Consider the following 57,377-nt stretch of genomic DNA (forward strand, 5'->3'; position numbering starts at 1 on the left):
GATCGCGGAGAACACGAAGTCGGCCCCGCGCAACGCCGCGTCCAGGTCCGTCGAGGTCGTCACCTCCGGCGCGTCCGGTGTGTCCGCCGCCAGTTCCGCGAGCACGCCGCCGATCGCGGCGAGCCGACTGGCGTCGAGGTCGTGCAGGACGACTTCGGTGACGCGACCAGGAGATCGGTCGGCGAGCAGCGCACGATAGACGAGCGGCACGCGGAAGCCACCGCCGCCGAGGATGACCAGCTTCATGCTTCCCCACGTCCATTCCGGCCTCTGCCGCAGTGCCGTCAGCACCACCGATCGTACATTTCGCGTGCGGTGCACGACGAATTGCCGGAGGCTGGATGCCGAGGTTTGCTGCAGATCCCCAGATGCCGCTGCCGCGTCAGGTCGCCGGTCGGAACCATCAACCTGGAGAGGTGGGATGAGTCGCATTGCGCCTGCTCAACCGGATGACGAAGACTCTCAGTCAAAGGGTGCCGGGCGCGACAGAACTGTGATACAAAGAATGGCTTTGTGTTTTCGGAATGGGTTTTCCGGGAAGACAGAATTATTGTATCACAGGGGGCAAGGTGTTGGGGAGCGAACAGGCACGGATCACCTCTCTGTACGAAAGGCTCGACCAGGAACGGAACAAAGCGGCTGTGGACCTCGCTGCCGCACTGCGGGACACCACCACCCGCAGACTGGATCGGGAAGCCGCTGTCGAGGTGCTGGCCAGGCAGGTGGTCAAGTACCGCGCGGCGGAGGAGGGGTTGTGCTTCGGCCGCATCGACTCGGAGAAGGGTGACTGCACCTACATCGGACGCGTCGGGTTGTTCGACGACAACTTCGAGCCACTGTTGCTCGACTGGCGGGCGCCGGCGGCCCGGCCGTTCTACACGGCGACCCCGGCCAACCCGGAGGGCGTCGTGCTGCGACGTCATTTCCGCGTTCGTGGCCGGGAACTGCGCGACTTCCACGACGACGAACTGCTGACTGATGCCACCGCACTGCTCGAGGCCCTCAACGCGCCGAGGACCGCGACGATGCGCGACATCGTCTCCACCATCCAGGCCGAGCAGGACGACATCATCCGATACTCGGGCCCCGGCGTGCTGGTGATCGAGGGCGGTCCAGGCACAGGCAAGACCGCCGTGGCTCTGCACCGCGTGGCGTACCTGCTGTACACGCGCCGTGAACGCTTGTCTCGCCACGGTGTGCTGATCGTCGGCCCGAACACCGGCTTCCTCCGCTATGTGGGCGATGTGCTGCCATCGCTCGGTGAGACCGACGTTGTCTTCGTGACACCCGGCGAGCTGTATCCCGGCGTCAGCACCGACCGCGAGGACACGCCGTCGTTGCAAAGGTTGAAGGGCGATCTCTCAGTCCTGGACCTGCTCGCTATCGCCGTCGCGGACCGCCAGGAGCTTCCCGACGAGCCCATCGAGATCGAGCTGGAAGACGTCGTCGTCCCGCTCGACGCACACATCGCCGCCGTCGCGCGGGAGAAGACGCGCTATTACGACCTGCCGCACAACGCTGCCCGAAAGTACTTCTTCCTCGCGCTCGCCGAGGAGCTCGTCGCGCCGGCGATGCGGCTGATCGGCGTCGACTGGCCGGAGATCGAGGAGGACGTGCGCCACGAGCTCCGCCACAGTTCCGAGCTGCGCGACGCCGTCGACCGGTTGTGGCCTCAGCTCACCCCGGAGCAGCTGCTGGCCGACTTGTACGCGGGCAGGTGCTTCCGCATCGGCGTGCCGGAGCTGTATCGGGAGGACGCCGACGCGTGGACGGTGTCCGACGTGCCGCTGCTGGACGAGCTTGCCGACCTGCTCGGTTCGGACGGCTCAGCGGAACGGGAAGCGAGGCGCGAGGAGGAGGCGCAGCTCGACTACGCCCGTGGTGTCATGGACGTCTTGTCGATCGACAAGCGTGCCGACTCCGACGAGTACATCGTCACCGACTTCGTCAACGCGGAGATGTTGGCTGCCCGGCACGACGTGCGAGATCACCGTTCTCTTGCCGAGCGCGCTGCTGCGGACCGCACGTGGACATACGGACATGTGGTGGTCGACGAGGCACAGGAACTGTCTGCGATGGACTGGCGTGTGCTGCTGCGCCGATGCCCGAACAGGTCCATGACGGTTGTCGGCGACCTCGCCCAACGCCAGGCAGCGGGAGGTGTCCGCAGCTGGGGTTCGGTGTTCGACCGGTTCACCTACCGCCGGCTCGAGGTCAACTACCGCACGCCCGGCGAGATCATGGCCGTCGCGGCACCGGTCCTGAAGCTCGTCGACCTCGACGCGTCGGCTCCGGTATCGGTCCGCAAGACAGGTGTGCGTCCGTGGTCCCGCCGTGTGAGTGACCTATCGGCTGCGGTCCGCGACGAGCTCGACGCCCACGAAGCTGCCCGCAACGGCCGCACGATCGCCGTCATCGGAGACGGCTGGATGCCACCTCGTGCGTCGAAGGGCTTGGAGTTCGACGTCGTTCTCGTCGTCGAACCACAGCGCATGTCGCCCAGCGAGCTGTACGTGGCGTTGACGAGGGCGACGCAACAGCTGGGCGTTCTGCACACCGAGCCGTTGCCGCGTCACCTAAGAAGTCTCCTGTGAGACCCACGCCAGGTAGTCGTTGTTGCCCCCAGTTACGGGGGTGACAACGACCTCTGGCACGTCATAGGTGTGATGAGCCTTGATGTGCGCGACGAGTTCGTCGACGCGGAGGGTTGCCGTCTTCACGATGCACTGCCACTCCGCGTCGACGCGGACCTCGCCATCCCACCGGTAGACGCTCCGGATCGGCACAATCTGCACACACGCGCCGAGTCGTGCCTCGACGATGCCCTTGGCCAACGACTCCGCGGCCTCGGCGGAGTCGACGGTCGTCGTCACCACACTCGCCTCACTCACAGCGCGTCGATCTCCTTCAGCAGCTGGTCCTTCAGTTCGTCCGGCCCGAACGATGCGCGGACCGCGGCCCGGGCGAGGCCGGCGAGCTCGTCGCGGCCGAACCCGAACCGGTCGTGGCACAGGAGGTACTCGCGGTCGAGGTCGGTGTGGAACATGCCGGGGTCATCGGTGTTGATCGTGACCGGCACACCGGCCTCCACCAGCCGTGGCAACGGGTGCTCGTCCAGCGACTTCACCGCACCGGTGCGGATGTTCGACGTCGGGCACACCTCGACGACAACCCCCTCGTCGGCGAGATGCCGGACCAGTCGGGGGTCCTGCGCCGCGCTCACACCGTGCCCGATGCGCTCGGCGTGCAGATCGCGCAGCGCGGCCCAGATCTCACTGGGCGGCGTCGTCTCACCGGCGTGCGGCACCATGTGCAACCCGGCGTCGCGCGCCATCGCGAACGCCTCCCGGAACTTCGTCCTCGGCGCATCCGCCTCGAACGCGCCCAGCCCGAACCCGACCAGCCCTTCCGGCCGGTGCTCGGTCGCGAACCGCGCACTCGTCATGCCCCAGTCACGGTCCCACACACCGGGAACGTCGAAGATCCACTGCAACGCCACGCCGTGGACGGCCAGTGCTTCGTCGCGTCCCGCCGCCAACGCCTCGACGAGCTCGTCGGGCGCGATGCCGGCCCGCAGGTGGCTCGTGGCGCTGATCGTCAGCTCCGCGTAGCGGATGTTGGTCCGCGCGGCGTCCCTCGCGTAACCGACGATGAGCGTGCGGACGTCCTCGCCAGTGGTGACGAGGTCGTTGACGGTGCCGTACACGTTGATGAAGTGCCGGAAGTCCGTGAACTCGTAGAACTCCCGCAGCGCGGCCTCGTCGGTGGGCACAGGGCCGTCGGGGTGGTTGCGGGCGAGCGCGAGGACGGTGTCGAGGGAAGCCGCGCCCACGAGGTGGACGTGCAGTTCGGCCTTCGGCAGCGCGTGGACGAAGTCGGAAATGTGCACGGCTCATGCTCTCAGGTCAAGAGCCGTTCGACGGGTGACATGTCTTGCAGTCAAGGGGGAGGGTGCAGGCGATTCCCTGTCTCTGGCTTCCGCATTGGGGGTGCCTCGTGAGGGGCGCACGAAGAGTCGCACTGCTGACCGCGGTACTGGTTCTGCCATTCCTGCCCACGACGGCCCAGGCCGCCGAGGGCCCGGTGTTCAAGGACGGCGAGGCGCAACCCGTCTTCGACCCGAAGGACGTGGTGAAGGAGAGCCTCTGGGTCCGTGCGCCGGTCGACAGCGACCGCGACGGCAAGGACGACGAGGTCTACACCGAGGTCGTCCGTCCGCGCGCCACCGAGCGCGGCCTGAAGGTGCCGGTGGTGTACATGGTCAGCCCTTACTTCTCGGGCGGCAACGACGTTGCCAACCACAACGTCGACGTTGAGCTGTACGTGCCGGACAAGCGCGACGGCCGTGTGCTGAAGTCTTCCTCCGACGAACGCATCACCGCCGCCCTTGGCCCGAACCCGATCACCTCGGGCCGATATGAGGCCTACTTCATCGCACGCGGTTATGCGGTCGTCTACGCAGAATCACTCGGCACCGGTAAGTCAACGGGCTGCCCCACCACGGGCGACGTCAACGAGACGATCGGCGCGCGTGTCGTCGTCGACTGGCTCAACGGCCGTGCGTCTGCACGTACCGCAACGGGCGAGGCCATCAAGGCGACGTGGTCGACCGGCAAGACCGGCATGATGGGCGTCTCCTACAACGGAACGCTGCCCAACGCCGTCGCCTCCACGGGTGTGCGCGGTCTGGAGGCCATCGTGCCGATCGCCGCGATCTCCAGCTGGTACGACTACTACCGCGCGGACGGCGCCGTCGTCGCGCCCGGCACGTTCCAGGGTGAAGACGCCGATGTGCTCGCAGAGTACGTCTACACGCGCGCGGACAGGGAGATCTGCAAGCCGATCATCGCAGAGATCGCGAAGGAGCAGGACCGCGTCACCGGTGACTACAGCCGGTTCTGGGACGAGCGGAACTACCTCAACGACGTCCGCAAGGTGCGCGCGGCCGTGCTGGCGGTCCACGGGCTCAACGACTGGAACGTCAAGATGACGCACGTCGAGCAGTGGTACTCGGCGTTGAAGAAGGTCGGTGCTCCGCACAAGATCTGGCTGCACCAGTCCGGGCACACGGACGCCGACACGCTGCGGTCGGCCGAGTGGCGACGCACGTTGAACCGCTGGTTCACCCAGTACCTCTGGGGTCATCGCAACGGCATCGACAAGGAGCCGAAGGCGACGCTGCAACGCGAGGACAAGACGTGGGTCGACGAGAAGGACTGGCCGGCTCCCGGCACGTCCGACGTGCGGCTGCGGTTGTCCCCGGGCGGATCGGCCAAGGGCGGCCTCGGCATCTGGCCTGGCCGCGGTGTGGAGAAGCTGACCGACGACGCGACGAAGACGGCGGAGTCGCTCATCGACCAGGCCAGCTCGCCGAACCGCCTCTCTTACGCGTCGGCGCCGGCGGAGAAGGCGCTGCGGCTCTCCGGCAAGTCGACCGCGCACCTGCGGATCGCGTTCGACCGGCCCGCGGCGAACGTGACGACACTGCTCGTCGACCGCGCACCGGACGGCAAGTCGCACGTCATCACGCGCGGCTCGACCGACCCGCAGAACAGGGAGCGGCCGGACAAGACGACGCCGATCAAGCCCGGCAAGTTCTACGACGTCGACGTGCCGATCGTGCCGGACGACTACGTCCTGCAGGCCGGTCACCGGCTCGAGTTCGTGCTGATCTCCAGCGACTACGACTACACCCTGCGCCCGAAGCCCGGCGCCGGCCTCTCGCTGGACCTCTCGCGGACCTCGGTCGAGCTGCCGGTCGTCGGCGGCTGGCGCACCGTCTTCCGCACGTTCTGACCTGATGCCGCGCTTCGGTTCCCGATCGCTCGGGGACCGAAGCGCGACAACTTAGCAGCCACCCCCGACGAAACCGCGTTCCCGAGCGGTTCAAGATCTCGACCTGTCCACACCCGCCGACTTGTCCACAGGCCGACGGTCAGCCCTGTCTTCTCCTCACCTCCAGCCCTCACAGTGGGCCCATGCCCACAACCCTCCCGAAGCCGATCCGCGTCCGTGACGCCGCCGAGCTCTACGCCGCGATCCCGCACCTGATGGGGTTCCACCCAGCCGACTCGCTAGTCGTGCTGGTGCTGAAGGACAACCTGATCAGCATGACCATGCGCGTCGACCTGCCACGTCCGCGACATAGAGGTTTCCTGGCCGCCCAGCTGGAAGCGCCACTGCTCGAACAGGGCGCGGCAGAAGTGATCCTGGTGGTCGTGTGCGCACCGTCGGAGCACATACCGGAGGAACTGCCGCACGGACCGCTCGTCGCCACATTCCGCGACAAATTGGGCGGTGTGGGCATCGACGTCATCGAGGCCGTGTGGCTGCCGTCGTTCCAGAAAGGCGCACGCTGGCTCTGTTACCTCGACGCCGATTGCCACGGGACGCTGCCGGACCCTCAGCTGTCGGCCATGGCCGCTGCATCCGCGCACGAGGGCAACGTGACGTTCGAGTCGCGCGCCGCCCTGGCCGCGATCGCCGCGCTGGACCCACCCGAAGCGCTGGAACGCAGGTCCGCGTTGCTCGACGAGCTCACGGCGAACTCGGAAGAGCCCGATCCGGGCACCGAACTGCGCCGGGTGCGCGACGCGATCGACGCGGTGGAGGAGCGCCGAGGACCACTGCCGGACACGGAGGTCGTCGCCCTGGCGAGAGCCTTGGCGGTGCCCGAGGTGCGGGACGCGAGCATGGGGTTCGCGACACTGCCCCAGTCCAGGCTCGCTGAGCGGCTGTGGCTGGAGCTCACGAGGTCGTGCCCGGCGCCGGAACGCGCGGAGCCCGCGTGCCTGCTCGCGTTCTACGCCTACCAGCGCGGTGACGGCGGGATCGCGTCCATTGCCCTCGACGCGGCCGAGGACGCCTGCCCCGGCCACGCGCTGACCAAGCTGCTCCGCGCCGCGGCCAGCGCCGCGTTCCCGCCCTCCGAGATGAGGGCGCTGGCCACGAGGTGCATGGAGAACGCCCGTCAGTTGCTCGGCACCGGCCCTCAGAGCAGTTCGGGCCGCTCCCAGTCCTGACCCAGGACGTGCTCGGCCAGGAACGCCCACACCGTCTCATACCAGACCCGAGAGTTGCCGGGGGTGAGGATCCAGTGGTTTTCGGTTGGGTAGTAGAGGTACTTCGCCTTCACCCCGTGCCGGACGAGGTCGAAGTACAGCCGATGCCCCTCGCCGATGGGAACCCGGTAGTCCTTGTCTCCGTGGATGACGAGCATCGGGGTCTTGATGTCCGCGACCCGCAGGTGCGGGGAGTTGGCCAGGATCCGCTCCGGCCGGGTGAGGGGGTCGCCCATCTCCCGCATCCAGAAGTAGGAGCTGTCCGTGCCACCGGAGAACGCGTCGAGGTGCCACAACGACGCGTGGGTGACGATCGCGCGGAACCGGTCGGTCTGGGTGGCGATCCAGTTGGCCATGTAGCCGCCGAACGAGCCGCCCATGGCCGCGGTCCGGGAGGCGTCGATGTCCGGCCGCTCGACCGCGACGTCCGTGATGGCCATGAGGTCGGTGTAGGGCTCGGCGCCCCAGCGGCCCCAGCCGGCCTTGATGAAGTCGGGCCCGTACCCGGTCGAGAGAGCGGGGTCGGGCAGCAGGATGGCATAGCCGCGAGCGGCCATCAGCCACGGGTTCCAGCGCCAGGTCCAGCCGTTCCAGCTCATGACCGGGCCGCCGTGGACCCACAGGACCAGTGGTGCGGGGGAGTCGGCGGAAGCGCCTTCCGGCAGCACCAGCCAGGAGCGGACGGTCCGGCCGTCGGCGACCACCGTGGAGATCTCGGTGAGGGTGCCGGGCACCGACGCGATCGCGCCGGGGGCGCGCAGCCGTTCGGGGTCCTGGTCGGCTCCGGTGGTGGCGAGCCGCACCGGCTGTGGCGGGTGGTCGACCGAATTGCGCAGGGCGTACAGCGTCTTGCTGTCCGGGCTCACGACCAGGTCGCTGTAGTAACCCGAGACCGTCAGCTTCGTGATCTCGCCGGTCACGAGGTCCAGCCGCCAGATCGGCTGGTGACCGAGGTGGCTCGCGGCGAAGAAGACCGCCGACCCGTCCGGGCTCACCACCGGGTGGTCCGGCTCCTCCTGGAAATCGGGCGCCAATGGCGTGATCGCGCCATCAGCCAGATCGATGCGCACCAGATCACGCCGGTGCGGGGAGTCCGGAGTGGACTCGCGGAACCGGATGGCGACCACCGCGGCGGAGTCCGGCGTGAACTTGGCGTCGTGGAAGGAGAAACCCTCCTCGGAGGCGATGACCCGCGACGGGCCACCCGTCGTCGCCACGAGACGCAGTTCGGTCCTGCGGCCGTAGGCGGCACTGACGTCCACGGAGTGGCCGTGAACTGCCCACTTCCCGTCCGGGCTGAGCGCGATGTCCTTGTCGCTGAGCCTGCTCTCGGTGTCTTCGCTGAGGGCCACGACGTCCTCGGCCGCGGCGTCGGCGAGGGGAACCGAGAACAGCCGGGGGTAGGCCGGTCCGAGGTCCGAGTCCCAGTACCTGATCGGGTACGACTCGTGCAGGATCGCTGTCACGCCGGCGTCCTCGCGGGCCTTGCGCTTGGCGTCGTCCTCGTCGCCGAACTCCGTGAAGCGGTACGCCGACGAGGTGAACAGCACCGTCTCGCCGGCGGCTCGCAGTTCACCGATCCCGCCTCCCGGGCGCAGGACCTCCGTGGCCTCACCGCGGACCGGAAGCCGCCACAGCGCCTTCTGCTCCTTGGACTCGCCCGGCTTCGCGAGCGGGTTCGGGCGTGCCGACAGGAACAGCAGCGATCCGTCCGGGGCGAACACGGGGGAGGAGTCGCCCTTGGCGGAGCGGGTGAGCCGGACGGCCTCCCGCTCGCCGGAGGGGTCGACCTCCCAGAGAGCGCCCTGCCACGTCTTGCCGTCGGGAGCGAGCGACGAGACGACCGTGACGAGCCGTGTGCCGTCGGGGGACAGAGCGAGCGACGCGAGCCGCGGGGTGGCGTTGTAGCTCTCGAAGGAGGCGAAGTCGGTCATGACGGCTCAGGCTCCGTGCCGGACGCGTGTGAACTCCCACGCGTCGCGGACGATGCCGGCGAGGTCGGCGCGCTCGGGCTTCCAGCCGAGGTCCGTGCGGGCCCGCTCGGCGGAGGCGACGAGAACGGCCGGGTCGCCTGCCCGCCTCGGGGCGACGACGGCGGGGATCGGGTGGCCGGTGACCTCGCGGCAGGTGTCGATGACCTGCTTGACGGAGAAGCCGGTGCCGTTGCCGAGGTTGTAGATCCGGTGCTCGCCCGCGGTGGCGTGGTCGAGCGCGAGGAGGTGGGCGTCCGCGAGGTCCGTGACGTGGATGTAGTCGCGGACGCAGGTGCCGTCCTCGGTGGGCCAGTCCTCGCCGTAGATCGAGATGTGCTCGCGCTGCCCGAGCGCGACCTGCAGCACCAGCGGGATGAGGTGGGTCTCGGTCGCGTGACGCTCGCCGATGCTGCCGTAGGCGCCGGCCACGTTGAAGTACCGCAGGCTGGTCGCCGCCAGGCCGTGCGCCGCGGCGTACGAGGTGATGGCGTGGTCGATGGCCAGCTTGGTGGCGCCGTAGGTGTTGGTCGGAGCGGTCGGCGCGGTCTCGGGGATCGGCACCTCCCGCGGCTCGCCGTACGTCGCGGCAGTCGAGGAGAAGACGAGCTTCGGCGTGCCGTGTTCCTTCATCGCGTCGAGCAGGCGAATCGCGGTGAGGACGTTGCCCGTCCAGTACTTGCCGGGGTCCTGCATGGACTCGCCCACGAGGGACTTCGCCGCGAAGTGCAGAACTCCGTCAAATCCTTCCGCGAGGACGTCGCCGATCACTTCGGCGATGTCGCCCCGGATGAAGCGCGCTCCCGCGGGGACGGCGTCCTCGTGCCCGGTGGAGAGGTCGTCGAGGACGACGACCTCGTGTCCGGCTTCGAGCAGCCGGGCAGCGCACACGCTGCCGACGTATCCGGCCCCGCCCGTGACGAGCAGCTTCACCACAGTCCTCGCATTCCCGATCAGAATCGTTGTTGGCTACCGGTCCCTGCCCGCGCCCGCGGACGGAACCGCCGTGAAGAGCCTCGGACGCGCGAGCGAGCGCGAGGCGAAACCGGCGAGCACGGACCGTTCGACCTCGCCATGCCGTTCGACGGGCACGAGGGCGATGGCCGAGCCGCCGAAACCGCCGCCGACCATCCTGGCGCCCAGGGCGCCGGCCGCCATCGCGGAGTCGACGGCGATGTCGAGCTCGAGGCAGGAGACCCGGTAGTCGTCCCGGAGACTCGCGTGGGAGGCCGAGAGCAGGGGGCCGACGTCGGCGAGCTTGCCCGTGCGGAGCAGCTCGACGGTGCGCAAGACCCTGTCGTTCTCGGTCACGACGTGCCGCACCAGCGGACGCAGCTCTTCGGGCAGCCGGACGAGCGTGTCGTCGAGTTCGGCGGAGTCGACGTCGCGCAGCGCGGGGACGCCGAGGATTGCGGCGGCCCGTTCACAGCCGGCCCGCCGGGCGCCGTAGCCGCCGTCGACGTGGGTGTGGCTCGCGCGGGTATCGATGACGAGCACTTCGAGCCCGCTGGCAGCCGCGTCGAACGCGACCTGTTCCGGCTTGCCGGAGCGCACGTCGTAGAACAGGGCGTGCGCTTCGATGCAGCACAGCGATGCCGTCTGGTCCAGGATGCCGGTTGGCGCGCCCACGAAGTCGTTCTCCGAACGCTGCACCCAGCGCGCGATGTCCGTCCGCTCGGCGTCGACGCCGGCCAGGCCGAGCAGCGCCAGGGCTACGGCGCACTCGAGGGCGTGCGAGGAGGAGAGACCGGCTCCCGCCGGCACGTCGCCCGCGATGACGAGATCCGCCCCGCCGGTGACGGGAACCCCCTGCTCACGCAGGGCCCAGGCGACACCGCTGGGGTACGCGGCCCACCCCTTGACGGTTCCCGGGACTAGGTCGGCCACCACGGCCGGGTCCGCGCTCTGCACCCCGCCGTCGTCACCGAGCGTGCTGACGGTCAGCACGCCGTCGGTACGCGGAGATGCCGCGACCGCGATGCGGTGGGGCAGAGCGAACGGCAGCACGTAGCCGTCGTTGTAGTCGGTGTGCTCGCCGATGAGGTTCACGCGGCCCGGCGCCGACCAGACCCCCTCGGGAGCGCGTTCGTGCAGGCGCTGGAACGCCTCGGCCGCCTTTGCCGCCGGTGCTGTCACCTTGGTCACCGGGCGAGCACCAGGACGGCGTGGGCGACCGCGGGGTCGAGCTCGGCCATGTGGCCGTTGCCGCCGCGCACCTGGACGACCTTGGCGCCACCGAGCGCTCCGACCTCCACAGTGCTGCCCGGCACGACACCGGCGTCCTTCAGCTCGGCCATCAGGTCCGGGTCGAGCTGGACGTGCTCGGCGATGCGGCGGATCTCGACGCGGCCGCCGCCGCGGCGGGCCACCTCGTCGATGCGCATCAGGTCTGCCTCGGCCGGCGGGGCCGGCTCGCCGTCGCCCAGCTTGTCGAGACCGGGGATGGGGTTGCCGTAGGGCGAGGTGGTGGGGTTGCCGAGCAGCTTGATGAGCTTGCGCTCGACCGCCTCGCTCATCACGTGCTCCCAGCGGCACGCCTCGCTGTGCACGTGCTCCCACTCGAGCCCGATGATGTCCACGAGGAGGCGCTCGGCGAGCCGGTGCTTGCGCATGACGGCGATCGCGAGGTTGCGGCCCTGCTCGGTGAGCTCGAGGTGGCGGTCCTCCGCCACCACCACCAGGCCGTCGCGTTCCATGCGGCCGACGGTCTGGCTCACGGTCGGTCCACTTTGGCCGAGGCGCTCGGCGATGCGGGCGCGCAGCGGCACCACGCCCTCTTCTTCGAGCTCGTAGATCGTGCGGAGATACATCTCCGTGGTGTCGATGAGGTCGTTCACACCCGCTCCCCTTCGTATGGTGTCGATGGTAGTCGTGCCGGGGGACACAGGTGTCCGCGCGGGTGCAGGATGTGAGCCGTGCATCCCTTGATCGCTCCTGAGGCCCTCGCCGACGCGCTGAGTGCGCGGCCGGCCACCGTCGTGCTGGACGTCCGGTGGCGTCTCGGTGGACCACCCGGACGTCAAGACTACGAGGTCAGCCACGTGCCCGGCGCGGTGTACTTGGATCTGGACACGGAGCTGTCCGCCCCGCCCGGCGTCGGTGGCAGGCATCCGCTGCCGGAGCCGGAGCGGTTGCAGGAGGTGCTGCGCCGCGCGGGCGTGCGCGAGGGCGGTCAGGTCGTGGCGTACGACGGTGGGGACGGCTCGGTCGCGGCGCGGGTGTGGTGGCTGCTGCGGTGGGCCGGGTACGGCGAGGTGGCGGTGCTGGACGGCGGGTTCGCGGCATGGGAGGCGGCCGGGCTGCCGGTCACTTCGGAGGAGCCGGCGCCCCTCACGGGTGAGGCGGCCGGTGACGTGGTGGTGCGACCGGGGCAGATGCCCGTGCTGGACGCGGACGGGGCGGCGGCGCTCGCCCGGGAGGGTGTGCTGCTCGACGCCAGGGCCGCCGCGCGGTACCGCGGGGAGACCGAGCCGGTCGACCCCAAGGCCGGGCACGTTCCGGGTGCGCTCAACGCGCCGTCGACCGGGCACGTCGGCGCGGACGGGCGGTGGCTCGGCGCCTCGGAGCTCGCCGAGCGGTTCGCCGGTCTCGGGGTGTCGGGGGACGTGGCGGTCGGCGCGTACTGCGGGTCGGGTGTGACTGCCTCGTCCGTGGTGCTGGCGTTGGAGGTTGCCGGGATCACGTCCGCGGAGAAGCCCGCGGCGCTCTACGCCGGGTCGTGGTCCAACTGGTGTGCGTTGGACCGGGAGGTCGCCACCGGCGCCTGACGGGTCAGGCGCCGGGGATGCGGTCGAAGCCCTGGGTGGCGAGTTTGAGGGCGGTGCCGCAGGTGTCAATCTCCTCGACCGCGAGCACGCTCACCGAGAAGGCCGGGGTGAGGGCGGCCGGGTCGTCGGTCAGCATGACGGTGACCTGGCAGTCCTCCTTGGAGGTGGCGACCTGCCATGCGGTGTTGCCGCCGATCTCGATCTGCTTCTTCTCGCCTGCGCCGTCCGCCACGTCGGGGACCGTGACCATCTGCGTGACGACCGTGGACGGGCCGGTGGTGGTGTGGATGCAGCCGCCGTCGGCCGAGGACTTGCCGCCGGTCGCGGCCTCGACGTCGGCGGCTTTGAGCACGCCGCAGGTCTCGAGGCCCGTGGTCTTCTTCCTGGTGGTGATCTTCACGTCGCCCCGCTTCCCGGCGGTGGGGTCCGCGGGTTTCGTGGCCGGGGTGCTGGTGGGCGCCTTCCGCGAGGTCGAGGTCGAGGTCGAACTGGGGGCGTCGGGCTCGGGGGCCGCGTCGGTGCCGGCCACCGCGGAGCCCTTGACCTGTTCGCTGCAGCCCGTGGCGGTGGCGAGGGTCAGGCCCAGTGCGAGGAGGATGGCCGCTGGTCGCAGGTGCATGTCGGCTCTGACCCCTGTTCGGTGAGATCGGTTCCGGGGTCGGAGGCCCGGCGAGGTGGGACTGTAGGCGTCCTCGCGGCCAGCGGCACGGGCGCCGGGCGCGTGGTGCCGAACACGTGATCACCGGTGGGGCGGATCGGTGGGTAGGTTGCTGGGCATGGGTAAGCCAGCCGCTGTTGTCTGGGACAGGTCCTTCCTCGGGTACGACCTCGGTGGCGACCATCCGCTGAACCCCGTCCGGCTGGACCTGACGGTGCGGCTCGCCACAGCGCTCGGGGTGCTCGACGGCGTGCAGCTGCGGGCGCCCCTGCCGGCCAGCGAGGAGGAGATCGAGCTGGTGCACCTGCCCGGGTACCTGAACGCGGTGCAGGCGGCGCCGACGGCCGGGTGGGACGTCGGGCACGGGCTGGGGACGCCGGACAACCCCGTGTTCGAGCGGATGCACGAGGCGTCGGCGCTGGTCGTCGGCGGGTCGCTGGTGGCGGCGCGGGCCATCGCGTCGGGTGAGGCGGACCGGGCGGTCAACATCGCCGGCGGGTTGCACCACGCGATGCCGGACAGCGCGGCCGGGTTCTGCGTCTACAACGACTGTGCGGTGGCCATCGAGTGGTTGTTGCGCAGCGGGGTGGAGCGCATCGCCTACGTGGACGTCGACGTGCACCACGGGGACGGGGTGCAGACGGCGTTCTGGGACGACCCGCGGGTGCTGACGGTGTCGTTGCACCAGCACCCCATGAGCCTGTGGCCGGGAACCGGGTGGGCCGGCGAGGTCGGGGGCGCGGGGGCCGAGGGGAGCGCGGTCAACGTGCCGTTGCCCGCGGGGACGCGGGACGGCGGGTGGTTGCGGGCGTTCCACGCGACGGTGCCGTCGCTGGTCAAGGCGTTCCGGCCGCAGGTGCTGGTCACGCAGTGCGGCGTGGACACGCACAGGGAGGACCCGCTCGCCGATCTGGCGCTCAGCGTGGACGGGCATCGGGCGATCTACCGGGCGTTCCGGGAGCTGGTGAACGAGCACGGGTACAAGTGGCTCGCGCTCGGCGGCGGTGGGTACGAGCTGCTCAGGGTCGTGCCGCGGTCGTGGACGCACCTGCTCGCGACGGTGCTGGACCGGGACGTGGAGCCGGAACGGGCGCTGCCCGCGGACTGGGTGGCCCACGCGACACGCATCGCGCCGGACTGGCCGCTGCCGGTGTCGATGACCGATGGGTGCGACCCTGGGTACCAGCCGTGGGGCGGGGACGCGGAGGAACCGGTGGACAAGGCGATCCGGGACACGCGCCGTGCGGTGTTCCCGTTGCATGGACTCGACCCGGACGACCCCAGGGACTGAAGCCGACATGGGCGCCAGAGATCCGTTCGACTTTCCCCGGCAGTGGGAGGCCGACGTCGTCCTCAGCGACGGCGGCACCGTCCACCTGCGGCCGATCACGCCGGACGACGGCGAGAAGCTCCGCGAGTTCCACGGCCGGCTGTCCGAGCGGACGCGGTACTTCCGCTACTTCGGGCCCTACCCGCGCATGCCGCAGCGCGACCTCGAGCGGTTCAGCACGGTCGACCACCACGACCGGGTGGCGCTGATCGCGCTGCTCGGCGACGACATCGTCGCCGTCGGCCGGTTCGACCGGCTGAACCACGGCGACGTCCCCGGCGAGTCGGCCGAGGTCGCGTTCGTCGTCCAGGACGGGCACCAGGGCCGCGGGCTGGGCAGCATCCTGCTCGAGCACCTCGCCGCCGCGGCACGCGAGGTCGGGCTCACGCGGTTCGAGGCCGAGGTGCTGGCCGAGAACGGGCAGATGGTCCGGGTCTTCCGCGATGCCGGCTACCAGGTCAGCAGGGCGTTCGAGGAGGGCGTGCTGCACCTGGAGTTCGCGATCGACCCCACCGACGAGTCCGTCGCCGTCGCCAGGGCCCGCGAACAGGCTGCCGAGGCGCGCAGCGTGCACAACCTGCTGCACCCGAGGTCCGTCGCCGTCATCGGCGCGTCCACCGATCCGACCAAGATCGGGCACGCGGTGCTCAAGAACCTCCTGGAAGCCGACTTCAACGGCCCCGTCTACCCGGTCAACGCCGAGCATCGCGCCGTACGGGGCGTGCGGGCCTATCCGACCGTGCTCGACATCCCCGACGACGTCGATCTCGCCGTCATCGCCGTGCCCGCGGCCAGCGTCGACGAGGTCATGGACGGCTGCCTCGCCAAGGGCGTGAAGGCGCTCGTCGTCGTCAGTTCGGGCTACGGCGAGACGGGTCCTGACGGTCTGTCGGCCGAACGCAGGCTCGCGGCCGAAGCCAGAGCCCACGGCATGCGCGTGGTCGGCCCGAACGCCCTCGGTGTGCTCAACCTCGACCCCAAGGTTCGCCTCAACGCGAGCCTCGCCCCGAAGCTGCCGGCACGGGGCCGGGCGGGCTTCTTCTGCCAGTCCGGCGCACTCGGCACGGCCATCCTCGCCAACGCCGCCGGCTGGGGCCTCGGGCTGTCGACGTTCGTGTCGGCCGGCAACCGCGCCGACGTCTCGGGCAACGACCTGCTGCAGTACTGGGAGACCGACCCCGCCACCGACGTCGTCCTGCTCTACCTGGAGTCGTTCGGCAACCCGCGGAAGTTCGCGAGGCTCGCGCGACGGCTCGGCCGCACCAAACCCATCGTCGCGGTGAAGTCCGGCCGCCACGCCGTCGTGCCCGGCCTCGCCGCCACCGCCGCGAAGGTCGACGAGGCGAGCGTGCAGGCGTTGTTCGAGCAGGCCGGCGTGATCAGGGTCGACTCGCTGGCCCAGCTGTTCGACACCGCGCTGCTGCTCGCCCACCAGCCGCTGCCCAAGGGCAAGCGCGTCGCCGTCGTCGGCAACTCCACCGCCATCGGGCTGCTCGCCGCCGACACGCTGCTCGCGCAGGACCTCGACCTCGCCGGCGACCCCGTCGACGTCGGTGCCCAGGCCACTCCCGAGGAGTTCGCCAAGGCGGTGAAGGAAGCCCTCGACCGTCCCGACACCGACGCGCTCGTCGTCGTGTTCGTGCCGCCGATCGCGGTCCCCGGCACCGCGTACGCCCGCGCGCTCCGGGAAGCCGCGCACGGCACGAAACCGATCGTCTCCACATTCCTCGCGGTCGAAGGAATTCCGGAGGAGCTGAAGGTTCCCGGGAAAGGCTCCATTCCCAGCTACGCCAGTCCGGAACGCGCCGTTCTCGCACTGGCCCGCACCGTTCGCTACGCCCGCTGGCGTGCCGCGCCCCAAGGCACCTTCACGAGGCCGGACGGAACCGACCCCGAACGAGCCCGATCCATTGTGGACACCGTGGGCACGGAGGCCGAACAACGGCTCGACGACCACAAAGCCGTCGAACTGCTGGAGTGCTACGGAATCGACGTCGTGCCGTTCCGCATCGCCCACAGCGCGGAGGAAGCCGCGCGGGCGGCCGACGAGCTCGGCTACCCGGTCGCGATGAAAGCCACCAGTGAACGCCTGCGCCACCGCACGGATCTCGTCGGTGTCCGGCTCGACATCGCGCAGCGGGAATCCGTCAAGGCCGCCTACCACGACCTGGCCGCGCTGTCCGGCAAGACCGGCGTGTACGTGCAACGCATGGCTCCCAAGGGAGTCAGCTGCGTCCTCGGCCTGCAGGACGACCCGAGCTTCGGCACGCTGGTCTGGTTCGGACTGTCAGGTCTGGTCAGCGACCTCCTCGGCGACCGCGCCTACCGGGCGGTACCCCTCACCGACACCGATGCCGCGGAACTCGTTGCCGCACCGAAAGCCGCGCCGCTGCTCACCGGGTACCGCGGCGACGAACCAGCGGACCTGGATGCACTTCAGGACCTGGTACTCCGTTTGGCGGCACTGGCCGAGGACCTTCCGGAGGTGCGGTCGCTGAAACTCGAGCCTGTTCTTGCTTCTGCCGCAGGCGCTTTCGTCAGCAGTGCCCGCATAGTCGTCGGCCCGCCGCCGTCTCTGCACGACGCCGGCCCGCGCCGCCTGCGCTGACCGGGTTACGGCAACGATTCCGGAGGTTTCATTCGCGCCTGGGTATGGACATGCGTCTCATCGCCGCTTAGGTTTCCGGCATCGCCGACCGTGCAGTACTCAGTTGCGTCGGCGCATGCCCGGGAAATCACGCTGTAAGAGGGACGAATGACGCCGAGAGCGCTCCTCCGCCTGGTGGCGACAACATGTGCGGCCGTGCTTTTCCTCGCCTCGTGCGCGGGTGGCGACGAGTCCACGATGGCCGGGAAGGTCAGCTCGAAGGGCCGCATGACCATCGCCGTGTCGTTCGACCAGCCGGGTCTGTCGGTGCGCCGGCTCGACGGCAGCTACCGCGGGTTCGACGTCGACGTCGCCAAGTTCATCGCGAGCGAGCTGGGCGTCGACGAGAAGGACATCACCTGGAGGGAAGCGCAGCCCGGCAACCGGGAGACGCTGCTGACCAGCGGCGAGGCCGACATCGTGGTCTCCACCTACTCGATCACGGACAAGCGCAAGGAGATCGTCGACTTCGTCGGCCCGTACTTCGTCGCCGGTCAGGACCTGCTGGTGCGCATGAACGAGACCCGCATCAGCGGCCCGAAGTCGCTCAACGCCGAGCTGCGCCTGTGCTCCACCGCGGGCTCCACGTCCGCCGCGTACGTGAAGGAGCAGTTCGCCAAGGACGTGAACCTGGTCGAGTACGCGAAGTTCAGCGACTGCGTCACGGCGCTGCTGGCCAACAACGTCGACGCCGTCACCACCGACGACGTCCTGCTCGCGGGCTACGCCGCCCAGAACCCCGAGCTGCTGCGGGTCGTCGGCGACCCGTTCAGCAAGGAGGAGTACGGCGTCGGCCTGCACCGCGACGACCCCACCAGCAAGGCGAAGGTCCAGGCCGCGTTGCAGAAGATGATCGACACGGGTGCCTGGCGCAAGTCGCTGGAGACCAACATCGGATCTTCCGGCTACAAGATCCCCGACCCGCCGAAGCTGGCCCCCTGATCACACGGGGCGTGACGTAGGCTCACGCCACGTGAACCGCGTCCCGCCGCACCGCGCTGATCGACCCGTTCGCGCGGGCATTCCAGAACACGGCCGAGTCCCGCGTTATTACGCGGTCAAGGCCGAGCTGTTCGACCTGGTCGAAACGCTCGGTGAAGGCACCGTCCTGCCATCGGAACGCGAGCTGGCCGAGCGGTTCTCCGTCTCGCGCGTCACGCTCCGCCAGGCCGTCGGCGAACTGGTGCTCGAAGGCAAGCTCCTGCGCCGCCAGGGCAGCGGCACGTTCGTCGCGCCGCCGAAGCTCGTGCAGCCGCTGTCGCTGGTCAGCTACACCGAGGGCATGCGCCGCCAGGGCGTCCAGCCGGACCGCACCGTGATCACGGTCGAGGAGCTCGGCGCTGACGACGGCCTGGCCCGCGACCTGGTGATCGAGCCGGGCGACCCGGTCGTGCACCTGGAACGCGTCCTGCTCGCCGACGACGAGCGGATCGGTCTCGAGTCCACGTACCTGAGCCTCGGCCGCTTCCCGGCCCTGCTGGAGAAGCTCGACCCGGCCGGGTCGCTCTACGCGTGCCTCACCGAACGGCTCGGCGTGCGCTTCGCCGAGGCGGAGGAACGTGTCGAGACGGTGCTCGCCACGCCCCGCGAGGCGCTGCTGATCGGCACGAACCCGGCGCTGCCGATGCTGTTGCTGCACCGCGTCTCCTACGACGTCGAAGGCCACCCGATCGAACGCGCCCGGTCGTTGTACCGGGGCGATCGGTTCAGCTTCGTCGCGCGGCTGCACTCGGACCGCTGAGGGCGATCACACCGTCCATAAAGGACCGCGTGGTCATCGTTGTCCTTTGGGTCCCAATGGACGGCTTGCGCACTTTGCGTGACGTTGTCGGCGCGTCCGTGAGGCTGACGAGGCCGGGCGACGCGGTAGCGAGGTGACTGGGGGTCACCGGACACCCTTGCGCGCGGAAAAGTACCGCCCGTTCGCACTCGTTTCCCGCTGAAGTCGCGGAGGTACTGTTGATGTCACGACTTCAGGACGTCCGCAACGGTGCGGAGGAGCGGGGGTGTGCCGTGTCCTTCAAGGCGGAGTTCCTCGCTGAACTCGAAGACTGTCTGCGCGGTTACGGCGCTGTCCCGGTGAACAACCCCGACGCGCTCGCGACGTTCATCGAGTTCGTGCGAGCCCTTCCGGAGAGCGACCGGAGACTGCGGAGTCTCGAAGGTGTCGACCAGGGTTCCGGGTCGTTCTGGAACAACCCGGCCGTGTGGTGGGAGCAGGTGCCGAGGTTCGGCGCGGGACTGCCGCGGTGCGGATCGGCGGAGTGCCGCAAGCTGCTGGACGACATGCTCGACGAGGCCATCAGCGACGAGATCGACGTGCTGGAGATGGAGATCCGGGAGCTCCCCGGCTAGTCCGCGCAACGCCTGCCGGCGCCGCAACCTGTTACGGCCGCGGCGCCGGGGCTCACATGATCGAGCGCAGCTGTTATTTGACGGCGACGAGCGACTTGAACAGTTCCCGATAGCGGTGGAGAGCCAGTCGCAGGTCCTCCGTCTGTGGATCACTGTTTCCCTCGAGCTGTTCGGTGAGGGAGCGGTGGCGCTTCGTCAGGTCCTCGAGCGCCCGCTTCACGAGGGCATCGGCCTTGCGGACAGCGGCCTTCGGGTCGTCGACGAAGTCGTACTGCACGGCCTGCCACTCGTCCTCGAGCCTGCCGGCCTGCCGCTGCCCGGCGTCCTGGGACTGACGCGACTGAGTCTGGCGGGCCTCGGCGTCATGGGCTCGGGCCTCGTGAGATGAGGCCTGGTGGGATTGGGCCTGGTGGGATTGGGCCAGGTGCTGCGGCGCGCGGTCGTCGTGCTGCGTGCTTTCCGCGTGCCGTTCCGCCTGCTGCGCGCGCTCCGTGAGCTGCGAGCGGTCCACCTGCTGGGTGTGATCACCCTGGCCACGCTCGGTCTGGGCACGCTCGTTCTGGACCCGCTCGGTCTGGGAAGCGCGATCGGCCTGCTGCCGGGCCGGCGTGGGGACCGTCGTGTGGGTGGGGGCGTCAGACATCCGTCTTCTCCTTCCGCGCGGCTTCATGGTCCTCACGGGCGGCCGCGCCGTGCTCGAGCAGATCGGTGAACAGTTCGCGGTAGTGGACCATCGCGGTGCGCAGGTCCTCGGTGCTCGCCTCGCCGATCTCCTGGCGTTCCGAGATGTCATGTGCCTTGCGGTAGTGCTCCAGCGTCCGCGCGTGCTCGACGGAGAGCACGCTCAGCTGTGCCTCGTACCCCTCGGTGGGGTAGCCGCGCTCCGCCATCAGGTCGGTCACCAGCCGGTCGGCGTCCGCGATCGCGGTGTCCGGCGAGTCGACGAACTTCGCCTGCACGGTCGCCCAGTGCCGGCGGTAACTGTCCTGTGCCGACGGCGAAAGCGGCTTCAGGTCGAACTCGCTGTGGCGGTGCTCCCGCTTGGCGAGCTCCTTCTCCGCGGCCGTCCTGCTGTCGCTCTGCGAGACCGCGCGGTCGTACTCGGGGCCGAACCGGTCGCGGAGCTTCTTGCGCTGCAGGGCAGGCCTCAGCACGAAGGCGAGGACCGCCAGCACCACGAGAACCGCGACCACCAGGCCGATGATGGCGCCCGTTGACATGGAAAAACCTCCAAGACAGGCAAAATTTCCGCTGTCCGGAGGCTTTCCCATGCGCACCAACGGGAAACATCAACCCTTGATACAAACCACCTGCTTGAGCTTGGCGACCACCTCGACGAGGTCGGACTGGTTCGCCATCACCGCGTCGATATCCTTGTAGGCGCCCGGAATCTCGTCCACCACGCCGGCGTCCTTGCGGCACTCGACCCCACTCGTCTGGGCCGCGAGATCCTGCGCGGTGAACGTCTTGCGGGCCTTGTTGCGCGACATCCTCCGGCCGGCGCCGTGCGACGCCGACTCGAACGAGTCCGGGTTTCCCAGCCCGCGCACGATGTAGGAGCCGGTTCCCATCGAGCCCGGGATGATGCCCAGCTCACCGCGTCCGGCGCGGATCGCGCCCTTGCGGGTCACCAGCACGTCCTCGCCGAAGTGGTTCTCCTCGCTGACGTAGTTGTGGTGACAGGAGATCGGCTCCTCGAACACGATCTGCGGGAACTCGGCGCGCAGCACGTCGCACACCAGGCGCAGCATGACCGCGCGGTTGCGGCGCGCGTAGTCCTGAGCCCAGTACAGGTCGTGCCGGTACGCCGCCATTTCCGGCGTGCCCGCGAGGAACACGGCGAGGTCCGGGTCCGGCAGTTCGGCGTTGTGCGCGAGCGTGCGCGCCACCGCGATGTGGTGCTGCGCCAGCTCGTTGCCGATCCCGCGCGAACCGGAGTGCAGCATCACCCACACCCGCTGGTCGGTGTCGAGGCAGACCTCCAGGAAGTGGTTGCCGCCGCCGAGCGTGCCCATCTGGTGCATCGCCTTGTCGGCGCGCGCCTTCACGGCGGGCGTCAGGTCGCCGAACCGCTTCCAGAACGACGCCCAGTCGGACGCGTCCCTCTCGGTGAACGCCGTCGCCTTGTGCTGGGCGAAACCGACGGGAACCACAGCCTCCATGCGGGACCGCAGGCCACGCAGCGTCTCCGGCAGGTCGCTCGCCGTGAGCGAGGTGCGCACGGCGGCCATGCCGCAGCCGATGTCCACACCGACGGCCGCAGGGGAGACGGCGTCGCGCAGCGCGATCACCGAGCCCACCGTGGCACCCTTGCCGTAGTGCACGTCGGGCATGACCGCGATGTGCTTCACGGCCCACGGCAGTGCGGAGATGTTCTGGAGCTGTCGCATGGCGAACTCCTCGACCTCGTCGGGCCGAGTCCACATGCGGATGTCCACGTTCTGGCCGCGGACGACGGTTGCTGCCATGCCTTCGAGGTTAGGCGGCGTTCCGCTTGATCCACAAAGGAGTTTCCGCAGAGCTGTCCGCGCCCACGAACTCCCACGTGCCCTTGCGGATCTTGGCTTTGCTCATGTCACCGCCGATGTTCGTGACGAACGCCCGCACGGCCGGCAGGTCGTCGACGCCCGCGATCAGGATCGCCGTGTCGTGCAACGTCACGCTGCCGCCGCCGAGCTTCTCGCGCGCGACCGCGTCGTTGAGCAGGCCTTCGCGGACCTGCCGCGCGGTGAGGCCCCCGACCTCGACCCGGACGGCGTCGACCTCGGGTGAGGTCGCGGGCAGGGAGCGGAACGTCAGCACCGCCTCCTGCCGGAACCGCTCGCTGATCGCCGAAGCGGCGCGCCGCAGGCTCCCCTCGTCCAGCGTGACGTCGAACTTGCGAGACCGTTCGAACGTCGTCTGCTGCAGCTCGCTCGACCAGAACACGCCGTCGAGCAGCGTGGACCGGGCGGTGTGCCCGCCGTGGGCGAGCACGATGCCGCGGACCTCGTGGTCGAACCGCACCAGTCTGTCCCGCAGCCGCGGGTCATCGGGATCGGTGATGATCGCCGTGTTGTTCGTCGCGAAGATCTCCGGGTGCGGCAGCGGTGCACCCGCCGCCGTACCCGTGGAGACCGCGAACGCCAGTACCGACGTGACTGCCACCAGAAGCTTTCGCATGGGCCACAACGTATTGGTCCGGCGCGCCGCGCACACCCCGTTCCACTCAGCGGGCGACCGCGCGCTTGTACTGGTAGTTGGCCAGCGGCACGAAGATCAGCAGGAAGACCACCACCCAGCCGAGCGAGGCGAGCACCGGGTGCTGCAACGGCCAGACGTCCGGCGGCGTCTGCAGGGGAGAGGTGTTGCCGAACAGCTCGCGGGCGGCCAGCGTGACGGCCGAGACCGGGTTCCACTCGGCGATGTGGCGCAGCACCGGGGGCAGCCTGTCCGACTGCACGAAGGTGTTCGCGATGTAGGTGATCGGGAAGATGAAGATGAAGCTCGCGTTGTTGAACACCTCGGGGCTGCGCACCAGCAGTCCGATCCACGCCATCGCCCACGAGAACGCGTAGGCGAAGAGCAGCAGCAACGCGACCCCCGCGAGCGCCTCCAGCGGCGAGGAGTGGATGCGCCAGCCGACGATCAGGCCGGTGATCATCATGATGACGATGACCAGCGCGTTGTTGACGAGATCGGACGTCGTGCGGCCGACGAGGACCGCCGAGCGCGCCATCGGCAGCGAGCGGAACCGGTCGATGATGCCCTTGGTCATGTCCTCGGCCAGCCCGCTGCCGGTGATGGTGGCGCCGAACAGCACCGTCTGGGCGAAGATGCCGGCCATCAGGAACTCGCGGTAGTCCATGCCGGGGATCTCGATCGAGCCGCCGAAGACGTAGGCGAACAACAGCACGAACATGATCGGCGCGGCCGTGGAGAACACCAGCAGGTCCGGCACCCGCTTGATCTTGATCAGGTTGCGCTTGGCGACGACCGCGCCGTCGGCGAGCGCTTGCAGCAGCTTCACTTCTCCTGCTCCTCCGCTGAGTCGCTGTCCGGGTGGTGGCCGGTCAGGGTCAGGAACACGTCGTCGAGCGTCGGCCTGCGCAACCCGATGTCGAGCACCTTCACCGACTCGGCGTCCAAGCGCCGGATCGCCTCCATCAGCACCGCGGACCCGCCCGCGACCGGCACGGTCAGGTGGTGCTGGCGCTCGTCGGCCTCCACCGGGCCGACGGCGAGACCGCCGAGAGCGGTCCTGGCGGTGCCCAGCTCCGCCGCCGTGGCGACGGAGAGCTCGAGCCGTTCGCCGCCGACCTGGTCCTTGAGCTGGTCGGCCGTGCCCTCGGCGATCACCCGGCCCTGGTCGATCACGGCGATCTGGTCGGCGAGGCGGTCGGCCTCCTCCAGGTACTGGGTGGTGAGCAGCAACGTCGTGCCGCCCTTGACGAGCTCCTCGATGACGTCCCACATGCCCAGCCGGGACCGCGGGTCGAGCCCCGTCGTCGGTTCGTCCAGGAACAGGACGCTCGGTTTCGCGACGAGCGCGCCCGCGAGGTCGAGCCTCCTGCGCATACCACCGGAGTAGCCCTTCACGGGACGGTCGGCGGCGTCGGAGAGGTCGAACCGCTCGAGCAGCTCGCGGGCCCGGTCCCGGCTCCTGGCGCGGCCCAAGTGGTAGAGGCGGCCGACCATGTCGAGGTTCTCGAACCCGGTGAGGTTGTCGTCGACCGCGGCGTACTGGCCGGAGAGGCCGATGTTCCTGCGCAGCTCGTCGGCTTGCCCGCGGACGTCGAGCCCGGCGACCCGCGCGGACCCCTCGTCGGCCTCGAGCAGGGTGGTGAACACCCGCACCGCCGTCGTCTTGCCGGCGCCGTTGGGCCCGAGCAGCCCCATGATGGTGCCTTCGGGCACCTTGAGGTCCAGGCCGTTGAGCGCGACGACCGACCCGTAGCGTTTGACCAGGCCTTCGGCCACGATCGCGTCTGTCATACGGGAATCATGGCGGGCCGGTCCGACAATTTCGTCCGATTTCCCCCATGTCCGGGTGATTGACAGCGACAGCGAACGTGAAAATACTTCGGCCATGGATCGCGTGTGCGTCATCGGGGCCGGTTCCTCGGGCATCGCCGCATGTCAGGTGCTCAACGCCCGCGGCATCGACTTCGACTGCTTCGAGACGGGCTCGGAGATCGGCGGCAACTGGCGCTACCTCAACGACAACGGCATGTCGTCGGCCTACCGGTCGCTCCACATCAACACCTCGCGGCAGATGATGGAGTACAAGTCCTTCCCGATGCCCTCGCACCTGCCGGCCTACCCGTCGCACTTCCAGATCGCCGAGTACTTCGACGACTTCGTGAAGCACTTCGGGTTCCACGACCGCATCAGGTTCCGGACCGAGGTCACCTCGGTCTCGGTCGCGGCCGGTGGTTATTCGGTCACGACCCGCAATCGCGACACCGGCGAGGAAATGTCGGGCACTTATCGCTCGGTGATCGTCGCGAATGGCCACCACTGGTCGCCGCGGATGCCCGAGCCCGCCTTCCCCGGTTCATTCGACGGCGAGGTCCTGCACGCGCACTTTTACAAGACACCCGAACGTTTCGCCGACAAGAAGGTGCTGGTTCTCGGCATCGGGAATTCGGCGTGCGACATCGCGGTCGAGTCGTCGCGGGTCTCCGCGCGGACGTTCCTGGCGATGCGCCGCGGCGCGCACATCATGCCCAAGTACCTGTTCGGGATGCCGACCGATCACCTGACGACCTCCCCGCTCGCCCGGTTCGCGCCCTCGTGGCTGCAGGCGTTGTCCCTGCGGCTCATGCTGCGGCTGGCGCGCGGCAAGCTCTCCGACTACGGGTTGCCCGAGCCCTCGCACGGCATCCTCGCCGCGCATCCGACCGTGTCCGACGACCTGCTGACGCGGCTCGGACACGGCGACATCACGGTGAAGCCCAACCTCGAGCGGCTGGACGGCTCCGGGGTCGTGTTCGCGGACGGCAGCCGCGAGGACGTCGACGTCATCGTCTACTGCACCGGGTACAAGATCGAGTTCCCGTTCCTGGACCCCGCCGAGTTCCCGGCCGTGTCGTCCGCGGACAACGAGGTGGCGCTGTACCGCCGGGTCGTGGACCCGGCGCACCCCGGCCTCTACTTCCTCGGCCTGATCCAGCCGCTCGGGGCGATCATGCCGCTCGCCGAGGCGCAGGCCGAGTGGATCGCCGACCTCGTGTCCGGCCGGGCGGCGCTGCCACCGGTGCCGGAGATGGCGGCGGAGATCGCCGCCTACCGGAAGTCGCTGCGCAGCCGGTACGTGAAGTCGAAGCGACACACGGTGGAGGTCGACTTCCTCGGCTACCAGCGCGAGCTGCTGGAGGAACGACGGGCTGGCGCCACACGCGTCTGACCTGCACCCTTGCAACGAGTGTTTTGCCGACGACGGCAAACGAACTATTGCAAGGGTAGAGGGGCGGGTGGTGAACGGGCGTGTGGCGGGGGCGAGCTGGGTACGTTCGGGGCGTGTCGTCGAGTGCTCAGGTGATCGTTCTCAACGGTGGTTCCAGCTCCGGCAAGTCGGGGATCGCGCGGTGCCTGCAGGCGGTGCTGCCCGAGGCTTGGCTGGCGGTCGGCGTCGACATGCTGATCGACGCGATGCCCGCGCGGTTGCAGCTCGGTGACGAGGGGATCGAGTTCGCGCAGGACGGCGAGGTCACCGTCGGAGCCGAGTTCCGGGTGCTCGAGGACGCGTGGATGGCAGGGGTCGCCGCGATGGCGCGCGCCGGGGCGCGGGTGGTCGTGGACGACGTGTTCCTCGGCGGCGTCGAGTCGCGGCAGCGGTGGGAGAAGGTCCTCGACGGGCTGAACGTGCTGTGGGTCGGCGTGCGCTGCGACGCCGCCGTCGCCGCGGGCCGGGAGCTCGCCCGCGGCGACCGGGTGTCCGGCATGGCCGAGGCACAGGCCGACCTGGTGCACCGCGGCATGACCTACGACGTCGAGGTCGACACCGCCGAGGCCGAGGCGATCGAGTGCGCGAGGGTCATCGCCGGGAAGGTCGGGAGCGCCTAGGGGCGCGGCGGGTCGTTCGGGGCGCAGGAGCCGCCGCCCTGCGGCCAGCAGGACGGGCCCACCGCGACCGGCGGCGCGGTGTTCCTCGACAGGATCGTCGCGAGGTCCGCGTCCAGGATGCTCCCCAGCGGGATGTGGCGGGCGAACACGCACGGCCAGACCTCGCCGGACGAGGAGATGGCGACGGCGCCCTGGCCGCACCGGCCGCACAGCTGGTCAGAGGCCGGTGAAGCGTTTGCGCCACGGCCGATGCCGCGGACGCGGTCGACGCCCACGGTGGTGACGCCGAGCTTCGACAACTCGGCCTTGGCGGCCTGGGTGCGTTGCCGGCCGGGGCCGCGGACGTCGATCACGCCGGCGCGCAGCGGGATGCCGCGGCCGACTGCCTCGGCGATGTTGGCACGGGTGCGCGCGTGGCTGCCCCGCCGGCGGGTGACCGCCTCGTGTTGGGCGGCGGTGTCGGAGTAGTAGCTCGTGGCCAGGCGCACACCGGGGCGGGAGAAGCAGTCCCACAGGCGAGGGCCGACGTGCACGAGGTTGCTGAACACCTCCACCTCGAAGCCGGCGGCCAGCGCCCGGTCGACGAGTTCGGGCAGGTCCGGGTGCAACGTCGGTTCGCCGCCGATGAACTGCACCGAACGCGCCCCGAGCCCGGCGAGCTCGCCGATCACCCGGAGCCAGTCCTGCGTGCTCAGCACACCCTCGTCGCCGCCCGGTCCCGAGTCCGCGTAGCAGTGCGTGCAGCTCAGCTGACATTTCCCCGTTATCTCAAGCCATGCGAAACGCAGGTCGGTCATACCTCGCTCCCCTGGACGTCGCCTTGCGTCCATCTTGCCCTGGAAAGCCGAGAAGGGAGCTGTCGAATTGAATCGAACGGCGCTCTGATGTCGGAGCGATGACATGTTCCGCGCGATTGCCGAGGTCATCCGGCCCGATTGGTGCCGATCGACGAACAATTCATCTCAATAGGCGTGGCCGGGTCGGGGCAACGAAAAACGGGGCCGCCGGTGCCGGCGACCCCGCTCATCCGGAAGTGCTCAGTGCACGCCGAGAACTCCGTCGACCCGGCGGGGAATCCCGAGCGGGTTCGCGTCCTGCAGCTCGGCCGGCAGCAGCGCGTCCGGCCACGACTGGTACGTCACCGGGGCGATCCACCGGCGGATCGACGTGGCGCCCACCGACGTGTGCAGCGGGTTCGTCGTCGCGGGCCACGGGCCACCGTGGTGCTGGCCCCACGCCACGGCCACCCCGGTCGGCCAGGCGTTGAAGATCAACCGGCCGGCTACGTGTCGCAGGACCTCCGCGATCTCACCGGCCTCCGCGTGGTCCGACTCGGCGGCGTGCACGGTGCCGGTGAGCGTTCCCGGCAGTTTCGCGAGCACCGGGTGCAGCTGCGCCGGCGACGAGTACGTGACGACCAGTGCGGCCGGGCCGAAGTGCTCTTCGGTCAGCTTCTCGAGGTTGTCCTCGAACACCTCCACCGGAACGCTGAACAGCCTCGGCGACACCGCCCACGCCTCGTCCGGGCGCGTGCCCGTGGACACCACGCTCACCAGGTCCGACGCGGCCAGGGCATCCGTGGACGCCGTGTAGGAGTCGCACATCCGCTCGTTGAGCATCGCGCCACCGGTGGTCGCCGCGACGGCCTCACCCAGCGCGGGCACCAGCGAAGCGGGCGCGAACACCAGGCCGGGATTCGTGCAGAACTGCCCGACACCCATCGTCAGCGACTGCGCGAACCCGGCCGCGATGTCCGGCGTCGCCGCGCCGGGCAGGATCACCGTCGGGTTCACGCTGCCCAGCTCGCCGTAGAACGGGATCGGGTCCGGCCGGCTCTGCGCCAGGTCGAACAGCGCCCGCCCGCCGGAGGTCGATCCGGTGAAGCCCACCGCGCGGACCGCCGGGTGCCGCACCAGCGCCACACCGGCCTCGGTGCCGTGCACGATGCCGAACACGCCCTCGGGCGCACCGGCGTCGCGAAGGGCGTCGACGACGATCCGCGCGGTCTCGCGCGACGTCGACGGGTGGGCCGAATGTGCCTTCACCACAACGGAACAGCCGGACGCCAGCGCGGACGCCGTGTCGCCGCCGGCCACCGAGAACGCGAACGGGAAGTTCGACGCGGAGAACACCGCGACCGTCCCGAGTGGACGGAGGATCCGCCGCAGCACCGGTCGCGGCGGGATGATGTCCGGGTTCGCCGAGTCCAGGGTGGCCTCGACGTAGCTGCCCTCGCGCAGCACTTCCGCGAACAGCCGCAGCTGGTTCGTCGTCCGCTTCAGCTCGGTGGTCAGCCGCGCCTCGCCCAGCGCCGTCTCGCTGTCCGCCGTGGACACCAGCAACGACGATTCGGCGTCCAGCGCGTCCGCGACCTGCTCCAGCACCACGGCGCGGTCCGCCGCCGGAACGACCGACCACGCCCGGAACGCGACCGCCGCGGCCGACGCGATCCGGTCCACCTCGGTGTCGGGGGTCTTCGCAACCGGTTCGCCGAACGGCTCACCGGTGCGCGGGTTGTATCCCTGCACGACGTGGCTCAACGCCCTGCCTCCTTGACTGCCGTGTCGAAGTCGGGGCCGCACCAGGCACCGCCCACGTACTTCGCAGCGTACGACGAGGGGTCGAGCTCACCGCCGTGCTGCTCGAGCACCTCGGCGGCGTGCACCTCGGAGTCGTCGCGCGGCTCGTACCCGAGCTTGCGGGCCTCGTCCAGCGAGAACCAGCCGCGCGTGTTGGCCGAGACGCCCCACACGACCCGGAACCCCGGTGACTCGGCGGAGAGGCAGGCCTCGAACAGCCGCGCGCCGTCGTCCGGCGACAGCCACGTCGACAGCATCCGCACGTCGCGCGGCTTCTCGAAGCACGAGCCGATGCGGATCGCGATCACGTCCATGCCGTAGCGGTCGGCGTACAGGGACCCCAACGCCTCCATGGCCACCTTCGAGACACCGTAGTAGGTGTCCGGTCGCGGGAAGGCGTAGTCACCGGCCTCGCCGCCGGCGCGCTCGACGTAGCCGACGGCGTGGTTCGAGCTGGCCAGGACCATCCGGCGCACTCCCTGGCGCCGGGCGGCTTCCAGCACCGTGTGGGTGCCGTCGATGTTGACGCGCAGGATCTTCTCCCACGGTTCCTCGAGGCTGTGGCCGCCGAGGTGGATGACGGCGTCGACGTCCTCCATCGCGGCTTCCACCGCCGCCATGTCGGTCACCGAGGCCTGGACGAGCTCGACGTTCTCGCCGTCGGCGGCCGCGGGGAGCTCCGCGATGTCCAGCAGCCGCAGGACGCGGCCTTCCGCGGCCAGGCGGGTGCGCATGAGCGTTCCCACCCCGCCGGCGGCGCCGGTGATCAGGATGCGTGCGGTCACGGGTTGGACCCCTCCGTCGTGTGCGGGTGTATCGGCAAAACTCGCTTCAGCGACCGAACTGGCGGAGGAGCTCGGTGATCGTCCTGGCGGCGTCCAGCAGGGCGGAGACGACCTGCCGTTCGTGCTCGGGATCCAGCCTGCCCAGCGGCACCGAGCAGCTCATCGCGTCCAGCACGGGGTTGCGGTAGGGCAGCGCCACCGCGAAACAGCCCAGGCCGGGCGTGTTCTCCTCGCGTTCGTGCGCGTACCCGACGTTGCGGAAGCCCGCGAGCTGCTCGTGCAACGCGGCCCGGTCGGTCACGGTGTTGGGGGTCAGCGGCGCCAGCTCGCCGGAGAGGATCAGGTCGACCTCCTCGGGTGTGCGCGTCGAGAGCACGGCCTTGCCGAGCGACGTCGAGTGCGCGGGCAGCCGGCGGCCGACGCGGGAGACGACCCGCAGGTGGTGCTCCGACTCGCGGCTGGCCAGGTAGACGACGTCCGCGCCGTCCAGCCGGGCGAGGTGCACGGTCTCGTTGATCTCCTGGCGGACCTGCTCCATCACGCGGATCGCCGCGCGCACGACCGGGTCGTGGTCCAAATAGGACGTACCGACGAGCAGTGCGCGCACGCCGATGCCGTACGTGCCCCGGTCCGAGTCGACCTCCACCCAGCCGCGCGCGACCAGGGTCTGCAGCAGCATGTACAGGCTGGACTTGGGATAGCTGAGCTCGCGGTGCAGCTCGGTGAGCGTCAGCCTGCGGTCCGACGCGGAGAGCACCTCGAGCAGCTCCACCGTCCGGTCCGCGGACTTCACCGCCCCCGGACGAGCTGTGCTCTTGTCGATCGGCGACGCCACCTGGCCTCCTCGGCTGGCTTCTGGGAAACCTCCGCGCAACACGCCCTTGACACGTTGCTGTGCTGATTCTTACAGTCCTGCACCAGGTTCACAAGTACGACCCTAGTTCACATCCGTGAAACGGAAGGCTCTGCCACGATGCGCCGGAGAACTGCCGCGACGACCGCCGCACCGGGCGTGGCGGTCCTGCTCGCAGGGTCGAGCGTGTGCGCCGGCGAGGCGCGGCCGTTCCCGAGCGTTCCGAACTTCGCGCCCTTTCGGCAGAAGACCTCCGAGACCCTCTTCGCGAACTCTCCCGCCGAGCTGAGGTCGCCGGCGGCCGGGCTGAAGAGGGAGCTCCGGAACCAGAAGGCGTCGCAGTGACGGCAGTGCGGTCACTCGACCACCAAGACGTGGGCTCGACGGCTAGTGGCGGCGGTGCCGTCGACACCCACCCCGTGAGGCGGCGCCGCCGGCGCCGCCTCACGGGAGCCACGTTCGTCCCGCGGCTCTTCCTGCTGCCGGCCGCGCTGGTCTTCCTGGTCTTCGAGCGCATCCCGATGGCAGGGGGAATCCGGCTCTCGCTGTTCGATGTCAGGCCGTTCCCCTCGGCGGGATCCGGCGGCCGTTCTCCTACCCGGTGCCGTTGTTCCTGGTTACCTTGGTTATCGCGATCAGCGTGCAGTGGTACCGCCGGAGGAGGGAGGCGCGGTGAGCCTCGACTCGAGCCGCTTCGGCAGCGCCATCGGCCGGCCCACCCGCCCCGGCGCGTGGGCCGGCAAGACCGTCAGGGTCGTCCTGGCGAACTCGCTGATCATCGCCGGTGGCGCGCTGCTGTCGCAGCTCTCGGTGAGCGTGTCCGCCGCCTGCGCGCCGGCGCGCAAGAGGTTCCGCGGTCAGGCCGTCGCACTGCTGGTCATCCTCCCGCTGGGGGCGTGGGGTTTCTCCATCTTTTGCCTGTCGCTGCAGAAGTCCTTCCTGCGTGGGATCACCACCGGAGCGATCAAGGGATGAGTCTGGTTATGCAACTCGATGGTGTGCTGTTCTTCCCGGTGACCCCGTTCGACAGCGAGGGGAACATCGCGTACGACGTGCTGGCCGAGCACGTCAAGCACGGTGTCTCCGCCGGGCCGGGCGCGGTGTTCGTCGCCTGCGGCACCGGCGAGTTCCACGCGCTGGGCCTGGAGGAGTTCGAGCGCGCGGTGGCGGTCGCGGTCGAGGCGACCGGGGGCAAGGTCCCGGTGTTCGCCGGCGCGGGCGGCTCGGTCGTGGCGACCAAGCAGTTCGTCGAGGCGGCCGGACGTGCCGGTGCCAACGGCATCCTGCTGCTGCCGCCCTACCTGGTGACCAACCCCGCCGCGGGCCTCGTCCGGTACGTGGCCGAAGCCGCCGCCGCGACCGAGCTGCCGATCATCGTGTACCAGCGCAACAACGCGCGGTTCACGCCGGAGACCGCCGTCGAGGTCGCGTCGATCCCCAACGTCGTGGGCTTCAAGGACGGCATCGGCGACCTCGACCAGATGGCGAGGGTCGTGCTGTCGGTCCGCGCGGGGGTCGACAAGCCCTTCCAGTTCTTCAACGGTTTGCCGACCGCGGAGATGACCCAGCTCGCGTACCGGGGCATCGGCGTCGACCTGTACTCGTCGGCGGTGTTCTGCTTCGCGCCGGAGATCTCGCTCGGCTTCTACAACGCCGTGCAGTCCGGTGACGTCGAGCTGGTGAACCGGTTCCTGTTCGAGTTCTACAAGCCCCTGGTCGAGCTGCGCGACAAGGTGCCCGGCTACGCCGTCGCCCTGGTGAAGGCCGCGGTGCGCGCGAACGGCCTCGACGTCGGCGGCGTGCGCCCGCCGCTGGTCGACCCGTCGGACGAGCACCTGGCCGCTCTCGACAAGATCATCGCCGCGGGCAAGGCACTGCTGGCCTGAAGGGGCGGGACACTGTGAAGATCACCGAGATCGTTCTGACACCTGTCGCCTTCCGCGACCCGCCGCTGCTGAACGCGGCCGGCGTGCACGAGCCGTGGGCGCTGCGCACGATCGTCGAGGTGCACACCGACGAAGGCAGTTCCGGACTGGGGGAGACCTACGGCGACCTCGCGCACCTGGAGCGCTCGCGGTCCGTCGTGGACTCCCTGATCGGGCTCGACGTCTTCGCCCTGAACGAGATGCACGCGCGGGTCGGCGCGGTGCTGGGCGGCGAGGTCGGGCTGGACAAGCACGGCCTCACCGGAAACATCACGGCGGAGAGCACCGTCGACCGCGTGTACTCGCCGTTCGAGGTCGCGTGCCTGGACATCCAGGGCAAGGCGCTGGGCCGTCCGGTGCACGACCTGCTGGGCGGCGCGGTCCGGTCGTCCGTGCCGTACTCCGCCTACCTGTTCTACAAGTGGGACGGGCATCCCGGCGCCGAGCCGGACGAGTGGGGTGAGGCGGTCGACCCCGCCGGGATCGTGGCGCAGGCCCGCAAGATGATCGGCGAGTACGGGTTCGGCTCGATCAAGCTCAAGGGCGGGGTGTTCCCGCCGGAGCAGGAGGTCGAGGCGATCCGGGCGTTGCGCGAAGCGTTCCCGGACCACCCGCTGCGGCTGGACCCCAACGCGGCCTGGTCGCCCGCGACGTCGCTGAAGGTCGCGGCCGAGCTCGACGGCGTGCTGGAGTACCTGGAGGACCCGACGCCGGAGATCTCCGGAATGGCCGAGGTGGCCGCGAAAGCGCCGATGCCTTTGGCCACCAACATGTGCGTCGTCGCGTTCGAGCACCTCAGGCCGTCGGTGGAGCAGGACGCCGTGCAGGTGCTGCTGTCCGACCACCACTACTGGGGCGGACTGCAGCGGTCGCGGCAACTGGGCATGATCTGCCAGACCTTCGGCATCGGCCTGTCGATGCACTCCAACTCGCACCTCGGCATCTCGCTGGCCGCGATGACCCACCTGGCCGCGGCGACGCCGAACCTGAACTACGCGTGCGACACGCACTACCCGTGGAACGCCCGGGACGAGGTCGTCGAGCCGGGCGTGCTGTCCTTTGTGGATGGTGCCGTGCCGGTGCCGACGACGCCCGGTCTCGGTGTGTCGCTGGATCGCGACGCGCTGGCGCGACTGGCGGAGAACTACGTCCGTTGCGGCATCACCTCCCGCGACGACACGGGCTACATGCAGAAGTTCGACCCGAGCTACGAGAGGAAGCGTCCCCGGTGGTGAAGTCGGTTGTCCACGCCTATCCGTGGGACCTGGTCGGAGACCCTGAGGCCGTCAAGCGGTACCAGGGGCTCGGTGTCGACGCGATCGCCCTCGCGGCGTCCTACCACACCGTGCGGGCCGCGACCCCGTTGCACCCTTCGCACCGGCTGGTCGACGCCCGGCACGCGGCTCTCTACCTCCCCGTGCGCACCGCGAACTACGGCCGGCTGGTGCCCGCCGAACCGTCCTGGATGGACGGTTCCGACTCGTTCGGCGAAGCGGCGGCGCTCGTCCGCGCCGCCGGGCTGCCGGTGTACGCGTGGACTGTGCTCACGCACAACTCGCGCCTGGGCGACCTGCACCCGGACGTGACGGTCGTGAACGCGTTCGGGGACCGCTACCCGTACGCGTTGTGCACCTCGCAGCCGGACGTCGTCGAGTACGCGTCGGTGCTGGTGTCCGAGGTGCTGGAGCTCGGCGCGCCGGACGGCGTCGTGCTGGAGGCCTGCGGCCCGCTGGGCTTTTTTCACGGCGGGCACCACGAGAAGACCGACGGCACCGACTGGAACGCGGTGCAGCAGAAGCTGCTGTCGCTCTGCTTCTGCTCGGCCTGCACCGCCCTGTACGCCGACCCGGACGCGCTGCGCGCCGCGGTCCGGGCCGGCGTCGACCGCGGCGCTCCCAGCGTCGAGGAAGCGCTGGGAGCGCTCGCGCAGGACGTTCAGGCCGTGCGCACCGGGGTGGTGCGGTCGCTGCGGAAGAGGCTGGTCGGCGAGATCCGCGCTGCCGCGCCCTCTGTCCGGGTCGGCATGCACGTGACGGCGGACCCTTGGGGCACCGGGCCGTTCGCGACCGTCGCCGGCGGTCTGGACGCCGGCCTCGACGTGCTGACGACGATGTGCTGGCCCGGCCCTGACGTCGCCGTGCCGGGCATCGAGGCCCTCCGCGCGGTCGCCGGGGACACGCGGATCGCCGCGTACGTGCTGGGGCTGCCGCCGAAGCCCGCGGACGGTGCGGCGCTCACGGAGGAGTGGCTCGCCTACGTGGCTGCCGGCGTGCGGGAGTTCCACCTCTACCACGGTGGACTGGCGTCCGCCGCCCGTCTGGACGCGCTGCGCGAGGCCGTGGCCGCCGTGTCCCGGCAACTGTGAAGCGAACTCACTGCAACCCGTTGTGAGCGCGGTTCCGTCCTTGGTGCATGAGGCACATTGGAACCGTGGTTGGCCCACTTGTGAGTGCAGGCGCGCTGCTGCTGGTGGTTTCCGCTTGTGGCGGTGCGCAGAACGCGGGCACCGGCGCAGGTGGCGGTCCGACGTTGCCGACCGCCACCTCGTCCTCCGAGGCGCCGCCGGACATCGCGCCCGGTGAGATGCCGCCGGACGGCAAACCGGTGACGAAGCTCGACACCAACGCCCTGTCGCCGGAGTTCCCGCGCACCGTGTGGACGCAGGGCGACGGCCGCACCGTCGGCCTGATCGGCCAGGAAGGCGGGTGCGGCAAGGCCAGCGCGTCCGTGCTGGAGCAGTCGACGTCCGCCGTGAAGATCGAACTCGTCGAGACGCTGCCGCTGGACAAGCAGGCGTGCACGATGGACATCCGCTTCCCCTCGCTGACGGTGCAGCTGTCGGAGCCCCTCGGCGAGCGCACGGTCGCGCTGACGTCGCGGCAGGAACAGAAGTAGACCTCCCTCCCCGCGATGCCCGGCCGGCACCTGCCCCGCCGGCCGGGCATCCCCCCGCTTCACCGGGCCTTTCCGGCCCGGTTTGCAAGGATGGTGCGCATGAGAAACGCCGTCGCTGCCGTTGCTCTCCCCGTCGCCGCACTCGCCGCCGTGCTCGCCGGCTGCTCGTCGGGCACGCAGTCCGGCGCGCCGGGGGCCAGCTCGCCGGGCGCCAGCTCGCCGGGTGCCGCGCCCACCTCGGTCACGTCCGCGCCGGGCGCCACCGGCTCGTCCGGCGTGAACCCCACGAACGCCCCGGTCCCGCCTCCCGTCTCCATCTCGGAGCAGAAGCCGGTCGTGCCGCCCAACGTCACCCCGGTGGCCAAGGAGCGCGTTGACACGACATCGTTGTCAGACACCTACCGCGACGAGGCCTACGTCTTCGGCGACGGTCGCGACGTCGAAGTCTTCGGGATGGGCGGCGGGTGCAAGGAGGCCCGCGCCGAGGTGACGGGGCAGTCGGCCGAGGTCGTCCACATCACGCTGGTCACGATCACCAAGCAGCCGGCGGGCACGGTGTGCGCCCAGGAGATCCGCCAGGTGCCGTTGACCGTTCGCTTGGACGCGCCGCTGGGGGATCGCCGGCTGATCCTGGAGTCTCGCGAGGAGACCGGCTGATCACGGCTTCGCTCGCGGGGCCCGGCTCCGCTGAGCGTGAACGACCGCCGCACACCCCTTCCTGATCTTGCTGCACCCTCGCTCACCTGGGCCTTAGCAATGACTCTTTGGACTTCGTCCGCAAAAGAGTCGTTGCAAAGGGCTGGGGAGGGCGGGTGAGGGGGAGCGGGCGAGGTGGTTCAGGCGTCGGCGAGGAACTCGACGCGGTTGCCGACGCCGTCGAAGGTGTGGAAGCGGAGTCTGCCCGGGATCTCCGCCGGATCGGCCCAGACGACCGGGTGGCCGGCCGCCGCCACGGCCTCGGCGACCTGGGGCACGTCGACCACGAACGCCGGGTGCGCCTTGCGCGCAGGCCGGAAGGCGTCCTCGACGCCGACGTGCAGCTCGCCACCGCCGGGCACCGCGAACCAGCAGCCGCCCGCGCCGCGAGCAGCGGCGGTTTGGGCAGTTCCGCCCAGCCGAGCACGCCCGTGTAGAAGGCGCGTTGCTCGTCCTCGGAACCGGCCGGACAGGCGACCTGCACGTGGTGGATCATGGCGAAACCCCCGATCGCAACGAATACGGGACAACCGTACTGTCGCGATCGGGGGTTCCGGGGCAGGTCAGCGGCGGAAGCTGATCTGCAGGGTCGGGGTGGAGGTCTCGGCGAAGAAGTCGTTGCCCTTGTCGTCGACCACGACGAACGCCGGGAAGTCCTCGACCTCGATCTTCCAGACCGCCTCCATGCCGAGTTCGGGGTACTCGAGCACCTCGACCTTGCGGATGCAGTCCTGCGCGAGCCGGGCGGCCGGGCCGCCGATGGAGCCCAGGTAGAAGCCGCCGTGCGTCGAGCAGGCGTTCGTCACCTGCTTGGAGCGGTTGCCCTTGGCGAGCATCACGAGCGAGCCGCCCGCGGCCTGGAACTGCTCGACGTAGGAGTCCATCCGGCCGGCGGTGGTCGGGCCGAACGAGCCGGAGGCGTAGCCCTCGGGCGTCTTGGCCGGACCGGCGTAGTAGACGGGGTGGTCCTTGAGGTACTGCGGCATCTCCTCGCCGGCGTCGAGGCGTTCCTTGATCTTGGCGTGGGCGATGTCGCGGGCCACGACCAGCGGGCCGGTCAGCGAGACGCGGGTCTTCACCGGGAGTTTGGTAAGGACCTCGCGGATCTCCGCCATCGGGCGGGTGAGGTCGATGCGCACGACCTCGTCGGACAGGTCCTCGCCCTCCACCTCGGGCAGGAACTGGGCCGGGTCGCGCTCCAGTTGCTCCAGGAACACGCCCTCGGGCGTGATGCGGGCCTTCGCCTGCCGGTCGGCCGAGCACGAGACCGCCACGCCGACCGGGCACGAGGCGCCGTGGCGGGGGAGGCGGATCACGCGCACGTCGTGGCAGAAGTACTTGCCGCCGAACTGGGCGCCGATGCCGAAGTTCCGCGTGAGCTCCAGGACCTGCTGTTCGAGGTCCGTGTCGCGGAACGCGTGGCCCAGCGGCGAGCCCTCGGTGGGCAGGGTGTCGAGGTAGCGGGCCGAGGCGAGCTTCGCGACCTTGAGGTTCTGCTCGGCCGACAGGCCGCCGACGACGACCGCCAGGTGGTAGGGCGGGCAGGCCGCGGTGCCGAGCGAGCGCAGCTTCTCGTCGAGGAACGACGCGAGGCGCTTCGGGTTCAGCAGCGCCTTGGTCTCCTGGTAGAGGAACGTCTTGTTCGCGCTGCCGCCGCCCTTGGCCATGAACAGGAACTCGTAGACGGGCTCCTGACCGGGCTTGTGGAACACCTCGATCTGCGCGGGCAGGTTCGTGCCGGTGTTCTTCTCGTCCCAGAACGTCACCGGCGCCATCTGGGAGTAGCGCAGGTTGAGCTCCTGGTAGGCCTCGAAGACACCGCGGGCCAGCGCCTGCTCGTCGTCACCGCCGGTCAGGACGGTCTCCGAGCGCTTGCCCATGATGATCGCCGTGCCGGTGTCCTGGCACATCGGCAGCACACCGCCCGACGAGATGGCCGCGTTGCGCAGCAGGTCCATCGCGACGAAGCGGTCGTTGCCCGACGCCTCGGGGTCGTCGATGATCTTGCGAAGCTGGGCGAGGTGCGACGGGCGCAGCAGGTGCTGGATGTCGCGGATGGCTTCCTTCGCGAGCAGCGTCAGCGTCTCGGGCGCGATCTCCAGGAACTTGCGGTCGCCGGCCTCGATCAGCTTCACCCCGTCGGAGGTGACGAGGCGGTACTCGGTCTCGGTGTCCTTCGCGAGCGGCAGGACGTCGGTGTACTCGAAAGTGGTGGGCACGGCGTACACAACTCCAACGGTGTGCAGTTCGGATCGGAAAACCGTACCGCCATCGCAGGGGCGCGTTGCTGTGATCCACGCCCACCGTGTTCGAGCACACCCGGAACGAACGGAAGGCCGGGGCAGCCCCCGGCTGCCCCGACCTTCCTCCGTGAGCGACTACCGACTTGCGGCGGGCGTCGCGTGGCTCTGGTAACGCCCGACCGTGCCGTGAGTTGACTCACAAGTCAATACTGCCGGAAGGGTGAGATCCGACCGTGACGGCTCGCGGGGCTAGGAGGCGTAGGCGCGCAGCTTCGCGGCCCGTTCTCCCTGGCGGAGCTTCGACATGACCTCGCGCTCGATCTGGCGGACCCGCTCGCGGGACAACCCGAACCGCTTGCCGATCTGGTCGAGCGTGCGGGGCTGGCCGTCCTCGAGCCCGTAGCGCAGGCGGATCACGGCCTGCTCGCGCGGCTCCAGCGTCGCCAGCACGCGGCGCAGGTCATCCTGCAGCAGCCCGGAGATCACGGCGCTCTCGGCGTCGGTCGCGTCCGAGTCCTCGATGAAGTCGCCGAGGGGAGCGTCCTCCTCCGTGCCGACCGGCATGTCCAGCGATACCGGGTCACGGGCGTGGTCGAGCAGGTCGGAGACCTTGTCGACGGACAGGCCCGACTCCTTCGCGAGCTCCTCGGTCGTCGCCTCGCGGCCCAGCGTCTGGTGCAGGTCGCGCTTGATCCGCGCGAGCTTGTTCACCTGCTCGACGAGGTGGACGGGGAGGCGGATGGTGCGGCCCTGGTCAGCCATGCCGCGGGTGATCGCCTGGCGGATCCACCACGTCGCGTACGTCGAGAACTTGAAGCCCTTGGTGTAGTCGAACTTCTCGACGGCGCGGATCAGGCCCAGGTTGCCTTCCTGGATCAGGTCCAGCAGCGGCATGCCACGGCCCGTGTACCGCTTGGCGAGCGAGACGACGAGGCGCAGGTTGGCCTTGAGCAGGTGGTCCTTGGCGCGGCGGCCGTCGCGGACGAGCTCCCCCAGCTCTTCGCGACGGGCGGGGGTGAGGCGCTTGGCCGTCTCCATGACGTGCTGCGCGAACACACCGGCCTCGATGCGCTTGGCGAGCTCCACCTCCTCCTCGGCGGTGAGCAGCGCGGTCTTGCCGATTCCGTTCAGGTAGACTCGAACCAGGTCGGCTGCTGGACCCTGGGCGTCGAGGTCCAGGTCGACGGTGGCGGGCGTGTTCTCTCCGACTTCACGGTCGGAGATCCTCGTGACGGTCATGGATCTCCCTCCCCCTGCTGCGGGCGACGCTGCTGCCGGTCAGGACAGTCGCGCGTGGCGGTCAAGGCGGCGCGGCGCTGCGCCCTGGTTGCCGGTTGCGGCGGGCCCGCTCGGGATCCCATCGCTAGCTGGCTGATACTGGGGTAACGACGACGATTCCGAATTCGTTCCCGACTTCCTGACCTGAAGACGTCACCGCTGTCACAGCGGTTGCGCGACTAATCTGAGGATTCGCTGAGAACCGTTTAGCCGGCGGTTGTGTCAGACCTCGACGAGCACGGTGAACGGACCGTCGTTCACGCTGCGCACCTTCATCTCGGCCCTGAATCGTCCCGTTTCGACACGCGCGCCCTTTTGACGCAGTTCCTGTACGACGGCGTTCACCAATGGTTGCGCGTGCTCGGGCCGGGCGGCCGCCGTCCAGGACGGACGGCGGCCCTTGCGCGTGTCCCCGTAGAGGGTGAACTGGCTGACGACCAGCAACGGAGCGCCGGTCGACTCGCACGACTGCTCGTCGGCGAGGATGCGCAGCCCGTGCAGCTTCTGCGCCATTTTGCGGGCGTGCGCGTCGGTGTCGTCGTGGTGGACGCCGAGGAGCACCAGCAATCCGGGCTCATCGATCGCCCCGACGATCTCCTCGCCGACTTCGACACTCGCCTCTGTGACGCGCGCCACAACTGCTTTCATGCGGGAATGAGCATTCCGTGCCGGATGAGATCACGAACGATCGGCAACGCCGCTTCTGCATCGATTTCTCCGTACGCGAACTCGAGCAGTGCGAGCAGGTCCTCCAGCGGCAACGCGCCGGTGCACCCCGCGACGAGCTTCGCGGTCGCCTCGTCGACCTCGTGCTGCCAGCCGGGCCCGTCGGTGCGGTGCAGGCGCGCGACGACCTTGCGCCAGCCCTCCTCGCCCGGCTCGGACACCTCCTCGAGCAGCACGGTGTCGGCGACCCGGAACCGCTGCCCCAGCAGGTCGGGGTTCGCGCGCAGCCACGCGACGTTGTCGAGCCACCGCGCCGCCTCGGGGCCCAGCGGGTCGTCGTAGGCGTGGCGCAGGTCTTCGCACACGACCTGCGAGTGCATCTCGTCGGTGCGCCGCAGCGTCACGTACCCGAAGCCGACGCCCTGGACCTCGTTCTCCTCGAACCAGTCCAGCCACGCCGCCGCCTTCGCCCGCCCCTCGGGGCTGCGCGGGTCGACGCCCGCGTCCTTGAGCCACGTGCCGACGTACAGGGCGGGTTCGGCGATGTCGCGCTGGACGAACCAAGCGTCGATGCCGCCGCGGGGCAGCCAGCCGGAGACGCGCTCCTCCCAGTCCTCACCCTTGCGGTGCACCCACGACGCGAGCAGCTGGCCGACACCGCCCTCGTTGAGGAACGCGGGCAGCTGGCGGATGACCAGAGCCGACGCGTCGTCGCCGCCGAGACCGGAGTCGCGGTAGACGTAGTCGACGCGCGGCGGGCCGACGACGAACGGCGGGTTGCACACGACCTGGTCGAAGCGCCGGTTGCGGACCGGGCCGAACCACTCGCCCTGCAACGTCTCCACGTCGAGCCCGTTCATGCGGAACGTGCCCTGTGCGAGCCGCAGCGCGCGCTCGGACAGGTCGGTCGCCGTGATGCGTTCGGCGTGCGTGCTGGCGTGCAGGGCCTGCACACCGCAGCCGGTGCCGAGGTCGAGCAACGTGCCGACGGGTGTGCGCTTGGTGGCGCGGGCGAGGCTGATGGACGCGTGGCCGACGCCCAGCACGTGGTCCTCGGGGACCGCTCCGCCGCGCAGGTCGGAGTCGAGGTCGGCGATGACCCACCAGTTGTCCTCGTAGGGCCGGACGTCGAGACCGGCCCGCAGCACCCCCGCGCTCCTGCCGGAGGCCAGGACCTCGTTGCGGACCGCGTCGTCGATGTCGACCCCGCCGAGGGCCTTGCGGACGTCCCGCTCCGGCTCCTGGTCGCCGAGCAGGAACAGGCGGATCAACGTGCCGAGCGCCCCGGCGTCCCCGCTCGCGCGGCGGGCGGGTTCCGGCTCGCCGCGGCCGAGGGCGGCGTGGGCCTGCGGACCGAGGGCGTCGACGACGCCGTCCGCGGTGTAGCCGACGTTCAGGAAGGCCTCGCGCAGGCGGGCGCAGAGATCACCGGAGAGATCGGGCAGCAGATCAGGATGCACGGGTCGACATGCTGTCACGCCGTCCTGCTCACCGCGTGGTGTGGAGGGCGATCTGGAGGGCGATGGCCATCGCGAGCCGCTGACCGGGATCGTCGAGGGGCAGCGGCGTCACCTCGGACATCTTCTGCATCCGGTACCGCAACGTGTTCGGGTGCACCGTGAGCTCCCGCGCCGCCGCCCGCACGTCGCCCTGCGCCGCGAGCCACGCCCGCAACGTCGCCGCGTACTGCGTGCCGCACTCGGCGTCGTAGCGCAGCAGGTCGGACACCGGCCCGCGCGTGGGAAGCCGGCCCGCCTCGGCGACGGCGGCGAGCCGGTGCAGCAACACCTGAGCCCACGCCTCGTCGTACACGACGGGTGCACCGGTCGAGAGCGCGAGGCACTCGTCGGCCTCCTGCCGCGACGTGGGCAGCTGCGCCGCCTCGGCCGGGCCGCCGATGCCGGCCAGCACCGTGGCCTCCGGCGGCAGTTCCCGCTGCAGCGAACGCACCCATTCGACGGCGTCGTCGGCGGCGGGGATGACGGTGTAGAGGACGTTGCCGAACAACGCGCTGCGCCCAGGCCGTGACCAGCCGAAACCCGCGGTGGCGCGCTGGAACGCCAGCACCGCCGCGCCGTGCTCGCCTTCACCCGCGTGCGCCTGCACCGCGATCACGCGCAGGTCCGCCGACGGCAACCCGAGGCGGGCGACGTCCGCGGCCTCCGGGTGTTCGAGCAGCCTGATGACCAGGTCCGCCTCGGCCTGGCGTTCGAGGTCCGTCGACGCACGCGACCGCAACAAGTGCAACGCCGCCGTGCGCGCGCCGTCCACCAACGCGGCCGAACGCGCGGCGTCCACCGGCCCCGTCACCTCGACCCAGACCGACCCGAGCAGCTCACGGCCCGCGCGCACGGCGGCGACGAGCCGGTTGCCGAGCTGCGGCGTCAGCTTCGGGACGAAGATCGGCTCGTCGGACGACGCGAGGTGGGTGAACACCCCGAACTCGTCGAGCGCCCGCCGGGCCTCCTCCGGCACGCGGCGGCCGAGGATGGTCTGCACCCGCACCGGGTCGACGTCTTCCTGGCGGTAGGAGTACGCGAGCACCCGCGACTGCTGGTCCTCGATCGTCACCGGGCCACCCACCACGCCCGCGATCACGTCCGCCAGCCCGAACAGGTCGCCGGTGCGCGTGCCACCGTTGACCAACGTCTGCGTCACGTTCGCGAGCTGGCTCCACGGCACGGACGGGTCCACGAGCAGCACCGCCGCCCCGGACTTGCGCGCGGCGGCGACCACCCGTTCGTCCAGCGGCGGCTTCCCGTGCAGGACGACGGCGGACGCCACGGTCGACGACACGAGACGCACGGCGGCGGCGACCGACGGCGTGCCCAGCCCGAGCAGGACGTCGCCCGCTACCGCCGGGGTGTTCTCCGCCGGGTCGTGCAGGGCGACCCCGCGCAGCTCGGCGTCCCGGCCCCTCGGCGCGCACGCCAGATGCGTGCCCAGACTGCCGAGCACGTCCACGAGGCGATCAAGGGCGACCACCCGCGGATGTTAACCGCCGACCGGATGTCCCAGTCGTCACTCGGACGTGGGACCATAGGACCCGGAGGTGGTGTCGTGAGCAGTCCCGACCGGAACGACACCCCGGTGTTGATCACCGAGGCGGCCCCGTCCTACGAAGAGCAGCACGCCGCCCGGCGCAAAAAGTACGCGATCATGATGAGCCTGCGCTTCCCGTGCCTCATCCTCGCGGCCCTGTTCGCGCACACCTGGTGGCTCGCGCTGTTCTTCATCGTGCTGTCGGTGCCGCTGCCCTGGATGGCCGTGCTGATCGCCAACGACAGGCCGCCGCGCAAGACCGAGAAGGCCAACCGGTACCAGGTCGAGCGCCGCGCCATCGAGCGCAAGAGCACCACCGTCATCGACGGCTAGCTCGTCCCCGAGACCGGCCCTTTCCTCGTCGAACGCCGCCCCGGGTCTTTGCAACGAGGTGCTTGCGGACGAAGTCCAAAGAGTCGTTGCAAAGGCTCGTATCGGCTCAAGACGTGGCGTCGCTCGAACCGGGGTACCTGAAAACCGGCCTGGCCGTTAGTTCACGGGCCGAGACGACGAAGTCCGGACGCGCAGCCATAGCGGTGCAGCGACTCATCGACCGTTGCGGCGCGCCGTCGCCGCCGTCACCACGGTGTCCCACCGATGCTCGCTGGTCCGCTGTCGACAACGATCAGTTTGTCATCGGGAAGTCATCCACGTCGGGCCTCAGCCGCGACTCACCCGCCGAGCAGGATGGAACCTGAATGTGCCGTTTGTGCCGTTCGCTTCCACGATGCACGGGACCTCGACATTTCAGGCAGCGCACGGACGTCGCACGACGTCCAAGGCGAAGCCCCACCCGTACGGCAGCACCACTACCTGGTGCGCCTCGCTGGTCACAGGTCAGCGGCCGACGATTGCCGGACAACCGCAGCACCCGCCTTTGCAATGACTCATTTGTCGTCGTCCGCAAACGTATTTTGCATGCGGAGGGGTGCGGGACGAGGCGACGGCTGATGTTCCGGAGGCGGTGGTCAGCGCGGCGGCTGGGCGCCGACGACGCTGACGGCGCGGGAGCCCGCGCGCACGCCGCCGAGCAGGGCGTCGCGCTTGGAGGCGCCGGACAGCCAGGCCGCGAGGAAACCGGCGTCGAAGGCGTCGCCCGCGCCGGTCGAGTCGACGCACTCGGTGACTTCAGCCGGGACTGAGATCAGCTCGTCGTTGTCGACCCAGGTCGCGCCGTCCGGGCCCGAGGTCACGACGACCGCTCCGACGTGACCGAGGAGCGACTTCGCGGCCTCCGGTTCGGAGGAGCCGGTGAGGGCCACGAGTTCGTCGGCGTTCGGGAGGAGGAAGTCGACGCCGTGCACGTCGTCCAGGAACGCCGCGGCGGAGTGGATGAGCACGGCCGCCTGCGGGTCCACCGAGGTCGTCCAGCCCGCGGCGCGTGCCGCGGACAGCACGGCGAGGCCCGCGGGGCGGGAGGTGGCGTCGAGCAGCACGTAGCCGGACAGGTGCAGGTGGCCGTCGGTGCCCGCGAGCAGGCCGGGGTCGAGGTCGGCGGGGGAGAAGCGGGCGTTCGCGCCGCGGTCGGGCAGCATCGAGCGCTGGCCGTTCTCGTCGACGAGCACGACGACGCAGCAGGTCGCGAGGTCGGGGTCGACCGCGAAGGCGCACCGGACGCCCGCGGAGGTCAGTTCGGCGTGGACCTGGCGGCCCGCCGAGTCGGCGCCGACTCGGGCCACCAGGACGGGGGACGCACCGCACGCGGCGAGCCATACGGCTGTGTTCGCGCCGGCGCCGCCTGGCTCGATGGTGACTTTCGCCCGCACGTCGCCGCCGTGGGCGATGGGGCCGGCGTGGCGGGCCACCACGTCCAGGCCCGCGTCGCCGACGACGACCACCGGCCTCATCGGTACTGCTCCGCGGAGAGCTCGACGGCGACGTCCGCGGCGAGCGTGGCGTTGCTGACGACCAGTTCCTCGTTGGCGTCGAGGCTCACGCCCTCGCTCGCGGTGTGGAAGTGCTCCAGCAGCACCGGGGTGACGTCCTTGCCGCGCACGTCCTGGTCGACGAGCTTCCGCAGGCCTTCCACGAGGAGCCGGTCGTGCAGGGCGGAGTCCATCTCGAAGGCGGCGGGGATGGGGTTCGCGAGGAGCATGCCGCGACCGCCGGCGGCGAACACGGCGGCGGCCTGGGCGGCGTCCTCGACGCGCCACGGCACCTCGAACTCCGACTCGCGGCGGTAGAACGCCGGGAAGCGGGAGGTGCGGTAGCCGACGACCGGCACCGAGCGGGTTTCGAGGACCTCCAGGGTGGCGCCCATGTCCAGGATCGACTTCACGCCCGAGCAGACGACCAGGACCGGCGTCGTCGCCACCACGTCGAGGTCGGCGGAGACGTCCCACGTCTCGCGTGCGCCCCGGTGCACGCCGCCGAGGCCGCCGGTCGCGAAGACGCGGATGCCGGCGGCGTGGGCCAGGGCGGTGGTGGAGGCGACGGTGGTCGCGCCGGACCTGCCCAGCGCGCAGGCGGGGCCGAGGTCGCGCAACGAGAGCTTGACCAGGTCGCCCGCGTTGCACACGCGGTCGAGCTCGGAGGAGGACAGGCCGATGTGCGGGACGCCGTCGAGCACGGCGATCGTCGCGGGGACGGCGCCGGCCTTCCGCACGACCTCCTCGAGGCGCGCGGCGACGGCGAGGTTGCGCGGCGCGGGCAGCCCGTGGGAGAGGATCGTGCTCTCGAGAGCGACGACGGGGCGGTTCGCGGCCAGTGCGGCGGCAACTTCATCGGCGATGTGCAGCGGGGTCACGAGGGGACATCATCCCAGGTACCCTGGGCGCGTGAGCACCCAGACTCTCCCCGAGGTCGACGTACGGCCGGAAGGCACCGACCACACCGGGGACGACACCCCGAAGATGTTCCACTACGTGCGCAAGGCGAAGATCGCCGAAAGCGCCGTGATGGGCACGCACGTGGTCGCGCTGTGCGGCGAGGTCTTCCCGGTCACGCGGTCGCCGAAGCCCGGTTCTCCGGTGTGCCCGGACTGCAAGAAGATCTACGAGAACCTGCCGTCCGGCGGCGACGGCGAGTAGGCCGCCCCGCAGCACTCCGCGCAGCCGCATTCCCGTGCCCCGCGACCAGGGGGCACCGGGCGCGGCTGTCGTTCATCCGCGCTGCCTCTCCTCTTCGGAGTACGACCGCTGCTCCCGGATCTCGAGTGGCGTCGTCCGCTGCGTGTCGGCGGGGGACGGGGCCGAGTAACCGCTGTCGTCGTCCTGCTGCCGGGGCCGTGCGCTCTCCTCGCGCAGGCGCGTCGCGGCGCGTTCCAGCTCCAGGCGGCGCCAGCGGCGGCGCTGGCGGCGGGTCATGCGCGCGGGCCACATCTCCTGGATGGCGCTGTTGAAGTACGCGCCGAGCGTGATCGCCAGGCCGATGAAGAACACGAACAGCAGGAACGCGATCGGTGTCGCCAGCGCGCCGTAGGTGTAGCCGGTGGTGGTGACCCACTGGATGTACAGGCGCAGGCCGATGGACGTCAGGATGAACACGGCCATCGCGAGGATCGCGCCGGGCAGCACGCGGTGGTACGGCAGCCTGCGCGGCAGCGCGACCTTGTAGAGCAGCGACAGCGACAGCACGAGCAGCAGGCCGACGCCGGGGTAGTAGAAGCGGCCGACCCACGTCGTGATGTAGGGCTGCCAGCTCTCCGGGAAGAACTGCGGCAGGACGTCGGGGCCCAGCGCCAGCACCGGCAGGCCGATCACCAGCGCGACCAGGGACACCATGTACAGCAGCAACGCGAAGATGCGCTGCCACAGCTCGTTGCGCACGCCGTACTGGCCGTGTGCGACCGTGATCGCGTCGACGAACGACGACATGGCCGACGAACCGGCCCACAGCGAGATCAGGAAGCCGATGGAGACGATCTCGCCCTTGCCGGTGGTGAGGATCTGGGCGACCGTCGGTTCGATCACCCCCTTGACCACGTCCTGGCTGAAGATCGTGCGGCTGAACCCGAGGATCCGCTCCTGGACGGCCTCGACCACCTCGTCGCCGAACCAGTCGCCGAACCAGCCCATCGCGCCCAGCACGCCGAGCAGCAGTGGCGGGAACGACAACGTCTGCCAGAACGCGGCCTCGGCGGCCTCTGAGAAGATGTTGCCTTCCCACGCCTTCGACAGCGTGCGCGCGAGTAGACGCAGCGGCCCCTTGTGGCCGGACCTGCGTGCGTCGTTGTCGGTAGGCGAACCCATCGCAAGGACAAGCATGGTGCATGCCGCCACGTTTCGCGGCATAGACGTCCGGAGCAGGTAGGCTCTCGTTGCCCTCGGCGACGGTCTGCCTGAGGGCACTGCCATGTCTGACCTGCACAAATGAGGAGAAACACGTCTCGTGACAGCGACAGCAGCAATGCGACCGCTGCGGGCATGGCAGCGCCGGGCGCTGACCAAGTACCTGGCCGCCAAGCCGCAGGACTTCCTCGCCGTCGCGACGCCGGGCGCGGGCAAGACGACCTTCGGGCTGCGGGTGGCCGCGGAGCTGCTGGCCGACCGGACGATCGAGACCGTCACGATCGTCACGCCCACGGAGCACCTCAAGCACCAGTGGGCCAAGGCCGCCGCCGAGCAGGGCATCCAGATCGACTCGAACTTCCGCAACACCAACGCGATGACCTCCCGCGACTACCACGGCGTGGCCGTGACGTACGCGCAGGTCGCCGCCCACCCGACGCTGCACCGGGTGCGAACGGAGAACCGCAAGACGCTCGTGCTGCTCGACGAGGTGCACCACGGCGGTGACGCGAAGTCGTGGGGTGACGCGATCCGCGAGGCGTTCACGCCCGCGGTCCGGCGGCTGTGCCTGACCGGCACGCCGTTCCGCTCCGACGACTCGCCGATCCCGTTCGTGCAGTACGAGGAGAGCTCCGGCGGGTTCAAGACGTCCAAGGCGGACCACACCTACGGGTACTCCGACGCGTTGCGCGACGGCGTCGTCCGGCCCGTGCTGTTCCTGGCGTACTCGGGTGAGGCGTCGTGGCGGACCAGCGCGGGCGAGGAGTACACCGCGCGGCTGGGCGAGCCGCTCACGCAGGAGCAGACCGCGCGGGCGTGGCGCACGGCGCTGGACCCGGCCGGCGACTGGATCGCGTCCGTGCTGCGCGCCGCCGACCAGCGGCTGACCCAGAAGCGCGAGAACGGCCTGCCCGACGCCGGTGGTCTCGTGATCGCCACCGACCAGACCACGGCAAAGGCCTACGCGGAGGTGCTCCAGCGCGTCACGGGCCACATCCCCACGCTGGTCCTCTCCGACGACCCGAAGGCCTCCGGCCGGATCGCCGAGTTCTCCGCGACCAACGAACGCTGGATGATCGCCGTCCGCATGGTGTCCGAGGGCGTCGACGTGCCGCGGCTCGCCGTCGGCGTCTACGCGACGTCGTCGTCGACCCCGTTGTTCTTCGCCCAGGCCGTCGGTCGTTTCGTGCGCAACCGGAAACCCGGCGAGACCGCCACGGTGTTCCTGCCGTCGGTGCCGGTGCTGCTGCAGCTCGCGTCCGAGCTGGAGGCCGAGCGCGACCACGTCCTGGGCAAGCCGCACCGGGAGAAGGACGGCTGGGACGACGAGCTCATGGCCGCGGCGAACCAGACCAAGGACGAGCCCGGCGAGGAGGAACGCGCCTTCACGGCGCTGGGCACCACGGCCGAGCTCGACCAGGTCATCTACGACGGCTCGTCGTTCGGCGCCCCGACCATCGCGGGCTCGGAGGAGGAGCAGGAGTACCTCGGGCTGCCGGGGCTGCTGGAGCCGGACCAGGTGCGCACCCTGCTGCTGCAACGGCAGGAGGAGCAGATGGCGATGGCCGCCAAACGCCCCAAGCCCGAGGTGGCGGTGCGGGAGGCACGGCCCGCGAGCGTGCAGGAACGCCTCACGTCACTGCGCAAGGAGCTCAACACGCTCGTGGCCATGCACCACCACCGCACCAAGAAGCCGCACGGCAAGATCCACAACCAGTTGCGCGAGTACTGCGGTGGCCCGCCGACCGCGATGGCCACGATCGAGCAGCTCGAGGAGCGGATCGCGACCCTGCGGTCCTGGTAGCCGTGCTCAGCCGCGGGTGACGGCGACGGCCAGCGTGTCGTACCGGGTCTCGAACCGGCCGCCGGCCGCGTCGAGCGCGCTGCCGACGTCGTCCAGCAGGCCGTCGACCTGCTCGGCGTTCAGCAGCGCCAGCGGACCCATGGTGCGCACGAGGTCGAGGTACTCGGCGGTCGTGTAGGTGTGGTCCCAGCTCGCCGCCCACTGCTCCGCGCCGCTGAACGCACCGGTGGCGACGAACGCCTCGCCCGTGCGCGCGCAGCCCTCCCGGTAAGCCCGGAGCGCCTCCTCGCGGGACTGGCCCAGGCGGATCGGGACGTCCGGCGCTACCTTGCGGAACGCGTCGGTGAACGCCTGCTCGATCGGCTCCGGCGGCGCGTACACGTGCCACAGCGCCACGAACACGCCGCCGGGCCGCAGCACCCGCGCGACGTGGCGCGGTCCTGCCTCCGCGTCGACCCAGTGCCAGGACTGGCCGGCGACGACGGCGTCGAACTCCCGGCCGGCCGGGTCCCAGGTCTCGAACTTCGCGACCTCCACCGCCACGCCGGTGCCGCGGGCGAACCCGGCCATGCGCTCGTCCGGCTCGACCCCGAGCACCTCGCACCCGGCCGCGCGCAGGGGCCGCGACAGCACCCCGGTGCCGCAGCCGACGTCGAGGACCCGCGGCCCTGGGCTCGCCGAGACGATCTTCCGCACCAGCACGTCCGGGTACGCCGGACGGGTGCGGTCGTAGCGCGCCGCGTCCGCGCCGAACGAGAGCGCCAGCCTGTCGGCGGCTTCCTTGTCGACCGTCATGCGGTCAACCTAGAGGTGACCGGGAGGCAACGGCCGGGTGTTCGCTGTGGGCGGTATCCAATATATCGCCGCCGGATGCAGTAGCGCCGTGGTAACGCTCTCACAACTCTCGGTAGTTAAATTTCGTCACGGTTACCGCATCGTTGCGACTTAATCGATCCAGTGTGGTTCCGGTCACCCATATGTCAGGCATACGTTGTGCGCCACAACATTCTCTGTGACACAGCGCAGTGAAAGGGATGGCGGATGCGCAGCAAGACTCTCGCTTCCATCGCCGTGACCGCGGGTCTCGCCCTTGCGGTTTCGGCGTGCGGCGCCAACACGTCCTCCAACACCGGAGGAAGCACCAACACGGACTCTGGCAGCGGCACGGGCGCGAAGGTCGGCGTGATCCTGCCCGAGACCGCCTCCTCGGCTCGCTGGGAGGGCTTCGACAAGCCGCTCCTCGAGGCCGCTCTGAAGAAGGAGGGGCTCAGCCCCGACATCCAGAACGCCCAGGGCGACGTCCAGAAGTTCAGCACCCTCGCCGACGGCATGATCAACGCCGGCGTCAAGGTCCTGATCATCGCGACGCCCAACAGCGAGGTCGGCGCGTCCGTGGCCAAGAAGGCCCAGGCGCAGGGCATCCAGGTCATCGACTACGACCGCCTCAACACCGGCGGCTCCTCGTCCTACTACGTGTCGTTCGACAACGTGAAGGTCGGCGAGCTGCAGGGCCAGGGTCTCGCGGATGCGATGAAGGCAGCTCCGCAGGGCGCCAACGTCATCGAGATCGAGGGTGCGCCGACGGACAACAACGCGACCCTCTTCTACCAGGGGCAGCAGAAGGTCCTCAAGCCGCTCTACGACTCGGGCAAGCTCAAGCTGGTCCAGTCCCAGCCGATCGACAACTGGGACAACCAGAAGGGCGGTCAGACGTTCGAGCAGATCCTGACCGGTAACGGCGGCAAGGTCGACGGCGTCGTCGCCGCGAACGACGGCCTCGCCGGCGCGGTGATCACGGTCCTCAAGAAGTACAGCCTGAACGGCAAGGTGCCGGTCACCGGTCAGGACGCCACCCCGGACGGTCTGCAGGCCGTGCTCCGCGGTGACCAGTACATGACCGTCTTCAAGCCGATCAAGGACGAGGCCGAGGCCGCCGCCAAGCTGGCCGCCGCTCTCGCCAAGGGCGACACCGCCGCAGCCGACGCCCTCGCGACCGGTTCGGTGAAGGACGACAAGGGCAACCGCGACGTCAAGTCCGTGCTGCTCACCGCCCAGCTGATCACCAAGGACAAGGTCAAGTCCGTGGTGGACGCGGGCTTCGTCAAGGCCTCGGAGATCTGCGTGGCCGACACGCAGGCCGCCTGCACCGAGCTCGGCATCAAGTAGGACCGCTTGCGTCCAGGCGGGGTGCGGAACTGCGCACCCCGCCTCGGCGCGTGGTAACACGGAGGAATCCCAGTGAGCGAGCCGATTCTCGAGCTGCGCGGCATCAACAAGAGCTTCGGTCCCGTGCACGTCCTGCACGACATCGACCTCGTCGTGAACCCCGGCGAGGTCACCGCCCTCGTCGGCGACAACGGCGCGGGCAAGTCGACGCTGGTCAAGTGCATCGCGGGCATCCACCCGACCGATTCGGGTGAAGTCCTGTTCAACGGCCAGCCGGTGCAGATCAGGGGCCCGCGCGACGCCGCGGACCTCGGGATCGAGGTCGTCTACCAGGACCTCGCACTGGCCGACAACCTGGACATCGTCCAGAACATGTTCCTCGGCCGCGAGCGCACCAAGGCCGGCCTGCTCGACGAGACCGACATGGAGCAGGCGGCGCGCAAGACGCTGGCGTCGCTGTCCGTGCGCACGGTCAAGTCGGTGCGCACCCAGGTCTCGTCGCTGTCCGGTGGCCAGCGCCAGACCGTGGCCATCGCCAAGGCCGTGCTGTGGAACAGCAAGGTCGTGCTGCTCGACGAGCCCACCGCGGCACTCGGCGTCGCACAGACGCGCCAGGTGCTCGACCTGGTCCGCAGGCTCGCGGAGCAGGGCCTGGGAGTCGTGCTGATCAGCCACAACATGAACGACGTGTTCGAGGTCGCCGACCGCATCGCGTGCCTCTACCTCGGCCGCATGGCCGCGGTCGTGTCGTCCAAGGAAGTCACGCACGGTCAGGTGGTCGAGCTGATCACCGCCGGGCGTTCCGGTGACCTGGGCATCGCCCGCCCCGAGGCGGCGACGATCTGATGAGTTCCGAAGAGGCCAGCATGACCAAGACCACCGAATCGACCGAGCAGGAGGCCCCGCAGGGCGCCATCTCCGACTTCGGCATCGACACCACGTCCCAGTCCACGGGCGAGGCGATCCGCGACTACTGGGCCAGGGTCCGCGGCGGCGAGCTCGGATCGCTGCCCGCACTGCTCGGGCTCGTCGTCCTGCTCATCGTGTTCAGCGCGCTGTCCGACACGTTCTTCACCCTGGGCAACCTCGCGAACCTGCTCCAGCAGGGCGCCAGCATCACCATTATCGCGATGGGCCTGGTGTTCGTGCTGCTGCTCGGCGAGATCGACCTCTCCGCCGGCACCGCGTCCGGTGTCACGGCGTCCGTCATGGCACTGCACCTGATCCACAACGGCAACCTGCTCGGCGGCATGGGCGACACGGTGTTCTACGTGTTCTGCGGCCTGCTGGTGCTCGCGATCGTGCTCGCCGTCGTGATGAAGATCTGGGCCGGTGCGGCGCTGTCCGCCGTCGCGCTGGTCATCGCCGCGGTCGGCATCCCCGCCAACGCCTGGCTCGAGATGCTGCTCGCGGTCTGCGTGGGCGCGGCCATCGGCTGCATCACGGGCTTCCTGGTCGCGAAGGTCGGCATCCCGTCGTTCGTCGTGACCCTGGCGCTGTTCCTGGTCTGGGGCGGTGTCGTGCTCCAGCTCATCGGCCAGGGCGGCACCCTCGGCCTGCGCGACGACACGATCTTCAACGTCGCCAACGGCAACCTGAACTTCGTGGGCTCGTGGGCGCTGTTCGTCATCGCGGTCGGCGGCTACGCGGCCGTCGTCCTCACGCGGCACTTCTCCCGCCTGCGCAGGGGACTCGTGGCCCAGCCGACGACGCTGGTGCTGACCAAGATCGGCGCCCTCGCGGTGCTGGCCGCGATCATCACCTACGCGCTGTCGCTGAACCGGGCGCCGAGCAACCTCGTGGTCATCGAGGGCGTGCCGTACGTGGTGCCGCTGGTGCTGGTGCTGCTCGTGATCGGCACGTTCGTGCTCGACCGCACCAGCTACGGGCGTCACGTCTACGCCGTCGGCGGCAACAAGGAAGCCGCCCGCCGCGCCGGCATCAACGTCGAGCGCATCCGGATGAGCGTGTTCGTGATCGCCTCCTCGGCGGCCGCGATCGGCGCGATCGTGTACTCGTCGAAGGTCGGCTCGGTCGACCCGAACGCCGGTGGCGGCAACACGCTGCTGCTGTCGGTCGGTGCGGCCGTCATCGGTGGCACGTCGCTGTTCGGTGGCAAGGGCCGCCTGCGCGACGCGGTCATCGGTGGCGCGGTGCTCGCGATCATCCAGAACGGCATGGGCCTGCTCAAGCAGCCCGCCGCGGTCGTGTTCATCGTGACCGGCCTGGTCCTGCTGCTCGCCGCGAGCGTCGACGCGTTGTCCCGCCGCCGGGCGGCGACCGCGGCTCGATGACGCGGTGACGGGACCTACGTCCGGCACTCGTCCCGACGAGATCCGCAGGCACAACAGAACGGCGCTGCTGCGCCGCCTGCACGTCGACGGTCCGTCCACCAGGGCGTCGCTCGCGGCTGAGCTCGGCCTCAACCGCAGCACGATCAAGGCCCTGGTGGACGGCCTCGCCGAAGCGGGTGTGGTCGCCGAACGCGTGCCCGCTCTGCGCAGCGGAGCGGGCCGTCCGTCGCTGCTGGTCCTGCCCCAGCCGCAGGCAGCGGTCGTGATCGCGATCGACGTGCGGGTGGAGCACGTGGCGATGGGGTTCGTCGGCCTCGGCGGGGAGATCCTGGGACGGGACAGCTGGAACCTGCACCGGACGCGTGATCCGGGGGAGGTCATCACGCACATCGTCGAGTCGGCGCGCCTCATGGCCGACGACCTCGACGCCGACGCGGTCGGGGTGGGCGTCTCGGTGCCCGGGGTGGTGCGCCGCGCCGACGGGCACGTCCACGAGGCACCGAACCTGCACTGGACGGACGTCGCACTCGGCAAGCGCCTGGAGGCGGTGCTCAAGCTGCCTGTCCAGGTCGGCAACGACGCGGAGCTCGGCGCGCTCGCGGAGCACGTGCGCGGCGCGGCCCAGGCGTCCTCGGACATGGTCTACATCTCCGCCGACGTCGGCGTCGGCGGCGGGGTGATCCTGTCCGGGCAGCCGTTGCGCGGCACCGGCGGTTACGTCGGCGAACTGGGGCACATGGTCGTCAACCCGCGCGGCAACCGCTGCTACTGCGGCTGCGACGGCTGCTGGGAGACCGAGGTCGGCGAACCGGCGCTGTGCCGGGCGCTGGGACTGCCCGACGACGCCCCGCGCGGCACCGTCGTGGCGGCGCTGCGGGCGCTGGACGACCCCTCGGTGCTGGACGAGTTCGCCGGCTGGCTCGCGCTGGGACTCGCGAACATCGTCAACGTCCTCGGCCCGGAGCTGGTCGTGCTCGGTGACCTCTACACGGCGCTGCCGGACGCGGTGGTGGACTCGGTGAGCACCGCCGTGCAGCGGCGCAGCCTCGTCTCCCGCGCCGTCGGCGGCACCCAGGTCGTCACGTCGCCCCTGGGGCGGGACGCGAAGCTGGTCGGCGCGGCCGAGCTGGCGTTCGAGCCGGTGCTCGAGACCCTCTAGAAGCGAAGGGGGCGGAGATCCCGAAGGATCCCCGCCCCGAGCGGCTAGGTGGGGTGGAAGTCAGCCCTGCTGAATCTCAGCAGCGAGCTCGCGCAGCTTTTCGCTGTGTGCGCGGGAGTGGTGCCCGCAGAACAGCAGCTCGCCCCCGGACGGGAGCACGGCGCGAACCTGGGCAGCAGCCCCGCAGCGGTCGCAGCGGTCGGCAGCGGTCAACTCGGGGCGGGTGAGTGCTGCAGTCATGATGGATCTCCCTCCGTCCCAGCACCGGGACGAAGTGTTCCGGTGCCCTCTTACCAAGCTGCGACCACGGCGCCCCTGGTTGGTGCGCGGTGCTCGCTGGCTCCACTCTGACAGACGTTCTGGCGTTAGTCAGTGTTCCCGTGTACGTGGCGACTCGCGTCACTCCGGGATTTACCCGCCTGCCGCAGGCTCACACCTGCGTTTCCCACCGGTTCACCGCCTTGACACGCACGCTGAGCGACCGAAAAACCGCTGGTGGAGCAGCGTGTTCAGGCCGTTCGGTCGGTTGCGTGCGACCGGAAGTGTGATATCGGTTGCCCTTGTCCGCCCGCAGCGAACAGGTCACGAACGTCCCACGATTCGGACGCGGAACCGTGATCGAAGTGGTCGTCCGGGCGGTTCGTCCGGCCACGGCAGCACCGTGAGTCGCGGCCACTGTTCGCGCCATCGGCGGGCCTTGGCCTCGTGCACCGGCCGCCGCTCCTGAGCCGGCCGCCCCCGCGACAGGTGGCCGCGTACGAGTCGATGGCCGCCTCCGTCAACGTGTGCGGCGCGCAGGGGTGCCGGAGCGCGCGGTTGTCCACTGCCGCCCCTTTACGGTCGAAAAACACAGCGGCCCCGCACCGAACCGGTGCGGGGCCACGTGCGTATGACTCGATAAGACCTAGTCGAGGTAGTCGCGCAGGACCTGCGAGCGCGACGGGTGACGCAGCTTCGACATCGTCTTGGACTCGATCTGGCGGATGCGCTCACGCGTGACGCCGTAGACCTGCCCGATCTCGTCCAGCGTGCGCGGCTGGCCGTCGGTGAGGCCGAAGCGCAGCCGGACGACGCCCGCCTCGCGCTCGGACAGCGTCGCGAGCACGGACTGGAGCTGGTCCTGCAGCAGCGTGAACGAGACGGCGTCGACCGCGACGACGGCCTCGGAGTCCTCGATGAAGTCGCCGAGCTGGCTGTCGCCCTCGTCGCCGATCGTCTGGTCCAGCGAGATGGGCTCACGCGCGTACTGCTGGATCTCCAGCACCTTCTCGGGCGTGATGTCCATTTCCTTGGCGAGCTCCTCCGGGGTGGGCTCGCGGCCCAGGTCCTGGAGCAGCTCGCGCTGGATGCGGCCCAGCTTGTTGATGACCTCGACCATGTGCACCGGGATGCGGATGGTGCGGGCCTGGTCGGCCATCGCGCGGGTGATCGCCTGCCGGATCCACCAGGTGGCGTACGTGGAGAACTTGTAACCCTTGGTGTAGTCGAACTTCTCGACGGCGCGGATCAGGCCCAGGTTGCCCTCCTGGATCAGGTCCAGGAACGCCATGCCGCGGCCGGTGTAGCGCTTGGCCAGCGACACGACGAGGCGCAGGTTCGCCTCGAGCAGGTGGTTCTTGGCGCGCTCGCCGTCGCGGACGATCCAGCGCAGGTCGCGGCGCAGCTGCGGGGTGAGCTTCTCCTGCTCCTCCTCGGAGCGGCGCACGCGCTCGGCGGCGTACAGGCCCGCCTCGATGCGCTTGGCGAGCTCGACCTCCTCCTCGGCGTTGAGGAGGGCGACCTTGCCGATCTGCTTGAGGTAGGCGCGGACGGAGTCGGCCGACGCGGTGAGCTCCGCGTCCTTGCGCGCCTGGCGCAGGGCCTCGGACTCCTCCTCGTCCCAGACGAAGTCACCCTCGTTCTTGGGGTCTTCCGCCTCCTCCGGCTCG

Annotated in this window: 55 protein-coding genes (2 of these 55 cut by a window edge); 25 read left to right on the forward strand and 30 right to left on the reverse strand. The window is 70.0% G+C overall.

Annotated features, from left to right (window positions below; translation table 11 throughout):
• Positions 1-246: the beginning of a 6-phospho-beta-glucosidase gene (locus BMW88_RS13485; RefSeq protein ID WP_089951010.1), read on the reverse strand. The gene continues 1,050 nt to the left of window position 1, outside the view; only the first 246 of its 1,296 coding nucleotides appear in the window; its start codon is at positions 244-246; its stop codon lies beyond the left edge, outside the window.
• A gap of 323 nt (positions 247-569) precedes the next feature.
• Between BMW88_RS13485 and BMW88_RS13490 the strand changes: the two genes are divergently transcribed.
• Positions 570-2,594 carry a helicase domain-containing protein gene (locus BMW88_RS13490; protein WP_342715055.1) on the forward strand — a complete coding sequence of 675 codons (2,025 nt, stop codon included), beginning with the start codon at positions 570-572 and terminating at the stop codon, positions 2,592-2,594.
• Here the strand turns inward: BMW88_RS13490 and cutA are convergent.
• Positions 2,577-2,891, reverse strand: coding sequence for a divalent-cation tolerance protein CutA (gene cutA / locus BMW88_RS13495; RefSeq protein WP_245777750.1), 315 nt, complete (start codon positions 2,889-2,891; stop codon positions 2,577-2,579). The two genes, BMW88_RS13490 and cutA, sit on opposite strands and share 18 nt — an antisense overlap.
• A complete protein-coding gene (gene add, locus BMW88_RS13500; protein WP_177221087.1) occupies positions 2,888-3,889 on the reverse strand; it encodes an adenosine deaminase in 1,002 nt (333 codons plus the stop codon). The genes cutA and add overlap by 4 nt, the downstream gene beginning before the upstream one ends.
• 107 nt (positions 3,890-3,996) lie before the next feature.
• Between add and BMW88_RS13505 the strand changes: the two genes are divergently transcribed.
• Positions 3,997-5,796 carry a Xaa-Pro dipeptidyl-peptidase gene (locus BMW88_RS13505; protein ID WP_089951012.1) on the forward strand — a complete coding sequence of 600 codons (1,800 nt, stop codon included), beginning with the start codon at positions 3,997-3,999 and terminating at the stop codon, positions 5,794-5,796.
• Positions 5,797-5,978: 182 nt separating this feature from the next.
• Positions 5,979-7,022 (forward strand): DUF4192 domain-containing protein, encoded by a 1,044-nt coding sequence (locus BMW88_RS13510; protein ID WP_089951013.1) that lies wholly within the window; start codon positions 5,979-5,981, stop codon positions 7,020-7,022.
• On the opposite strand, the gene BMW88_RS13515 is transcribed toward BMW88_RS13510, so the two are convergent.
• From BMW88_RS13515 to BMW88_RS13530, 4 genes are read right to left on the reverse strand one after another with little or no spacing between them, the layout of a single operon-like run.
• Positions 6,992-8,995, reverse strand: coding sequence for an alpha/beta hydrolase family protein (locus tag BMW88_RS13515; RefSeq protein ID WP_089951014.1), 2,004 nt, complete (start codon positions 8,993-8,995; stop codon positions 6,992-6,994). The two genes, BMW88_RS13510 and BMW88_RS13515, sit on opposite strands and share 31 nt — an antisense overlap.
• A gap of 6 nt (positions 8,996-9,001) precedes the next feature.
• Entirely contained in the window at positions 9,002-9,964 is a 963-nt protein-coding gene (gene galE / locus BMW88_RS13520; protein ID WP_089951116.1) for a UDP-glucose 4-epimerase GalE, read from the reverse strand.
• A 36-nt stretch (positions 9,965-10,000) separates the two neighbouring features.
• Positions 10,001-11,176 carry a galactokinase gene (gene galK / locus BMW88_RS13525; protein WP_245777751.1) on the reverse strand — a complete coding sequence of 392 codons (1,176 nt, stop codon included), beginning with the start codon at positions 11,174-11,176 and terminating at the stop codon, positions 10,001-10,003.
• Positions 11,173-11,868, reverse strand: coding sequence for an iron-dependent transcriptional repressor DtxR (locus BMW88_RS13530; RefSeq protein ID WP_089951015.1), 696 nt, complete (start codon positions 11,866-11,868; stop codon positions 11,173-11,175). Before BMW88_RS13530 ends, galK begins: the two co-directional genes overlap by 4 nt.
• A gap of 78 nt (positions 11,869-11,946) precedes the next feature.
• Here BMW88_RS13530 and BMW88_RS13535 point away from each other — a divergent pair, with 78 nt between their 5' ends.
• Positions 11,947-12,798 (forward strand): sulfurtransferase, encoded by an 852-nt coding sequence (locus BMW88_RS13535; RefSeq protein ID WP_089951016.1) that lies wholly within the window; start codon positions 11,947-11,949, stop codon positions 12,796-12,798.
• A gap of 4 nt (positions 12,799-12,802) precedes the next feature.
• Here BMW88_RS13535 and BMW88_RS13540 read toward each other — a convergent pair whose 3' ends face one another.
• Positions 12,803-13,417, reverse strand: coding sequence for a hypothetical protein (locus tag BMW88_RS13540; protein WP_089951017.1), 615 nt, complete (start codon positions 13,415-13,417; stop codon positions 12,803-12,805).
• A gap of 157 nt (positions 13,418-13,574) precedes the next feature.
• On the opposite strand from BMW88_RS13540, the gene BMW88_RS13545 reads away from it, so the two are divergent.
• The 5 genes from BMW88_RS13545 (at position 13,575) to BMW88_RS13565 (ending at position 19,788) form a co-directional block, all read left to right on the forward strand.
• On the forward strand, positions 13,575-14,747 hold the full coding sequence (locus tag BMW88_RS13545; protein ID WP_089951018.1) for an acetoin utilization protein AcuC: 1,173 nt from the start codon (positions 13,575-13,577) through the stop codon (positions 14,745-14,747).
• Between the two features lie 7 nt (positions 14,748-14,754).
• Complete coding sequence (locus BMW88_RS13550; RefSeq protein WP_089951019.1) at positions 14,755-17,394, forward strand: bifunctional acetate--CoA ligase family protein/GNAT family N-acetyltransferase; 2,640 nt, start codon at positions 14,755-14,757, stop codon at positions 17,392-17,394.
• A 195-nt stretch (positions 17,395-17,589) separates the two neighbouring features.
• A complete protein-coding gene (locus tag BMW88_RS13555; protein ID WP_245777752.1) occupies positions 17,590-18,375 on the forward strand; it encodes a glutamate ABC transporter substrate-binding protein in 786 nt (261 codons plus the stop codon).
• Between the two features lie 31 nt (positions 18,376-18,406).
• Complete coding sequence (locus tag BMW88_RS13560; RefSeq protein ID WP_089951021.1) at positions 18,407-19,174, forward strand: GntR family transcriptional regulator; 768 nt, start codon at positions 18,407-18,409, stop codon at positions 19,172-19,174.
• A 221-nt stretch (positions 19,175-19,395) separates the two neighbouring features.
• A complete protein-coding gene (locus BMW88_RS13565; RefSeq protein ID WP_245777753.1) occupies positions 19,396-19,788 on the forward strand; it encodes a hypothetical protein in 393 nt (130 codons plus the stop codon).
• 73 nt (positions 19,789-19,861) lie between these two features.
• On the opposite strand, the gene BMW88_RS13570 is transcribed toward BMW88_RS13565, so the two are convergent.
• From BMW88_RS13570 to BMW88_RS13595, 6 genes are all read right to left on the reverse strand, one after another.
• The gene (locus tag BMW88_RS13570) at positions 19,862-20,431 is read right to left on the reverse strand and encodes a hypothetical protein (RefSeq protein WP_089951023.1); all 570 of its coding nucleotides are present in this window, start codon (positions 20,429-20,431) and stop codon (positions 19,862-19,864) included.
• Positions 20,424-21,008 carry a hypothetical protein gene (locus BMW88_RS13575; protein WP_089951024.1) on the reverse strand — a complete coding sequence of 195 codons (585 nt, stop codon included), beginning with the start codon at positions 21,006-21,008 and terminating at the stop codon, positions 20,424-20,426. Before BMW88_RS13575 ends, BMW88_RS13570 begins: the two co-directional genes overlap by 8 nt.
• Positions 21,009-21,077: 69 nt before the next feature.
• A complete protein-coding gene (locus BMW88_RS13580; RefSeq protein ID WP_089951025.1) occupies positions 21,078-22,256 on the reverse strand; it encodes an RtcB family protein in 1,179 nt (392 codons plus the stop codon).
• 10 nt (positions 22,257-22,266) lie between these two features.
• Positions 22,267-22,950, reverse strand: coding sequence for a hypothetical protein (locus BMW88_RS13585; protein ID WP_143116067.1), 684 nt, complete (start codon positions 22,948-22,950; stop codon positions 22,267-22,269).
• Positions 22,951-22,996: 46 nt separating this feature from the next.
• Entirely contained in the window at positions 22,997-23,797 is an 801-nt protein-coding gene (locus BMW88_RS13590) for an ABC transporter permease (protein WP_089951027.1), read from the reverse strand.
• Positions 23,794-24,762: an ATP-binding cassette domain-containing protein gene (locus BMW88_RS13595; protein WP_089951028.1), complete on the reverse strand. Its 969-nt coding sequence runs from the start codon at positions 24,760-24,762 to the stop codon at positions 23,794-23,796. Before BMW88_RS13595 ends, BMW88_RS13590 begins: the two co-directional genes overlap by 4 nt.
• Before the next feature lie 94 nt (positions 24,763-24,856).
• Between BMW88_RS13595 and BMW88_RS13600 the strand changes: the two genes are divergently transcribed.
• Together BMW88_RS13600 and cpt are read left to right on the forward strand one after the other, a co-directional pair.
• The gene (locus BMW88_RS13600; protein WP_089951029.1) at positions 24,857-26,176 is read left to right on the forward strand and encodes a flavin-containing monooxygenase; all 1,320 of its coding nucleotides are present in this window, start codon (positions 24,857-24,859) and stop codon (positions 26,174-26,176) included.
• 131 nt (positions 26,177-26,307) lie between these two features.
• Entirely contained in the window at positions 26,308-26,835 is a 528-nt protein-coding gene (gene cpt, locus BMW88_RS13605; protein WP_089951030.1) for a chloramphenicol phosphotransferase CPT, read from the forward strand.
• On the opposite strand, the gene BMW88_RS13610 is transcribed toward cpt, so the two are convergent.
• From BMW88_RS13610 to BMW88_RS13625, 4 genes are all read right to left on the reverse strand, one after another.
• Positions 26,832-27,632 carry a radical SAM/SPASM domain-containing protein gene (locus tag BMW88_RS13610; RefSeq protein ID WP_089951031.1) on the reverse strand — a complete coding sequence of 267 codons (801 nt, stop codon included), beginning with the start codon at positions 27,630-27,632 and terminating at the stop codon, positions 26,832-26,834. The genes cpt and BMW88_RS13610 overlap by 4 nt on opposite strands.
• 240 nt (positions 27,633-27,872) lie before the next feature.
• Entirely contained in the window at positions 27,873-29,375 is a 1,503-nt protein-coding gene (locus BMW88_RS13615) for an aldehyde dehydrogenase (NADP(+)) (RefSeq protein ID WP_089951032.1), read from the reverse strand.
• Positions 29,372-30,199 carry an NAD-dependent epimerase/dehydratase family protein gene (locus BMW88_RS13620; protein ID WP_089951033.1) on the reverse strand — a complete coding sequence of 276 codons (828 nt, stop codon included), beginning with the start codon at positions 30,197-30,199 and terminating at the stop codon, positions 29,372-29,374. The genes BMW88_RS13615 and BMW88_RS13620 overlap by 4 nt, the downstream gene beginning before the upstream one ends.
• Positions 30,200-30,245: 46 nt before the next feature.
• Positions 30,246-31,034: an IclR family transcriptional regulator gene (locus BMW88_RS13625; protein ID WP_245777754.1), complete on the reverse strand. Its 789-nt coding sequence runs from the start codon at positions 31,032-31,034 to the stop codon at positions 30,246-30,248.
• 138 nt (positions 31,035-31,172) lie between these two features.
• Between BMW88_RS13625 and BMW88_RS13630 the strand changes: the two genes are divergently transcribed.
• From BMW88_RS13630 to BMW88_RS13660, 7 genes are all read left to right on the forward strand, one after another.
• Positions 31,173-31,397: a hypothetical protein gene (locus tag BMW88_RS13630; protein WP_143116068.1), complete on the forward strand. Its 225-nt coding sequence runs from the start codon at positions 31,173-31,175 to the stop codon at positions 31,395-31,397.
• Positions 31,398-31,724: 327 nt separating this feature from the next.
• Positions 31,725-32,027, forward strand: coding sequence for a hypothetical protein (locus tag BMW88_RS41825; RefSeq protein WP_177221088.1), 303 nt, complete (start codon positions 31,725-31,727; stop codon positions 32,025-32,027).
• A gap of 8 nt (positions 32,028-32,035) precedes the next feature.
• A complete protein-coding gene (locus tag BMW88_RS13640) occupies positions 32,036-32,938 on the forward strand; it encodes a 5-dehydro-4-deoxyglucarate dehydratase (protein ID WP_089951035.1) in 903 nt (300 codons plus the stop codon).
• A gap of 14 nt (positions 32,939-32,952) precedes the next feature.
• A complete protein-coding gene (locus BMW88_RS13645; RefSeq protein ID WP_089951036.1) occupies positions 32,953-34,212 on the forward strand; it encodes a glucarate dehydratase family protein in 1,260 nt (419 codons plus the stop codon).
• Entirely contained in the window at positions 34,206-35,342 is a 1,137-nt protein-coding gene (locus BMW88_RS13650) for a hypothetical protein (protein WP_089951037.1), read from the forward strand. Before BMW88_RS13645 ends, BMW88_RS13650 begins: the two co-directional genes overlap by 7 nt.
• 65 nt (positions 35,343-35,407) lie before the next feature.
• The gene (locus BMW88_RS13655) at positions 35,408-35,872 is read left to right on the forward strand and encodes a hypothetical protein (protein ID WP_245777755.1); all 465 of its coding nucleotides are present in this window, start codon (positions 35,408-35,410) and stop codon (positions 35,870-35,872) included.
• A gap of 99 nt (positions 35,873-35,971) precedes the next feature.
• Entirely contained in the window at positions 35,972-36,529 is a 558-nt protein-coding gene (locus BMW88_RS13660) for a hypothetical protein (protein WP_089951039.1), read from the forward strand.
• A gap of 179 nt (positions 36,530-36,708) precedes the next feature.
• On the opposite strand, the gene BMW88_RS43235 is transcribed toward BMW88_RS13660, so the two are convergent.
• The 6 genes from BMW88_RS43235 to BMW88_RS13690 all read right to left on the reverse strand — a co-directional run bounded on the left by BMW88_RS43235 (position 36,709) and on the right by BMW88_RS13690 (position 43,740).
• A complete protein-coding gene (locus BMW88_RS43235) occupies positions 36,709-36,930 on the reverse strand; it encodes a VOC family protein (protein ID WP_245777756.1) in 222 nt (73 codons plus the stop codon).
• Between the two features lie 201 nt (positions 36,931-37,131).
• Positions 37,132-38,796 carry a fumarate hydratase gene (locus BMW88_RS13670; protein WP_425434651.1) on the reverse strand — a complete coding sequence of 555 codons (1,665 nt, stop codon included), beginning with the start codon at positions 38,794-38,796 and terminating at the stop codon, positions 37,132-37,134.
• Between the two features lie 264 nt (positions 38,797-39,060).
• On the reverse strand, positions 39,061-40,050 hold the full coding sequence (locus BMW88_RS13675; RefSeq protein WP_089951040.1) for a sigma-70 family RNA polymerase sigma factor: 990 nt from the start codon (positions 40,048-40,050) through the stop codon (positions 39,061-39,063).
• Positions 40,051-40,311: 261 nt separating this feature from the next.
• Positions 40,312-40,737, reverse strand: a complete 426-nt coding sequence (gene dtd, locus BMW88_RS13680) for a D-aminoacyl-tRNA deacylase (RefSeq protein ID WP_089951041.1) — start codon at positions 40,735-40,737, stop codon at positions 40,312-40,314.
• On the reverse strand, positions 40,734-42,200 hold the full coding sequence (locus BMW88_RS13685) for a DUF7782 domain-containing protein (protein WP_089951120.1): 1,467 nt from the start codon (positions 42,198-42,200) through the stop codon (positions 40,734-40,736). Before BMW88_RS13685 ends, dtd begins: the two co-directional genes overlap by 4 nt.
• A 43-nt stretch (positions 42,201-42,243) precedes the next feature.
• Positions 42,244-43,740: a PucR family transcriptional regulator gene (locus tag BMW88_RS13690; protein ID WP_089951042.1), complete on the reverse strand. Its 1,497-nt coding sequence runs from the start codon at positions 43,738-43,740 to the stop codon at positions 42,244-42,246.
• Between the two features lie 54 nt (positions 43,741-43,794).
• Here BMW88_RS13690 and BMW88_RS13695 point away from each other — a divergent pair, with 54 nt between their 5' ends.
• Entirely contained in the window at positions 43,795-44,130 is a 336-nt protein-coding gene (locus BMW88_RS13695) for a DUF3099 domain-containing protein (RefSeq protein WP_425434655.1), read from the forward strand.
• 635 nt (positions 44,131-44,765) lie between these two features.
• Here the strand turns inward: BMW88_RS13695 and BMW88_RS13700 are convergent.
• Entirely contained in the window at positions 44,766-45,644 is an 879-nt protein-coding gene (locus BMW88_RS13700) for a carbohydrate kinase family protein (RefSeq protein ID WP_089951044.1), read from the reverse strand.
• Positions 45,641-46,543: a pseudouridine-5'-phosphate glycosidase gene (locus BMW88_RS13705; RefSeq protein WP_089951045.1), complete on the reverse strand. Its 903-nt coding sequence runs from the start codon at positions 46,541-46,543 to the stop codon at positions 45,641-45,643. Before BMW88_RS13705 ends, BMW88_RS13700 begins: the two co-directional genes overlap by 4 nt.
• 31 nt (positions 46,544-46,574) lie before the next feature.
• Between BMW88_RS13705 and BMW88_RS13710 the strand changes: the two genes are divergently transcribed.
• The gene (locus BMW88_RS13710) at positions 46,575-46,826 is read left to right on the forward strand and encodes a DUF3039 domain-containing protein (RefSeq protein ID WP_089951046.1); all 252 of its coding nucleotides are present in this window, start codon (positions 46,575-46,577) and stop codon (positions 46,824-46,826) included.
• Positions 46,827-46,898: 72 nt separating this feature from the next.
• Here the strand turns inward: BMW88_RS13710 and BMW88_RS13715 are convergent, their stop codons facing one another.
• Complete coding sequence (locus tag BMW88_RS13715; protein WP_245777758.1) at positions 46,899-47,987, reverse strand: YihY/virulence factor BrkB family protein; 1,089 nt, start codon at positions 47,985-47,987, stop codon at positions 46,899-46,901.
• 157 nt (positions 47,988-48,144) lie between these two features.
• Here BMW88_RS13715 and BMW88_RS13720 point away from each other — a divergent pair, with 157 nt between their 5' ends.
• On the forward strand, positions 48,145-49,830 hold the full coding sequence (locus BMW88_RS13720) for a DEAD/DEAH box helicase (RefSeq protein ID WP_089951048.1): 1,686 nt from the start codon (positions 48,145-48,147) through the stop codon (positions 49,828-49,830).
• Positions 49,831-49,836: 6 nt separating this feature from the next.
• Here BMW88_RS13720 and BMW88_RS13725 read toward each other — a convergent pair whose 3' ends face one another.
• The gene (locus BMW88_RS13725) at positions 49,837-50,625 is read right to left on the reverse strand and encodes a class I SAM-dependent methyltransferase (RefSeq protein WP_089951049.1); all 789 of its coding nucleotides are present in this window, start codon (positions 50,623-50,625) and stop codon (positions 49,837-49,839) included.
• A 246-nt stretch (positions 50,626-50,871) separates the two neighbouring features.
• Here BMW88_RS13725 and BMW88_RS13730 point away from each other — a divergent pair, with 246 nt between their 5' ends.
• The 4 genes from BMW88_RS13730 to BMW88_RS13745 all read left to right on the forward strand — a co-directional run bounded on the left by BMW88_RS13730 (position 50,872) and on the right by BMW88_RS13745 (position 55,449).
• A complete protein-coding gene (locus BMW88_RS13730) occupies positions 50,872-51,996 on the forward strand; it encodes a sugar ABC transporter substrate-binding protein (protein WP_089951050.1) in 1,125 nt (374 codons plus the stop codon).
• Between the two features lie 72 nt (positions 51,997-52,068).
• Complete coding sequence (locus BMW88_RS13735; protein WP_089951051.1) at positions 52,069-52,842, forward strand: ATP-binding cassette domain-containing protein; 774 nt, start codon at positions 52,069-52,071, stop codon at positions 52,840-52,842.
• A gap of 20 nt (positions 52,843-52,862) precedes the next feature.
• Positions 52,863-54,290: a sugar ABC transporter permease gene (locus BMW88_RS13740; protein WP_089951121.1), complete on the forward strand. Its 1,428-nt coding sequence runs from the start codon at positions 52,863-52,865 to the stop codon at positions 54,288-54,290.
• Between the two features lie 4 nt (positions 54,291-54,294).
• On the forward strand, positions 54,295-55,449 hold the full coding sequence (locus BMW88_RS13745; protein WP_177221089.1) for an ROK family transcriptional regulator: 1,155 nt from the start codon (positions 54,295-54,297) through the stop codon (positions 55,447-55,449).
• 60 nt (positions 55,450-55,509) lie between these two features.
• Here the strand turns inward: BMW88_RS13745 and BMW88_RS13750 are convergent, their stop codons facing one another.
• Positions 55,510-55,689 (reverse strand): DUF7455 domain-containing protein, encoded by a 180-nt coding sequence (locus BMW88_RS13750; RefSeq protein WP_030464836.1) that lies wholly within the window; start codon positions 55,687-55,689, stop codon positions 55,510-55,512.
• Positions 55,690-56,353: 664 nt separating this feature from the next.
• A protein-coding gene (locus tag BMW88_RS13755) for an RNA polymerase sigma factor (protein WP_177221090.1) crosses the window boundary here: on the reverse strand, positions 56,354-57,377 show its 3' portion. It continues 335 nt past the right edge of the window; only the last 1,024 of its 1,359 coding nucleotides appear in the window; the start codon falls outside the window, past its right edge; the stop codon is at positions 56,354-56,356.

This window comes from Lentzea xinjiangensis (assembly GCF_900110955.1).
Classification (GTDB): domain Bacteria; phylum Actinomycetota; class Actinomycetes; order Mycobacteriales; family Pseudonocardiaceae; genus Lentzea; species Lentzea xinjiangensis.

Bases quoted from the DNA above. Each gene is read 5' to 3' on its own strand.
- BMW88_RS13510 (WP_089951013.1), top strand. From the start codon at position 5,979: ATGCCCACAACCCTCCCGAAGCCGATCCGCGTCCGTGACGCCGCCGAG.
- BMW88_RS13515 (WP_089951014.1), bottom strand. From the start codon at position 8,995: ATGACCGACTTCGCCTCCTTCGAGAGCTACAACGCCACCCCGCGGCTC.
- BMW88_RS13540 (WP_089951017.1), bottom strand. From the start codon at position 13,417: ATGCACCTGCGACCAGCGGCCATCCTCCTCGCACTGGGCCTGACCCTC.
- BMW88_RS13545 (WP_089951018.1), top strand. From the start codon at position 13,575: ATGGGTAAGCCAGCCGCTGTTGTCTGGGACAGGTCCTTCCTCGGGTAC.
- BMW88_RS13550 (WP_089951019.1), top strand. From the start codon at position 14,755: ATGGGCGCCAGAGATCCGTTCGACTTTCCCCGGCAGTGGGAGGCCGAC.
- BMW88_RS13565 (WP_245777753.1), top strand. From the start codon at position 19,396: ATGTCACGACTTCAGGACGTCCGCAACGGTGCGGAGGAGCGGGGGTGT.
- BMW88_RS13570 (WP_089951023.1), bottom strand. From the start codon at position 20,431: ATGTCTGACGCCCCCACCCACACGACGGTCCCCACGCCGGCCCGGCAG.
- BMW88_RS13575 (WP_089951024.1), bottom strand. From the start codon at position 21,008: ATGTCAACGGGCGCCATCATCGGCCTGGTGGTCGCGGTTCTCGTGGTG.
- BMW88_RS13580 (WP_089951025.1), bottom strand. From the start codon at position 22,256: ATGGCAGCAACCGTCGTCCGCGGCCAGAACGTGGACATCCGCATGTGG.
- BMW88_RS13585 (WP_143116067.1), bottom strand. From the start codon at position 22,950: ATGCGAAAGCTTCTGGTGGCAGTCACGTCGGTACTGGCGTTCGCGGTC.
- BMW88_RS13595 (WP_089951028.1), bottom strand. From the start codon at position 24,762: ATGACAGACGCGATCGTGGCCGAAGGCCTGGTCAAACGCTACGGGTCG.
- BMW88_RS13600 (WP_089951029.1), top strand. From the start codon at position 24,857: ATGGATCGCGTGTGCGTCATCGGGGCCGGTTCCTCGGGCATCGCCGCA.
- BMW88_RS13610 (WP_089951031.1), bottom strand. From the start codon at position 27,632: ATGACCGACCTGCGTTTCGCATGGCTTGAGATAACGGGGAAATGTCAG.
- BMW88_RS13630 (WP_143116068.1), top strand. From the start codon at position 31,173: ATGCGCCGGAGAACTGCCGCGACGACCGCCGCACCGGGCGTGGCGGTC.
- BMW88_RS13640 (WP_089951035.1), top strand. From the start codon at position 32,036: ATGCAACTCGATGGTGTGCTGTTCTTCCCGGTGACCCCGTTCGACAGC.
- BMW88_RS13660 (WP_089951039.1), top strand. From the start codon at position 35,972: ATGAGAAACGCCGTCGCTGCCGTTGCTCTCCCCGTCGCCGCACTCGCC.
- BMW88_RS13675 (WP_089951040.1), bottom strand. From the start codon at position 40,050: ATGACCGTCACGAGGATCTCCGACCGTGAAGTCGGAGAGAACACGCCC.
- dtd (WP_089951041.1), bottom strand. From the start codon at position 40,737: ATGAAAGCAGTTGTGGCGCGCGTCACAGAGGCGAGTGTCGAAGTCGGC.
- BMW88_RS13700 (WP_089951044.1), bottom strand. From the start codon at position 45,644: ATGAGGCCGGTGGTCGTCGTCGGCGACGCGGGCCTGGACGTGGTGGCC.
- BMW88_RS13715 (WP_245777758.1), bottom strand. From the start codon at position 47,987: ATGGGTTCGCCTACCGACAACGACGCACGCAGGTCCGGCCACAAGGGG.
- BMW88_RS13720 (WP_089951048.1), top strand. From the start codon at position 48,145: ATGCGACCGCTGCGGGCATGGCAGCGCCGGGCGCTGACCAAGTACCTG.
- BMW88_RS13725 (WP_089951049.1), bottom strand. From the start codon at position 50,625: ATGACGGTCGACAAGGAAGCCGCCGACAGGCTGGCGCTCTCGTTCGGC.
- BMW88_RS13730 (WP_089951050.1), top strand. From the start codon at position 50,872: ATGCGCAGCAAGACTCTCGCTTCCATCGCCGTGACCGCGGGTCTCGCC.
- BMW88_RS13740 (WP_089951121.1), top strand. From the start codon at position 52,863: ATGACCAAGACCACCGAATCGACCGAGCAGGAGGCCCCGCAGGGCGCC.
- BMW88_RS13750 (WP_030464836.1), bottom strand. From the start codon at position 55,689: ATGACTGCAGCACTCACCCGCCCCGAGTTGACCGCTGCCGACCGCTGC.